Here is a 48,547-nt window from a genome sequence, read left to right on the forward strand (position 1 = left end):
CGTCTTTTGTTCGTCTTTTGTTCGTCTTTTGTTCGTCTTTTGTTCGTCTCTCGTCATTCGTTACTCGTTCGTTCATTTTTTATCCGCTTGTCGTGCTACGACTTTGCGTGTTTTAACAGAAGAAATAAAATATTTAATTTATAATAGTCAATTATGAAAATAGCTTTACTCGGATATGGCAAAATGGGTAAAACCATTGAACAAATAGCCATCGCTCACGGACACGAAATCGTGTTAAAAATAGATAATGCCGAAACTTCTTACGACATTACAATAGCCGATGTGGCTATAGAATTCAGCACCCCCAGCAGTGCCTTTGCTAATATTAGCAACTGTCTCACACACAAAGTACCCGTGATTGCAGGTACTACCGGTTGGTTAGCCCAATACAACGAGGCAGTAGCTTTGTGCCAAAAGCACCAAACCGCTTTTCTCTACGCCTCTAATTTCAGTATAGGGGTAAATGTATTCTTCGCACTGAACAAAACCTTAGCCAAACTGATGGCTAAACTCAAAGACTATGAGGTAGCTATCGAAGAAATTCACCACACTCAAAAGCTCGATGCCCCCAGCGGTACTGCGATTACTTTGGCAGAAAGTATTATCGCTGAAACTGATAAAACAGGTTGGCATTTAAACACAGCTACCGAGAACGAAATCCCTATCGTAGCCAAGCGCATAGATAGCGTCCCAGGCACTCATATCATCACCTATACCAGTGAGGTAGACACCATAGAAATCAAGCATACCGCTCACAATCGCAAAGGCTTTGCTCTCGGTGCCGTTATGGCAGCCGAATGGATTGTAGGTAAGCAAGGAGTATTTACGATGAACGATGTACTCAACCTTCATTAAGCGTATTTTTTAATCAAAAAACTACTTATCTTAAAAAAAGGCATTATCTTTGCACTCTAATAACTCATAATTTTTAACATAGGACTCTTAACTAAAAGAATGTATAAAATTATCTTTTCTGATATCGATGGCACTCTATTAAGTGGTTCGCGAACCCTTACGCAGAACACCATTCACGAAGTAAAACAACTGAAAGACAAAATACCTTTCATTTTAGTATCTTCACGTATGCCTGAGCAAATGTATCACATACAAAAAGACTTAGGCATCGCAGGCTTACCACTTATCGCTTATAATGGCGGATTAGTGCTCAATGGCGAAAAGGTGCTACACTCTACTACTATCCCCTACCCTATTCTCGAAGAAGTAGTCGCCCTCAACGAACAAGAGTTCAATGCTCAGATACACATCAGTTTTTATTATAACGACGAGTGGTATGTACCCACTAACGATGAATGGGCACAACGTGAAGAAACAATTACCAAAGTAACTCCTACCGTGCAACCCAATCGCGAAGTACTATCTGAGTGGAAGCAAGCAGGACACGGTGCTCACAAGCTAATGTTAATGGGAGAAGAAACTCTTATAGAGCGAATGTTCAAGCTACTAAACGAGAAATATACAGAGGTAATGCAAATCTATCGCGGGAGAGAAACTTATATAGAACTATCAGATATCAGTATTTCTAAACTCACAGGAGTGAAAATAGTATCAAACGAGATATATCATTTACCTTTGAGCGAAGCAATAGCTTTTGGCGATAACTATAACGATTTGGAGATGCTCAAAGGCGTAGGTTGTGGCGTAGCAGTTGCTAATGCTCGCGACGAAGTAAAAGCTGTAGCCAAATACATAACGCTTCACCACTCCAAAGATGGTGTGGCAACATTCTTAAAACAGTTAAGAGAACAAAAAGTAATGAACCTTTAAACGTTAATCATTCATCATTATGATATATTTATATATTTTAATCATTGCACAGCTCATCAATGGGCTATTCTTTTGGAAAGGATATGAAAAAGCAGGTTACAAAGCTTGGCAAGCCTTTGTTCCCTTCTACAATACCGTTATTTTCTTACGTATCATCTCTCGCCCTTGGTGGTGGGTATTCCTGCTGTATTTGCCTGTAATAGGTAATATTATGGTAATTGTGATGACTTACGAATGGTTACACGTATTTAACTATCGCAAGAAGCGTTACACCCTGCTATCAATAATTACTTTGGGACTTTTTGCTGCCTACATAACCTATTTACCTTCTACACACTACGTAGGTAAAGATGTAGAAGCCATCAAAAAGAATGTTTCCTCTTGGGTGAGTGCTACTATCTTTGCAGTAGTAGCAGCTTCGGCTATTCACACCTACTTTATACAGCCTTATATGATACCTACTTCTTCTTTAGAAAAAACCCTCTTGGTAGGCGATTTTCTTTTTGTAAGTAAGTTTCACTACGGAGTGCGTGTACCTATGACTCCACTATCATTGCCTATGGTACACGATTCAATTCCTATAATAGGCACAAGATCATATATCAAAACGCCTCAGTTACCTTATTTGCGTTTACCTGCTTTGCAGAAAGTACAGCGGAATGATATTACGGTATTCAACTGGCCTACCGATACAGTAAGGTACTTCCGAGACAATTCGGGTATTCACGTAGATAAACCCATAGATAAGAAATCTAACTATGTAAAACGCACAGTAGCTATCCCTAACGATGTATTAGAAATCAAAAACGGCGATGTATGGATAAACGGCAAAAAGGAAATCTATCCTATACGTGCCAAGTTACAAACTTCTTATATAGTAGTTACACAACCCAATTTATTCACTCATCCCGATGAGTTTAGAGTATTGATGTACCAACAGTACGGTGTTACCGATCCCGCTTATCCCATCAACAACGACACTTATATCTTTACTTCCCTTACAGATGATGTAGCTAAGGCTTTGGAAGCTAATACAAGTATTGTGTCAGTTACTCGCAATGTAAATAAGGCTGGGGTCTACAATCCTGCAATCTTCCCTCACAGTCCTACTTTTGCTTGGAATGAGGATAATTACGGACCTATTACCATTCCTGCTAAAGGAAAAAACGTAACACTTACTAAAGAGAATTTGCCTTTGTATAAACGCATTATTAGTGAATATGAACACAATAAATTAGAAACAAAAGGTGATGATATTTACATCAATGGGCAGAAAGCTTCCTCTTATACCTTCCAACAAGATTACTACTGGATGATGGGAGATAACCGTCACAATTCTGAAGACAGTCGTTTTTGGGGTTTTGTACCTGAAGATCACGTACTTGGTAAACCCGTACTCATTTGGATGAGTTTAGACAAGAATGCCTCAGGATTTAAGAAAATACGTTGGCAACGTTTGTTCACTACTGTAAATGGTGAAGGTGAACCTGTGTCCTACCGATATATTGTATTTGGGTTACTTGGTTTGTGGCTGGTATATAGTTTGGTTAAAAAGAAAAAAGTAAAAGAATAATATGGTAGAACAAGTATTATTACACCCTACTTATTTTCCTTCTATTGCTCAATTTCACTTGATGTTGAACAAACCTTGCGTTTTAGAAGTCTCTGATAACTATCAGAAACAAACCTTGCGCAATCGCACATATATTTACGGTGCCAATGGCAAACAATCCTTAAACTTACCTATTAAGCACGTAGGAGGTGATACCGGACGACAGTTGTTCAAAGATGTGAAAGTAGAGAATAATTTCCTATGGCAACGTCTGCACTGGAAAAGTTTAGAGACAGCCTATCGCACATCTCCTTATTTTGAGTATTATGAAGACGATTTGGTGCGTATTTTTGAAAAGCAATATACTTACCTACTCGATGTAAATATCGACACAATTGAGACCGTTTTAGCCTGTTTGTTAGTACATATTAACTTTGATAAGACAAAAACGTATGAAGCCGAGCCACAAGGAGTGAAAGACTATCGTTTTTTGAGTAGTGCTAAAAAAAAATACCCTGTAACAATACCCTCTTACCACCAAATATTCTCAGATAAATATGGTTTTATTCCTAACTTATCTATTTTAGATTTGCTTTTCCACGAAGGACCTAATACACAAGAGTTTTTAACTAAGGTAAAAGTGTAGCACTATAATAGTGTGTAAATACACATCACAAACGTATAATTACACAAATTAAAAGAAGGTTACAAAAAGTAATTACTTTTTTATTATCAAAATATACTTCCTTATAATCAGTAATTTACAAAATATAATGTAAAGGAATATTTTTTTGGCACAGAGTTTTCAATATAGTAAACAGAAGATTGCTAAAAGAAACATTGTTAAAACAAGAATTAGAAAAAACATTTTCATTAAAACTATCAAACTTAAAACAAAATCTTATGTAAAAAAACTTTATTACTGAGAACAGTAATAGAGATTCTAAAACTGAAAAATTTTCTTCATTTTTGGAGTTAGTAGTAGTATTTATATGCATTGTGAAAAAGGCTCTCTAAGAAATTAGGGAGCTTTTTTTATATTTAGGATGCTATTGCTAACTTCTTTTTATAAAATAGTCATAATTAAATATTTTTTCTTAATTAATTTGGTACTTAAAAAAAATTGCTGTACTTTTGTGGTTCATTTTAACACCAATTCATTTATGAAAAAATTCGTATTCTTCTTTGGGCTTTTATATGCCACAACAGTTTTTGCACAAAGCAAACCTAACATTATACTTATTGTTTCAGACGACCATTCATATCAAACGATTGGGGCTTATAACAATGGGACTACCGATGCAACTCCTGCAATTGATAAACTTGCTAATGAGGGTGTAAGGTTCAACAAAGCTTTTGTAACCAACTCTATTTGTGGTCCTAGTAGGGCTTGTATCCTCACGGGTAAGTATAGCCATAAGAATGGCTTTATGGACAATGAGACATCACACTATAATTCTTCACAACAACAGTTTGTGAATCTCTTGCAACAAGGAGGCTACCAAACCGCTTGGGTGGGAAAATACCACTTAGGTGATGACCCCAAGGGCTTTGACTTCTTTAAAATCTTAGTAGACCAAGGTCGTTATTTTAACCCCGACTTTATCATTGAAGGTAAAAAACGTGTAAACGAGCAAGGTTACGTAAGCAATATCATTGAAGATGAAGCCGAAAAATGGCTCGATCGTCGTGACCCTAATAAACCTTTCTGCTTGGTTGTGGGGCATAAAGCGGTGCATCGTACTTGGATGCCCGATTTACCTGAATTAGGAGCTTATGAACAGGTAAACTTCCCATTGCCCGATACTTTCTTTGACGATTATGCAACTCGCAAGCCCGCAAGTTTGCAAGAAATGTCCATTGGTAAGGATATGATAATGGGTTACGATTTGAAGATGTTCAAAGATGAAAAAGAAGAAGTGCAAGATGCAAACTTCTCTCGTATGACCGCTATTCAATTAGCACATTACAACGATTTTTATAACCCTATACGTCAACAGTATTTCAACGCCAATCTCAGTGGCAAAGAATTAGCCCAATGGAAGTTCCAACGTTATATGCGTGATTATCTATCTACCGTAAGATCGATGGATAAGAACATTCAGCGTATGCTCGATTACTTAGAAAAGCACAAATTGAAAGACAATACTATGATTATCTATATGTCCGACCAAGGTTTTTATATGGGCGAGCACGGTTGGTTTGACAAACGTTGGATGTACGAAGAATCTTTCCGTACCCCAATGATTGTCTCTTACCCTAAACTTTTTCCTAAAGGCACAACCAACGATGATTTTGTGCTGAACATTGACTTGGCGCCTACTTTCTTAGAATTGGCCGGCTTGCCTATCCCTGCTGACATACAAGGCAAATCGTTCTTACCGTTGTTTGCTAAAAAAGCCAAACCTATACGCAATCAGATATTCTATCACTACTACGAAAACGGGGAGCACGCAGTATCACCTCATTTTGGTGTTCGCACTGATCGTTATAAACTCATTCGTTACTACAAACGCATGAATACTTGGGAGCTATTTGACCTCAAAACCGATCCTAAAGAACTCAACAACGTCTATGGCAAAAAAGAATATCTGAAAATTACTAAACAGTTAGAAGCTTTACTTTTAAAAGAAATTCGAGACAAGCAAGACGATTTGGCTGAAAAGGTATTTTTCAATAAAGAGTTTCCTGTGAAATGAATTTTATAAGGATTCAACTTTGCCAAAATTTGTAACATATTATTTGTATGAAAAACTACCTATACATTATTATATCATTTTTTCTAACTATAGTCTCTTATGCGCAACACTTGGATTCCATTTTTGAAAATCCAGCACTGCAAGAAATCAATCGAATGCCAATGCGTGCTTCCTACTTTCCGTTTGAGAATATAGCTAAAGCAAAAAATGGTACCATAGAGCAATCAGCACGTTTCTTAAATCTCAATGGCTTGTGGTCATTTCTCTGGAAGGAAGACTATCATCAGTTGCCAAAAGACTTCTACAAAACCAATTTTAACGAAAGTCAGTGGAAGAAAATTCTTGTACCTTCTAATTGGGAAGTACAGGGATATGGCATTCCAATTTACGTGAACGCTTCTTACGAATTCAATCAAAAGAACCCTACTCCTCCCGATATTCCTGATAGTCTCCAACAAAATGCTGGTCTGTATCGCAAAACTTTTGATTTGCCCTCTTCTTGGCAAGGAGAAAAGGTATACCTACATTTAGGAGCAGTGAAATCGGCATTTAAACTGTATATAAACGGTAAGTTTGTGGGTATGGGTAAAGACAGCAAGTTGGCTTCTGAATTTGACATTACACCTTATATCACTAAGGGCAAAAACCTTATTGCAATGGAAGTGCGTCGATGGACGGACGCAAGCTATCTCGAATGCCAAGATATGTGGCGCTTTTCCGGGATTTTTCGTGATTGCTACCTCTATATGCGACCTAAAGTGCATTTATACGACCTTAGCATCAGCGCTGGTTTAGATAAAAACTACACCAATGGCAAACTCACCACTTCGGTAGAAGTATGGAACGAAACTCCAAGCGATGCCTCTAAATACCAAGTGGAAGTAAGTCTGTTCGACAAAGAACAACTGCTCTACCAAGAGCAAAAAGAAACTACTGGACTCAAAAAAGTCTTCGGTAAAACCGAATTGCAATTCGAAGCACAATTGCCACAAGTGAGAGCGTGGAGTGCCGAAACGCCTTATCTGTACCGTTTACAAATGGTGCTGTACGATGCTGAGGGAAAGGTGAAAGAAGTAGTAAGTCGTCCTATAGGCTTTAGAACGATTGAGATAGAAGGTGCTAACATTTTGGTAAACGGCAAACGCGTACTCTTCAAAGGGGTAAACCGCCACGAAACCAACCCGTATACGGGACAAGTAGTGAGTCAAGAACAGATGGAGAACGATGTAAAGCAGATGAAAGCCCTCAACTTTAATGCTGTACGCACTTCTCATTACCCTAACGACCCTTATTTCTATGACCTTTGCAATAAATATGGGCTTTACGTAATGGACGAGGCTAATATAGAAAGCCACGGTATGCATTATGAAATGGATAGGACTATCGGCAATGACCCCGTGTGGGAATATGCTCATTTGCTACGTATGGAACGTATGGTAAAACGCGATAAAAACCACCCATCGGTTCTGTTTTGGAGTATGGGCAACGAGTCTGGTAACGGTTGGAACTTCTACAAAGGCTATCAACACATAAAAGGCTTAGACTCCTCACGCCCTATTCACTATGAATTAGCTCACTACGATTGGAATACCGATATCGAGTCGCGTATGTACCGTCGTATTCCTTTCCTTATCGACTATGCACTCAGCAATCATACTAAACCCTTCTTGCAATGTGAATACGCTCACGCAATGGGTAACAGTGTAGGTAACTTTCAAGAATATTGGGACGTGTATGAGCATTATCCTAAACTACAAGGTGGTTTTATTTGGGATTTCATCGATCAAGGGCTTTATAAGACCTTACCTAATGGCAAGAAATTAGTAACCTACGGGGGTGATTACGGTGATAAAAATACTCCCAGCGATAATAATTTTCTTATCAATGGAGTAATAGCTTCCGACAGAAGTTGGCATCCTCACGCCTATGAAGTACGCAAAGTGCAACAAGAAATAGGCTTTCAATATCAAAATAACCAACTGATATTGCGCAATAAACATTTCTTTAAAGATTTATCAAACTACGAAATACATTGGCAACTGTTCAAAGAAGGTGTGCCTGTTCAAAGTGGTAATATTACCAACTTAATAATATTACCACAAAGCGAGGCTACTTTTTTACTACCTCCTCTTAAAACAGACGATAAAGCAGAATATATCTTGCAATGTACCGCCCGTCTCAAACAAGACGAAGGCATTTTAAAGAAAGGTACAGAACTTGCTTTTGCCGAGTTTCCCCTCACCTCCTACACTCCTCAAAAAGCTATTGCTGATACAACACTTTTAGAGGTAGAAGAAACAGCCAGTCACATTCTATTGCATAATAAGCATTATACAGCTAAAATAGATAAACAAACAGGCAAATGGGTATCGTTTCAAGTGAAGAATGAAGAACTCTTTGCTCCCGAAGGCTTAGAGGTAAATTTATGGCGGGCTGGCACTGATAACGACTTTGGGGCAGGTTTACCTAAAAAACTGCAACAGCTTCAAGAGGCAGATAAAAAAGCTGATAGTGTCCGTATATCGGTAGAGAAACTAAACTCTGGTCAAGTGAAGATAACCCTACGCAAACGATTGGTAGAAGGTACAATTGATTATACTCAAGAGTTGCTTTTTGATGGCAAGCCTTCCGTAACGGTGAGCAATCACTTCAAACCTCTAAAGAACGACAAAACGCTTACTTTTAAGATAGGCAATCATCTTACACTTCTGCCTTTTCAGCGCATTCAGTGGTATGGTAGAGGTCCTTGGGAAAGTTATTGGGATAGGAAAACATCGGCTATGGTAGGCTTGTACGAAGGCACTATTGCTAGCCAGTATTACCCTTATGTGCGTCCGCAAGAGAATGGTAATAAAACTGATGTACGTTGGGCAAAGCTCAGTAAGAAAAAAGGAGTAAACATTGCCATTTATAGTACAGGTTCTCTACTAAATATAAATGCCCTGCCTTATAGTTCTGCACAGTTATTCCCTGGTATAGAAAAAGGACAAACACACACAGGTGAACTCACCCCTGATAAGTATACTCATTTAGACATCGACTTGCAACAATTAGGTTTGGGAGGTGATAACAGCTGGGGCAACTTACCTATGGAACAATACCTACTGTATCTGTATCAGCCTTATAGCTATAGTTACAGAATAGAAGCTTTTTAATGGCATATTCTTATATAAGCAAAGCACAGATTTCTTGATAAACTCAAGTCGTCTGTGCTTTTTTGTTAAACCCCTTATAAAATTCTTTCCTTCTAATATATATCAAGTGTTCTTTCTTCTTCAAAGCCGTCAGGAAGCGTAAATATAATAGTGTAGCGTCCTTTGGGTAGATATACTTTACCATCAGTAGCAATAGGTAAAAATATCTTTTGAAGACTCTTCTCATAGGCTGTCTTACCCGCATAAGACATCGTAAAGTCATAAGGTATATAATTAAACCCAACATTTGTCTTATAAGTAAATGTTTGCAAGGTAACACGTCCTTTCATCACTCTTATAGGTATTGATAAATTTTCCTTTGAAGCAAAAGCATAGAAATACACATTAGGCTTCACAGGTTCTTCCCATTCGTTATTGGCATTTCCCCAATTCGCAGAATAAGGAAGCGTAATAGGCGTTTCAAGTGGATAAAAATCTTGCGAGGTAATCGCTACTCTTAGCTCTTGCATCATCTTCACCGAGGTGCGAAAAATACCTCGTCCCAATGTCGCAACTGTCATTTCGCCATTTGTTTCGTCTATATAAATATCGTAAACACCTGTTTCGGGCAATCCTTTGCTGAATGGTTGCCAACTTTCACCTAAGTTAAACGAAATATACACCCCATTATCAGTTCCTGCATAAAGAATCTGACTGTTTTTAGAGTCTTCTTTGAGTACATTTACTTTACTATCGGGCAGGTTAGAATGGATATCTGTCCAACTCTTGCCATTGTCATTACTCATAAAAATAATAGGGTCGATATTGGAATCATCAGTACTAATAAGGGTTGCCAATACCCGGTTACGCTGGTGTTTAGAGGCAATGAGGTTGTTCACTTTTAGCGGACGAGGGAAAGCGTTGTATATCTGTTTCCACGATACCCCTCCGTTGTCGCTGGTGTAAATCATACCATCGTCACTACCCGTATAAAGCAAACCAAACATAAAAGGCGATTCAGCTATAGCAGAAATTGTACCATATGCCTTGTTACCCTGCTTGTTACCATTGGTTACATCGTCCGAAATAGTCCGCCAATTCCGACCTTTGTCCATAGAAATGTGCAATTTGTCACTTCCTATGTAAATAATATCTTTGTTTTGTGGCGAAATAAGTAGCGGTGCATTCTTGCCAAAACGCAACGGTTCCTTGTTTTCACCGTAATAAGCACTTCCTAATGGGAAAAGCTGGTCTCTATCAGGCAAAAAAGTAAAAAACTTGCCATAAGGTTCTGCGGCATAGCTATCATTGCCAAATGATAGCGAATGAATAGCTTTTCTGAACGTATTCCAATGACTGTTATTCTGTGCCAATACCACTTGGTCACTCACATAGTAAGGCGTTTTGTTAGCTTTGTCGTAACTCAGCTGGGTAAAAGCCATTGCTTGTGGCACATTCTTAAAAGCAAAACTTTTTCCATTGTCGTAAGAGACCTGTAATCCACTGCGAGTTGTACAAAATAGAGTACCCTGTTGTAAGTAAAGTTGTTCATAGCTGTTGTTCAACGAAATCGGTTGTTTGTTTTTCCACGTCCTGCCTCCATCGGTAGATTCCAATAAAGGATATCCTCCTATAAATAAGTGTTTTTTATTACTAAGGTCTACGCCGATGCCCCCAAAACGCTCTCCGCTTTGGTAATACACATCATTCAGAGGTTGAATATTCGTCTTTTGCCAAGAATTACCCCCATCTTCGGTTACGTACACTTCCGCACCTATAACCTCTTGAGTACTTACACCCAAATAACTCAGTAGTTTAGCAGGAGAGGTTACCTCTGCAGCTATCATATCTTTGAGATTCTGAGCTGTATATTTCTCGTCCTGACCTATATTGTGCAAAAACACATTTAAACGGTTGTTATCTAACGCGAGGAAATCAGCTTTGCTCATCACATCAAAATCTTGAGCGGAGAGATGAATGCGCACTACTTTCTGTACAGTGTTAATATTCTCTTTCTTTTTGGCGTTGCGATTATCTACTATCGCATAATAAGTCTGACTGTTAAAGCAACTCACCCCTATTTTGCCAATGTTATTCCCTTTAAGAAATCCGTTGTTCACCGTGATTTTCGTCCACGTATTGCCTTTATCAGCGCTCTTGTAAATAGCACTATTACTGCCATAAGGAGCACTGTCCCACTGACTGTTATTCACTTCCCACGATACAGCCAAAAGCATTGCCCCATCGGGCGAAGCAGTAATTTGCGTAATACCCGCACGAGTGCTTACAAATAGTTTTTGTTGCCACGTTTTTCCGCCATCAGTAGTTTTGAAGATACCGCGTTTTTCATCGGCTTTATAAGGGTTACCCAATACTCCTGCCACAAGTTCTTGGGGGTTAGTAGGGTTGATATACAAACTACTAATGCGTTGCATTCCTCCCAATCCCTTAAAGTCAGTTGTTTTGCCTTTATCGGTAGAGATAAAAACGCCATAAGGGGTCGCAACCGCCAAAGTCCCCGATTGCCAATCTACCGCCAGTGCTGTGATACTTTGTGTAGGGAGGGTTGAGCATAGTACTTGATAGGTTTCCCCGCCATTTTGGGTAAGCCATACGCCTCCGTTTTCTGGAGCAACTATAAACTCACTGCTATTTTTAGGGTTTACACTCAGCGCACTGATGCGATTGCCTATCTCTTTTACTGTTACTTGCTCAAAAGGCGTTTCGCGCACCCACGAACGCGCTTTGAGCTCCTCTTTCTGACGCAAAGGAAGCGGTAGCAGTTCTTGGGCAGTGAGAGTTGTCGTGATGATTAATAAAGAAAATACAAAAGTAAAGATTTTATTTTTCATATTTATTTGCAGAATTCTCTTTAAGTTGTTGTTTTTAGGGTGCAAAAGTACAACAATTTATTGAAATGAGCTAATATTATAAGAATATTTATCTCATTACCCTTTGTCATTCCTCATTTGTCACTCGTCATTTCTTCCTTTTTCCGTCTCCACATTCCCCCTCTCCGAGGGGGCTAGGGGGAGGTTTCTTTTAATTTTCCGTCACACTCCCCCCTATTGCCTATGACCTAAGCTCTACCGCCCTTTCTCTTTCTTTCGTCTCGAAACCTCTTTTTTAACATTTTTAGCCTTGTTGTATTATATTATTAATCAATTGTTTATATACCCTTTCTATACCAATCGTCCAAGATTCGTATAAGCTTCCTATAAGCTCTCTATAAGCTAACCCCACCCTCCTAATAGCCTTTTCTCTTCAAAATCTCTCTCAGCCCACTTCTGATATTTTTCGTTTCCCTCCGAAGTCCAAGCCCCTCCGATATTCTCCAACTAATTCCCACATTTCCTCATTTCCACATTTCCTCATTTCCACATTTCCTCATTTCCACATTTCCACATTTCCACATTTCCTCATTTGCTAATTAAGTTACGCCATCTATCTCTTACGTCAAACTCTCTGTCAATTCATAAAATCATTATTAATCATTAACCGCTAACCATTAATCATTGATATTTATTTTTGTAATTGTATATTATTTTGTACTTTTGCACCCTCAGAAAATAAAGAGATATCAAGATGTTTAGATGGATAAAAGCCAGCTTCTGGGGTACCATTGCGGGCTTAATATTGCGCAACCGAATTGCTTTTTTACTACTCATAGCTGCTATCACTGGGGGCTTAGCTACACAGTGGAAGAACGTTCACTTTACCTTCACCGAAGCAAATATGCTCCCCGACGATCACCCTGTGAATATGGAGTACAAGCACTTCCTCGATAAGTTCGGCGAAGAAGGTAACTTGATATTAATGGCGTTAGACGACAAAAAAATCTATACACCTGAGGTACTCAACAAATGGATTGCCCTTAGTAACGAACTAAAAAAGTTCAAACAGATAGACGCTGTTATCTCTATTGACAATTTGCCTATCTTAGTGAAAGACACTGCCCAGCAGTGCTTTGTTACTCATAAGTTTATCGAAGGAAAAGTAAAAAACCAAACTGAAGCTGATAGTCTCAAAAAAGTACTTTCCGAGAAACTGCCTTTCTACGAAGGTCTCATCTACAACAAGAAAACAAATACCTTGCAAACAGCCGTGTATATGAACAAAAAGATTGTCAATACACAAGCCCGCAAGGATTTTATCCTCAACGATTTTATTCCCATAGTCGAGAAGTTCGAAGCGCAAACCGGACTCAAAGTGCACACTTCGGGTATGCCTTATATTCGTACCCTCAGTGCTCAAAATATAATGGACGAGATAGGGTTATTCATCTTGGCTGCCTTACTCTCTACTTCAGCCATCTTCTTTTTCTTTTTCCGTTCATTCAGGGCGATGTTTATCTCTATGGGCGTGGTATCGATTGCAGTAATGTGGGTATTTGGCTTTTTAGGGCTTTTCGGTTACGAAATCACCATTCTCACAGGACTTATTCCGCCTTTGGTCATTGTAATTGGTATCCCGAACTGTGTATTCCTCATCAATAAATACCAACAAGAAATTAGTAAACACGGCAACCAAGCCAAGTCGCTTATTAGGGTAATCCGCAATGTAGGCAATGTAACCCTGCTCACCAATCTCACTACGGCTATTGGTTTTGCTACCTTTATTTTTACCGAAAGTTCTTTGCTCAAACAGTTTGGGGTTATTGCTTCTATCAATGTAGTATCTATCTTCTTCATTTCTCTATTGCTAATCCCAATTATTTACAGTTATATGCACATACCTCAGGAAAAACACCTAAGGCATTTGCATCGCAACTGGATAGGTGGACTTATCAAGTTCATTGAGAATACAGTAAAGCATCACCGTATTGCAGTATTCACTACGGCTATTGCTCTGCTTATCCTCAGTATTATTGGTATTTACAAAATAAAGATTTCGGGTAGTCTCATCGAAGATATGCCTAAGTCAGCTGATTTTTTTGACGATATCACTTTCTTCGAGAAGAATTATGGCGGAATTATGCCTTTGGAAATCACTATTAATACGAAGCAGAAGAACGGTGTTACTCGGTTAGTGAATCTCAAACGTATTGACGAACTCTGCACTCATATCGAGGAAATCCCCGAAATATCCAAACCGCTTTCGTTGGTAAACTTGGTGAAATACGCTAAACAAGCCTATTACAATGGCAACCCTAAATACTATAGCCTACCCACTACCCAAGAGCAAAACTTTATCCTTTCATACGTCAAAAACTCTAAAGGTAATGCCAATATGCTCTCCGCTTATGTAGATTCATTGGGGCAAACGGCACGCATCACTACTTTTATGAAGGATATTGGTACTGAGAAGATGCAACAAATCGAGGACAATATTTACACCAAAGCTCAAAAGCTTTTCCCAAGTAATAGGTATGAAGTGAAGATTACCGGTAAAGCCTATTTGTTTACCAAAGGTACTAATTATTTAGCTACCAACCTCATTTGGTCATTAGCCTTGGCTATTTTGCTCATTGCGCTCATTATGGCGTATATGTTCCGTTCGTTCAAGATGATAGTTGTCTCACTCATTCCTAACCTCTTACCGCTACTCATCACCGCAGGACTGATGGGCTATTTTGGCATTCCGCTCAAGCCTTCCACTATACTTGTGTTCAGTATTGCCTTTGGTATTTCGGTAGACGATACTATTCACTTCTTGGCTAAATATCGCTTAGAGTTAGTAGCGCGTAATTGGAAGATAAGCAAATCGGTATATGCAGCTTTACGCGAAACAGGAGTAAGTATGTTCTATACTTCTATCGTGTTACTCTGTGGTTTCTCAGTGTTCTTGCTCTCCAGCTTCGGAGGTACCAAAGCACTCGGTGGACTCATATCAGCTACTTTGCTTTTCGCAATGATGACGAACTTACTACTCTTGCCAAGTCTATTGCTTTTCTTAGAACGCAGTCTGTCAAACAAAGAAACTATCAAAGAACCTAAGATTGAGATATTCCCTAAGGACGAAGAAGAAGAAAACACTGAAAAAGAAAATAAAACACTATAATTACACTCTATTATTGGCTGATCGACAAATTTGTTAATTAGCTAATTAAAATAATCATTATGGAAAACAAAAAGCATATCGTAATTGTGGGCGGTGGCTTTGCTGGCTTGGAATTAGTAAAAGAACTAAACCGCTCTGGCAAATATAAAATTACCTTGGTGGATATGAATAACTACAATTTCTTTCCACCCCTACTATATCAGTTGGCTGCGGGCTTTATGGAGCCTTCATCTATCTCCTACCCATTCCGTCGTCTATTTCGCAAGTATAAAAATGCACGTTTTAGAATGGCAACCTTACAAGAGGTAATTCCATCGGAAAACAAACTCATATTGAGCAATGGAGAACTGCATTATGATGTATTGGTAATGGCTACGGGAGCTGAATCAAACTTCTTTGGCAATAAAAATGTAGAAGAAAAAGCAATGCCTATGAAAACCGTAGGTGATGCCCTTATGCTCCGCAACTTAGTATACACCCGTTTGGAGCGCGCTACCCGTACTGAGGATAAAGAATTGCGCCGTAAGTTACTCTCTTTTGCTATTGCAGGAGCAGGTCCTACTGGGGTAGAGTTATCAGGCATCTTTGCTGAAATGAAACAGAACATTATGCGCAAGGATTACCCTGAGCTTACTTATGACGATTTAGGTGATATTTATCTCATCGACGGACAAAATACCGTACTTGCTCCTATGAGTAAAAAAGCCCAAGCATATACCGAAAAAATCTTGCTTAAAAAAGGTGTAAAACTCAAATTAGGAGTACAGGTAACCGATTTTCTGAATGACGAAGTATACCTTTCGGACGGTACCATACTTGATGCTCGTAACCTAATATGGGCAGCGGGGATTTCAGCTAAAACCTTCAAAGGTATTGACGACAAGCAATACTTGGGTCGTGGACGACGTATGAAAACCGATGCTTATAACAAAATGGAAGGCTTCGAGAACATCTATGCAATCGGCGATTCGTCTATTATGACCGCCGACCCTCACTTCCCTCAAGGGCACCCTCAGCTCGCACAAGTAGCCATACAACAAGCCAATAACTTAGGAAAAAACTTCAATAAAGATTTCGTAAACCCTACTCCTTTCAGTTATGTCGATAAAGGCTCTATGGCAATCATTGGTCGTAACCAAGCCGTCGCCGATTTGCCTAAACACATTTTCCTCAAAGGCTTCGTAGCGTGGGCTATTTGGGCATTTATACACATAATGTCACTGGTAAACTTCCGCAACAAACTAAAAGCTTTGTACAACTGGATAGGTTATTATATCAGCAAAGACCAGTCGTATCGTATGGTGTTGCGCCCTACCGAAAAAGCTAAAGGATAAAATCTGGTTATCCTATATACTTTGCCAAAGTTTAGAATTTTGGCAAAGTTAAACCTACATAATTACAAAAACATTATTTTGTTTTAATTTTTAAAGAATTTTTATTCAATTTCTCTCCCGTAACGGAGACTTCTTTCACTAAAAAGCAAAGAATGGAGAACACTGCTAAACAATGGAAACAACAACTGCAATACCTGCTGAAAGGAAGGGACTACGAGTCGCTTATATACACTTCAGCAGAGGACGTTCCTATCTTACCTTTTTACACTTCCGAGAACGTAAAAAGCCCTTATGCAGTTGATATCCAAACACAAGTAGCTGTTCCTCTTTTTGTATCCGATAAAGAACAGACCCTCAAACGCATTGCTTTTTGGCAAAGCCAATCAGTTCACTTTTTTTTGCTCAACCTGCACACTGAGCTTATTCAAGACGAAGTACAACAATGGTTACCTACTGATTTACACTACTTGTTCACCAATGCCCTCACTGTAGATACCTCAACCTACCAAAACACAGGAGCTTCAATGGTGCAACAAATCGCTTTCGGAGTAGCCCAAATGCAGGAAATACTGACTACTTCAAAAGTAACCACTGCTTTTGTAAAAATAGCAGTTGGAGGTAGCTTTCTGTTAGAGATTGCCAAACTGCGTGCTTTTCGTCGCTTATTTAGCGAGCTCTACCCTACCCTACCCTTTCATTTGATAGCCGAAGTATCTCATAGAGGCTTATCTCTTCTGAAATCGTCGCATAACCAAAACTATGTACAGTTAGCTTACGAAGCTGCTGTATTAGGAGGTGCTGATTATTTATTGCCTAAAAATTCCCTTTTCTTTAAGAAGAACAGCGTAAATACCGAAAAAGCAAATGTAGCTACCATTCAGCAACTCACTGCTACCCGCAACGCAACACTGCTCAACGGAATGTATGCAATTGAGGCTATCAGCTACGAAATGTACAAGAAAGCTCTTGTGCTATACCAGCAAGTTCATAAACAAGGAGGATTGTCGGTTATGCTAAAAAACCACAGTCTGCAAAAACAAATAAGAACTAAGGCATCGCAAGAACAACAGTTTTTTAATACACAGTGTACTACTTTCTTTCCTGAAAATAGTACCGTTGAAGTTTATCCACGTAAAGAATGGAATTTCTATCCTTTTACCAAAAATCACACCGCTGACTCATTAACACCCAAACGCCTCTGGGAACCCTTTGAAAAAAGAATAAAACAAGAAATGTATGAGCAAAAACAATGAAACTATGGCTGGTTTGCCGCCTTATGAACGCGGGTATCGCGCAATGGGGTATTTAGAAGGAATGCCCTCTTTGCGCATCGTGGCTACGGAAGAAGAAAGCATTTCGCCTAACGAACCCACTGAAATACTTTATCAGAACATCGAGAATTTTACACAAAGCAAAGCATCTTGCAAATCATTAGTGATAACTGCTATTGATACTTTGCCCCAAGCCTTATCGCTAAAAGAAGCTCAATACCTCTATATACCTGCATCTCTTCTTTTAGAAAACACCATTAGGGAAACTTTTATCCACATTCTTACTCCTAACGACAAACTGCGTATTTTAGTGGATAGTGCTCATAATGGTTTTGAAATCATTGCAATGCTCCGTAGCTTGCGCGCTCTTGCCCAACTGCCTATCACCTGCTTAGTCCATTCTATCACCGATTATCTATACGCCCTCATCGCCCAATCCGACGATTTGATATGTGATATTAAAAACAAAGAGTTGGCTTCACCTGAAAACCAATTCCTAATAGAAAATAGTTTAGTTACCAAAACTATCGACCCATTCTTCCCCTAAGCCTCACTTTTATTAGGCAAAACGCTCAAAACAGCATTTCATTAGCTCCACTTTACCTTCACTTTGAGAGCACTATTTCTTCGTTCATTGTTCGTCTTTTGTTCGTCTTTTGTTCGTCCTTTCTCTATCTGCCCGTGCGGCTCGCACCGTCTTTTGTTCGTCTTTCTTATAAGCTTTCTATAAGCTTCTCCCAAATTAACCATTAACCATTAATCATTAAACAAGGCTTTCTCCCTCCTCAAAGCCTTTTCTCTTCAAAATTACCCTCAGTCTGCTTATGATGTTTTCGTTTTCTTCCGAAAGTTCCACCCCCTCCGACCAATCAAATAACTATTTTTATCCCTACTCATCATTTGCTAATTCTCACATCTGCTAATCGGCTAATTCGCTAATTAATATTTTTAAAGATTTATACGTAATTCAGATTTTTAATGTATATTTGCAAAATGAAAAAGAAAAAGCTACAAAGAAGTAAGTCTCGTATATCTGCAAAAAAGAAATCTCTATTTGGGAACTTTTTTACTGTAAGCCTCCTATGCATTTTGTTGTTGGGAGTAGGTAGCGTTTTCTATATCAGAACTTATTATCCTGCTATTTACCAAAAAATACTAAACAAAATTACAGCTCGTAAAATAAACTCTACTTACGAAAGCAATCGTATTGAACATATCGTAAGCCTCTACTACGATAAAGTCTTCGGCATCGACCTTTCGCACTATCAAGAACGCGAAGAAATAGAATGGGATAGCCTCTACATCCGAAATAAAACTACAAAATACCCTATCCAATTTGCCATTTTTAGAGCAACAATGGGGAACGATGGAACCGATAAGAACTTTGCACACTTTTTTTCAGAAGCTAAAAAACACCAACTTATCAGAGGAGCTTACCATTACTATCGTCCAGACGAAGACCCTAAGCTACAAGCAAACTCCTACCTGAAGAATGCTCGGTTGGAAAAAGGAGATTTCTTACCCATTTTAGATATAGAACAATTGCCTAAAAAGAAATCCAAAGAACAGTTTATTAAAGATGTACAAACGTGGTTGGATATTGTTGAAAAACACTACAAACGCAAACCTATTATCTATACTTACATCAGTTTTTACGAAGATTATTTGTATCCCACTTTCAAGCAATACCCATTATGGATAGCCAATTATAATAATGTGTCAGTCCCCACCTCTGTTTTTTCTTGGCAGTTATGGCAATTCACTGAAAATGGTATTACTGCAGGAGCAAAAGTCAAAATAGATTTTAATATTTTCAATGGCGATAGTAGCGAACTGAACAAACTCTTATTGTAGTATGACAAAAAAAGAACTCAGGACACTCTATAAGCAAAAACGCAATGCCCTATCAGCTGAGGAGCGAGACCTCCTCAGCCAACAAATAGCTGAAAGGTTACTTCTTTTTCCTGATTCTTTATGGGAGTATCACACTTACCATATATTTCTCCCCATAGAACGATTAGCCGAAATAAACACAAATTATATATTGGACATACTGCGCGATAAGAATAAGCAAATAGTAGTCCCGAAAATGGATAGCAATACTCGCACGCTGTCCTCTATTCTTTTCACCAAAGATACTCAGCTCATTAATAACGCTTGGGGTATTCCTGAACCTAAACAAGGTGTTATTATAACTCCCGAAACCATAGATGTAGTATTCGTTCCTCTTCTTGCCTATGACAAATATGGCAATCGGATAGGCTATGGCGGTGGCTATTACGACCGTTTTTTGAGTGAATGCAGAGGCAATACACTCAAAATAGGACTCTCCTACTTCCCTCCTGAAAATAACTTTTATGCTTTGAGAAATGCTACTGATGTTTTTTTAGATTATACTATCACTCCTTCTGCCAATTACACACTCACAAAAAGAGAATATTGATAAATTTTTATTGAGGAAAAGTTTGCTTATATTGAACTTTTCAAAATAAAATACCATATTGTTTTGTATAATTCTAAATAAGTAGTATCTTTGCACCGTCAAATCAAAATACAAACAATATTATGAGATTAAAATTTTTAGCTCCTGCGCTTATCGCAGGAATGACGGTGCTTACTACTTCTTGTAGTAAAGACGACAATCCGACCCCTATACCTTCTACTGCTAAAGAAGTTAAAGAATTAAATGTTTCTTCACAAACAGAGTGGGTGTATTTTTCTTTTTCAGAAGGGAAACAAGTAGAGGTAACCAATCCTCGCACAAGTGATAATTGGGATATCGCTTTCAATCGTTATAACGTAAAAACTAATGGTGGTACTTCAGGTATTGGAGGCGTGGAAGTAGCCAATACAGGAAGTAAAGTCTTTAATACTGTTACTCAATACCCTGGCATAGGATATGAGAAAGACATATTAGTAACTTCTTATGGGCGTCCACAACCAGGACAAACAACTCCCACTACTACAACTATCTCAGTTAATCCTGCCATTACAGGTACAGTACAAAGCCCTGACCCTAAAGGCTTCTATAACTATAATCCTCCTACACCAGGAAGCAATACTCCTCATATTACACTTACCAAATATGTATATGTAGTAAAAACAGTAAAAGGAAAGTATGTAAAATTGCAAATTACTGAGTATACTAACGCTAAGGGTGAATTAGGTTATCTTACTTTTAAATATGATACTCTTACCTCACAAGCTCCAGTAGAAAAAGTAAACCTTACTTTTACCAAAGCAGTTGGAGAAGTACAATTAGATGCCACTGCCGATTGGCAATACTTTTCATTGGCAACAGGAGCTGTAGTAAGCGTTACCACTCCAGAAACTGATACTACTTGGGATATAGCTTTCAAAGGTTATTATGTAAAGCTCAATGGTGGTGTGAATGGTAAAGGAAAAGGAGAAGCTCTTAAAACAGAATCAAAAGATTTTGATGCTGTAAAAGAAACTGTAGTGGTAGGTTTTGAAAAAGACAAAGAAGTAACTTTTACTGGTAGAAACAGCTCTACTAAAGTAAACGTTTCACCAGTACTTACAGGAGGCTTTGGTTCTACTACAGGTACTATAAACATCAGTCCTAGCAATATAAAAAAATGGGGAGACGTTTACGCTCCTAATGAATGGGTATACATTATCAAAACAGCTGATGGTAAATACGCTAAAGTGCAAGTAACTGATTTTTATAAGGAAGTAAACAGCAAAAAAGCAGCTAATTATCCTAAACTTAAATATCAATTGAGTGATACTCAAAGTAAATAATAAAGATTATGAAAGTTAGATTATTAGTATCAGTTTTAGCTATAGCTCTTACTTTTGCTTCTTGCAGTAAGGACAATGATAGCAAAGAAGAGAAAAAAATCTCAAAAGGAACACAAGTGAAGAACTTGTACACTTTCAACAAAGATAATTGGGTATACTTTTCTTTTAAAAAAGGAGTTATAACTATTCAAGATCCTGAAAATAGCTTAGATTGGGATATAGCTTTTTTTGCTCATTATATCAAAACTAATGGTGGTGTATCAGGTAAAGGAAAAGGAGGAGCCGTAAAAACTGACTCTAACAACTTTGACACTGTCACTTCTGCTCCTACTGAAGGTTACACACAAGATGTAAATGGTACAATGTCTTATGGATCTTATCCTAATCTAACAAAAAAAGAAGGTACTTTTTCCCCAATTGTATCTGGAGATTTTGAAACAAAGACAGGTTATGTTTCTCTTTCACCTAACAATATAGGAAAATGGCCAAGTGTGTATGCTCCTACAAAGTATGTTTACATAATTAAAACTGCAAAAGGAGAATATGCTAAATTTCAAGTTACCGATTTTTATAACGATGGAGCTAAACCTAACTACCTTACTTTTAGCTATCTAATTAGCAAAGATGATAAGTTTTAAGCCTAAACAATAATCACACTGAGGCTGTCTTGATATAGGCAGCCTCTTTCGTCTAAATTAAATTATCAATATGCGAAAGATTTTTATCACTGCTTTTATTTCATTATTCTACTCGCTATCTACTCTTGCTCAAAACGACAAGAAGGAAGATGAACCTATAAAACTCAATGAAATAATTGTAACGGCTACACGCGCTCAAAAGAACTTAAAAAACGTACCTATCACCGTACAAGTAGTTACCGCTGAAGATATTCGCAAATCGCAAGCTACCGACTTCCAATCGTTTTTAGAAACGGAATTTGCAGGTATTAACTTTACTTACGATGGAGGTATGCCTAATATTAATATGATGGGATTTGGAGGTAAATATGTGCTCTTTTTAATGGACGGCGAGCGTATGGCAGGAGAAACTTTTGACAATATTGACTATAATCGTATTGACTTGGATAATATTGAACGTATTGAAATCATCAAAGGGGCTTCTTCTTCTCTTTATGGCTCGAATGCGCTGGGAGGGGTGATTAATATCATTACCAAAAATGCTAAGAAACCTTTTGAAGGTAACGCGAGTTATCAGTACGAGAGCATCAAAAGTCATAAAGCGAATGTAGGCGTGGGGAGCAAGCAAAAATGGGGTAGTATCCGCCTGACATCTTTTTACAATTTCCGCGAACCTTATGTTTTGGAAGACAGCGAACCATTAACTGTTTATAAGAATGGTACAGCTGTTACCTCTGAAAAAGGAGAACTCAATATTGCAGGGTTTACTACTTATGGAGTTACCCCTAAACTTACTTTCAATTTATCACCTAAAATAGACCTTGTCCTTACACCTAACTACTACTTCAGCGAACGCAATCAAGGGACAGAATCTTCAAGAAAACTACGTGATAGATATTATAACTACACTTTATCGGCTAAATCTAACATTGCACTCACTGAGAGCAAAAAATTAAGCCTATCGGGGGCTTTTGACCGTTACGACAAGTTTAACTACTTCCCGTTATTAAAAGAAAAAGAAAAGAACTATGAAAACACTATATGGCGTGCAGGAATGCAATACAACCAATCGCTATGGGAAAAACATTCGTTAGTAGCAGGAGCAGAAATATTTTCAGATGAACTACTCAGTTTCCGCTTTGATAATACAGGTACTGAAGCTAAAGAAAACGCACAAAACTACACTGCTTTCACCCAACAAGAATGGACACTTTCTTCTGCTTTCACTTTGGTAACTGGGGCACGTATAGATTATCATTCACTTTTTAAAGAACACTTTACCTATCGTTTGTCAGGGATGTTTAAGGTAGAGCAGTTTACTTTTAGAGGAGGTTTTTCCACAGGATTCCGGTCGCCTACCTTGAAAGAACTCTACACTAATTGGTTTCACCCTTGGGGGGGTGGCTTCCAAATAATGGGTAACAAAGACCTTAAACCCGAAACCAGTAATAACCTTAACCTTTCAGTAGATTTCGACAGCAAGAAGCTGAATATTACCGCGATGACGCAACTCTCGTCGGTAAGAGATAAAATAGCCTTCCGCTGGACGGCTGCCAGCGATACTATTCGTTATGTAAATTTTAATGGCAATACTGAGATTGTAAGCTCTGAGATATCGGCGACTTATCACCCTACAAAAGCTTTCCGCTTTAAAGGTTCGTATGCGTACTACTACATTAGCAATAGCACAGGTGAAAACCGCCCGCATACCTTCACTGTAAAAGCTGAATACATTCCTAAACGTGATGCCCTCTATATTCCTAACGTTGTGTTGAGTGGCAAATACGTAAGTGCTACCCGCATTCACGATACCGATAGTAATAACAACGAGCTCTATACCTATTATGAACCATATAGTATATGGCATTTGCAACTATTCTCTAAACTTCCCTACCACCTCACCTTCACAGCAGGTATTGACAATCTTTTCGATTATGTAACTAAAACCACGAGTTTCTACTCCAGTATTTCTCCGGGGAGAACTTATCTGATAGGATTGAAGTGGACCTATTGATTTTCAAAAATAAGTTGGGTTAGAGGTAAGAATTCGTACAAATTTCATTCTGCTTTGTTTTTCCACTCAAAATAACTCCATCTTTTTTTCGAAATATATCAGAAGGATTCGGAAGGAGAAAATTAGATGAAGAGTATAAGATAAGAGGTAAATTGGGTATAGTTAGCTTATAGGAAGCTTATAGGAAGCTTATACGAATCTTGGACGATTGGTATAGAAAAGGTATATAAGTAGTTGATTTATACTATAATACAACAATGCCAAAAATGTTAAAAACAGGGTTACGAGGCGAAAGTAAGAGAAAGATAAAATCCTTTTAACACACACTTACTCGGCAGTTATTGAGAAACTCTCCTAAAAAGAGGGGGCGTAGCGATGCAAAGGTAAAGGCAAAAATAAGGTAAAAGTGGAGGAGATTAGTAATTTTTACAAATTTGTTAGTTCATAATTATTTTATACCTTTGCACCAAAACTAAAAATAAAATGATGTCAGAAGCTTCTTTTTCAGGATTTATACAGACTATCCTTATTATCATATTAGTGTTTTGGGGACTGAGAATCCTCCTGAGAATATTGGCTCCTTATATGATGCGTTTTTTCATAAACAAGGTAAGTGAAAGAATGCAAAAAGAATTCGAGCGTACCCAAAATCAGTACCAACAAAATGCTTATGGGCAAAATCGCTCAGAAGAGAAGGAAGGCAAACAAACTATTATAAATAAGAATTCTCATTCTAAAAACCCTGAAGCTACCAAGCAAGTGGGTGAGTATATAGATTACGAGGAAGTTTGATTTAAGTAAGAGATAAAAGGTAAAAAATAACCAAATGAAAAAAATAGTCCCTCACGTTGTAGTAATAGCGCTATTTGCTGTAATAGCGCTTGCTTTCTTTTATCCTGTATTACAGGGAAAAGGTATCTTCCAAAGCGATATTGTTCAGTATACCGGTATGGCGAAGGAGCGCAATGATTACCGTCAAACAGAAAACAAAGAGACATATTGGACAAACAGCGCTTTTGGTGGTATGCCTACCTATCAGTTAGGGGCACAATATCCTAATGATTTTGTAAAGCAGCTAGACAGAACGTTACGCTTTTTACCTCGTCCTGCCGATTATCTCTTCTTGTACTTTATAGGCTTTTACGTCCTACTTTTGGTGCTAAAAGTGGATTACAAGAATGCTTTCTTGGGGGCTATTGCCTTTGGTCTTTCTACTTACTTGATTATTATTTTAGGGGCAGGGCATAATGCCAAAGCACACGCCATTGCTTATTTTGCTCCTTTATTAGCGGGTATCTTATTGGTATTTCAGCGGAAATACCTTTGGGGAGGATTACTCACAGCAGTAGCGCTGGCGTTAGAAATCTGCGCTAATCACTTCCAGATGACGTATTACCTGCTTTTATTGGTATTGCTCTTAGGCGTAGGCTTCCTTTATAAAGCTATCAAAGAGAAACAACTCAAAGATTTTGCAAAAGCTATGGCAGTACTACTTGGGGCTGTAGTGGTGAGTGTACTGGCAAATGCTACTTTACTGCTCACGACTCGCGAATACGCCGATTGGAGTACCCGTAGTAAATCGACACTTACCATTACTCCTGATGGGACTCCGAAAGAGCAGAACAGCGGTCTATCAAAAGAATATATCACCGAATATAGTTATGGCATCAGTGAATCACTAAACCTTATCGTGCCTCGTCTTTTTGGAGGTTCTAACCACGAAAACTTAGGAGAAAACTCTAAGACGTATCAGTATTTGGTACAATTGGGGGTACCCCCTATGCAGGCATTACAAGAAACACAACGTTTACCCACTTACTGGGGCGACCAACCCATCGTGGCTGCCCCTGCCTATATAGGAGCTGTGGTGTTCTTCCTATTTGTCTTAGCACTTTTTGTAGTAAAAGGTAGAATTAAATGGTGGCTTTTAACGGGCTCAGTAATGGCACTCGTACTTTCGTGGGGCAAGAACTTCGGACTGCTCACTGATTTTATGATAGACTACTTTCCGTTATACAATAAGTTTAGAGCGGTATCGTCTATACAAGTAATTTTAGAACTCTGCGTGCCTATATTGGCGATAGTAGGGTTACAACAGTTCTTAAAAACACCTGAAGAGGAGCGCAAAAAATACTTGCTTTACAGTCTTTATATTTGTTTGGGGGTAATGTTATTGCTTTTCTTAGGAAAAGGATTCTTTGATTTCCAAAGCGCAAACGATGTGTATTACGGCAACAGAGAGATTGTGCAAATGATAGTGGAAGACCGCAAAAGTATTTACACTGCTGATTTGCTGAGAAGCACCGTACTTATACTACTCACGGCTTTGGCTTTGGTGCTTTATCAGTACAACAAAATTCCTCTTAGGGGAATGCAAATAGCACTCTTAGCATTGCTTTTCTTTGATTTGGGAGGAGTAGCCAAACGCTATGTAAACAAAGACAATTTTGTAGATAAATACCTAATAGAAAATCCTTTTGAGGCAACTCCTGCTGATATGGCGATTCTTCAAGACAAGAGCTATTATCGCGTATACGAACCTCAAGTGGGTATCAATGGTGCACGTACTTCGTTTTTTCACCATTCGATTGGAGGCTATCACGCAGCTAAACCCAAGCGCTTGCAAGAGCTCTTCGATTACCAAATAGCCAAAGGAAATATGGAAGTGCTCAATATGCTAAATGTGAAATATATACTTTTGCGCAACCAAGAGGGAGAAATACAACCAATGCACAACGAAGATGCCTTAGGTAATGCGTGGTTTATAAAGCAACTTAGCTTAAAAAACAGTGATAATGAGGTGATGAAAGCTTTAAAAGAGTTTCACCCTTCCGAAGAGGCTTTAGCAACGCTCAAAGATTTGAAAACAAACCTTCCATCACAATACACTGTGGATAGCACGGCTACGATTGCACTAAAACATATGCGCCCTGATGAATTAACTTACGAAAGTAACAATTCTCACGAGGGCTTTGCGGTTTTCTCGGAGATGTTCTACCCTCACGGATGGAAAGCGACTATCGATGGCAAAGAGGCGCCTATCTACCGTGTAGATTACACTTTACGAGGAATGTCTGTACCCGCAGGAAAACACGAGATACGCTTTGCTTTTGAACCCGAAGTAGTAAAAACAGGTAGTAGGTTAAGTCTTGTAGGGTGTATTTTATTGCTTTTATGGCTTGCAGGAGGTATTTTTGTACAATTTAAAAAATGAAAACACTTTTTACTACTATTGGACTACTGCTAATCAGTGTTATTCACGCTCAAGATTTTATAGGCAAAGAATGGCGCATTGATAATTTTTTAGGGGAGTTCCCTGACGTGACCGATGTGTATTTCCTAAAAACGCCTGAGAGTAAATATACTTTTGGCGACCGTATTCTCTTCAATTCAGATGGTACTTTCTCCTCCTGGTTAGTAACCGAATGTGGTAATACCTGCTCTTCTCCTACTATAGGGACTTATCAAGCGGTAGGCAAGTATTTAATCTATTCAGGTAGAGAAAATGGAAAAACGAGGGGTGAAATGTGATAGTATTCCTATAGAGCTCAATCTTAATCTCGGTAGTTATTATCTCCACAAAATCTCCAACGATGAATACTACCTCATTAAAAGTACTGGTAATTTTGCTGCCGACAAACAGAAACTAAATGACGTAGCCACTTTACTGTGCTTTATTAAAATTTATGATATACGAGGCAAATCGCCTAATCCTTCTTTCCAACTGAAAAGTGATATTCCTAAAGACGAGCGCATTGGCAAATTCGTACGCAAACTCTTTCATCTCACTACTTATGAAATCCTCAAAGGCTTCCCTGACAACCATAGTACTCATTACCTTGTAAAAGACCTTAAAACTAACACCTATTACTACCTACGAGAGGAATATTTTAGCAATAAAGTTACTGTTTACTACTTTACTGAAAAAGACTTAAAACAACGTGCTAAAGAACTGAAAAAGCAACGGTAAATAAGGAAGAAGAAAAGACAAAAGAGGTACCTAACAGAAGAAGTGAGAACCGAAGTAAAACCTAAAAAATAAATAGTTCTCAAAACTACTTTATATTAAAAAAACAAAAAGGAGCTACAATAATGTAGCTCCTTTTATTGTACCTGAGGAGGGAATCGAACCCTCACTCCGAAGAACACGAGTTTGAGTCGTGCGCGTCTACCAATTCCGCCACTCAGGCTCCTTTTTAATTCGGTTGCAAAAGTACATAAGTTTTTTAAATATACAAAAAAAACGAGTACTTTTTTACAAAATAATTTATAACAACCTATACTTCAATAGTCACTGCTTTGTTTTTTACAAGGCTACCTTCCTCAAAAAAGAAGTCTATTCTTCCCAAATTAATACCATAACAACCTACTTGATTTACCAAAGTAGTTTTTCCTCTTTTATTTGTAACCAAAGTAGGGCGAGGTAAAAAAGTATGTGTATGACCTCCTATAATTAAATCGATATAAGAGGTTTGAGCAGCAACTTTTAAATCGGAGACCTTAGGGCTATTTTTGTAATCATATCCTAAGTGAGACAGACAGAGAATTAAGTCACAATGTTCTTCATTATAAAGTTTGCGTTCCATATCTTGTGCTATCTCTATAGGGTTCAGATAAACTGTTTCGCCGTATTGTTTTTTATTTACCAAACCTTCCAATTCAACGCCCAGACCAAAAACTCCTATTTTAATACCATCTACCATATAAATTTTATAGGGGTTTGTATACCCATTGAGGAGCGTTTTACTTACATCGTAATTAGAAATGATAAAATCAAACTTGGCGTGAGGAAGCTGTGCAAAGAGCCCCTCTACCCCATTGTCAAAATCGTGATTCCCTAAGGTAGCAGCGTCGTATTTAAGCATTGACATTAGCTTAAACTCTAACTCACCTCCATAGAAATTAAAATAAGGAGTGCCTTGAAAAATATCTCCTGCATCGAAAAGCAAGGTATGAGGATTTTCTTTACGTATTTGGTCGATGAGATATGCCCTACGTGCTATTCCTCCTTTATTAGGGTTATGAGGGTCAGTAATAGGAAAAGGGTCGATGTGACTGTGTACGTCGTTCGTATGCAAAATAGTAATTTGTTTTGCGTTGCTTGGCTTCATTGATAGAGATAGACCTCCTACCCCCATTAGCAAAGATGAAGCTCCTATGTTTTTAATAAAAGTACGTCTTTTCATAATCGTATTATAGTTTATATTCAAATCGGTTATCTTTTTTAGCGTCTAATACGTCTATTTTTTTGAAATAGTCAATCAGTACATTGCGAAGTTTATAATCTGTTTCATCTACTTTCAAGGAATTTTCGAAGAAGTACATCGCATCTCCCCCATTCATTAAATAATCGGAAGTAGCAACTATATAAGTAGCTTTAGAATCGAAAGGTTTCCCATTGATATTGAAGTGAACCACCTTACCATCTTTGGTGATTTGCAAATCTATTTGCTTTGACAGAGGGTGAGGTTTTCGCTCTTTAATCAGATAGTTAAGAAGCTCTTGTACTTTCTCTCCTGACATTGTAAGTACTACTACTTTATTCTCAAAAGGCATTATATCATAAACTGAACCTACTGTAACATCACCTTTAGGCAAATCGGAACGAATACCTCCCCAGTTGAGCATTACAAAGTCGATATCCTTACCTGTACGTTTTTTGTAAAGAGGATTTACAATTTCGAAGGTAGCATCAGCCATAAAATTACCAATAGCGGTATTTAACGCTTTTTCTTTTCTATCTTTCACCAAATCGACTGGGTTTTGAGCTAAGACGGTAGACATCTCAGAGGATATGTGTTCGCGATATGGTGTGATAAAGTTTTCTATTTCAGCTTTTTGTGAAATAGTATCGGTAATAGGAATGTTTATAGCTTTTACTCTTGTAAGCTGCGTTTTAGACGAAGAGCAAGAGGCTAAAAATCCTATTGTTACAAGCAATACAAAAAAATAATGCTTCATTACATCAAACTTTTTCATAAATATATTTCTATTTTAAAAATTATTTTTACCTTTGCAATCACACGCAAAATTACAATATATTTTGGACATCGTAAAAAATTATAACATAAAAAATAAAATTCGGAAGAATTTTAAAGCCTTAGAAAGTTATAACAAAAGGTTAGACAACAACTTAGCAAAAGTTGGTTGTATTGTGGATATGGATGTAGTGAAGAATGTAGACCCCTTATTGGAGCTTATAAAATACTATTCCATTCGCCCTGAGAACTATATTGTCTTAGGATATAAGCGTGAATCAGAAGAAACTCACGCTAATGGAACTCCTTTTCTGATTGATAAGGAAATTAATTGGCAAGGAAAGATTAGGAATTACCACGCCGATAGATTAGCTGAACAAGAGTATGACTTGCTCATTAATTATTTTAGTGAGCCTAAATTGCCATTGTTACTATTGTCTTCGTCTATCAAAGCTAAATTAAGAGCTGGTTTTGAAGGAATAGGACTACAGTACAACGATATTGTGATAGCTTGTTCTCCTGCTGATGAAAAGGTTTTTGCTAATGAATTAAAAAAAATATTAGAAACCATTATTCGCAAATAAAAAAATTATGACAAAACAACTAAGAGGAACTGGTGTGGCTCTTATCACACCCTTCACAGCTGAGAAGCGGGTGGATACTAAGGCTCTCACCCGTATAGTAGAATATGTAACTGATGGTGGAGTAGATTTCATTGTAGTTTTGGGAACTACCAGCGAAGCTCCTACTCTCAGTAAGGAAGAAAAGGCTCTTGTACGAGAGACTATTATCAAGGCTAATAAAAAGCATTTGCCCTTAGTATTAGGTATTGGGGGCAATAATACCCAAAGTGTTATTGAGGAAATCAAGAGTACGGATTTAACCCCTTTTGATGCGATTCTATCTGTAACGCCTTATTACAATAAACCTTCGCAAAATGGTTTATATGCACACTTTGCAGCAATAGCCAAAGAGAGTCCTTTACCTATTATTTTATATAATGTACCTGGGCGCACAGGGGTATGTATGACCGCTGAAACCATATTGCGATTGGCTAATGACTTTAAGAATATTATAGCTGTAAAAGAAGCTTCTGGCAATTTAGTGTTAGATATGAATATCTTAAAAGATATGCCTAAACATTTCACTTTCTTATCAGGAGATGATACTACAACCCTTCCTTCAGTATATATGGGTGGTAGTGGAGCAATTTCGGTGATTGGGATTGCTTTTCCTAAGGAATTTTCTGAGATGGTACGATTAGGGTTAGACGGTAATACTTCTAAAGCTAATACATTGCAATACGAATTGTTACCTATGATGGCTTTAGCTTTTAAAGAAGGGAACCCCACAGGAATTAAAGCTATTTTGGCTGCTCAAGGCTTATGTGAGCCCTATGTGCGTTTGCCTTTGGTAGAGGCTTCGGATAGTTTAAAAGAAGAAATAAAAAAAGCTTTAAAATAAAGGGCATTAAAATAAGTGACAAATAAAAAAAGCGGTTTGAAAGTTAACTTTCAAACCGCTTTATGTCTTTCAACTGTTCGTTATCAAGATCGTAGATATCATTCTTTATAGTTGCTTCGCCTTTCTTATCTACCGATATGGTGTAGTACAGAATATTAATCATATATTTTGTATTGAGTTTTATACGATACTGATTGCGCTTATTATTGTTCATAAAGTCTTTGACTTTCTCTTCTGTCCAAGACTTTCCATCACCTTCATTCTTCAGTAGATAATAGGCTAATTGCGAAGGATTTTGCACGCGTACACAGCCGTGACTAAGTGCACGTTGCTCACGTTCGAACAAATACTTTGATGGTGTATCGTGCAAATATATACTCATATTATTATTGAGCAGGAACTTCACTAAGCCCAATGAGTTGCGCTCGGAGGGAGCTTCTACAAAATAAAAAGCACGTTTATGCACTAAAGGATTCGTCCAATCTACCTCTAAGGGGTCTATCACCTTGCCATTTTCATACATAGTATAACCTCTATTTTTGTATCTTTCGGGGTCTTCTTGCAATAGCATTTGAGGAATCATTTCCTTTCTGATAATACTCTGAGGCACAGACCACGTAGGGCGAAATTCTACTGAACGAATAGAATCAGTGAAAATGGGAGTTGAGCTTTGAGCTCGCCCTACCACTACTTTGGTTTGATATATTAATGAGTCCTTATGATATAAAAAAAGTTTATAATCAGGAATATTCACAATTATATAATCATCACCTAAATCATTATTGAAAACACGCATACGCTCCATATTGAGCCTAAGTAAATCGCGCTGGCGTGCTTTATTCATATTCAGACGATTGAGTGTTTGGATACCTAAGGAACCATCGGGAGTAAGCCCATTACTGCGCTGAAATCTTTTCAATGCCCATATAAGGGTACTATCTACTTCCTGAGGGTCGATTTTGGGAACTGACCCAAAGCCTTTTTTAGCTAAGGCATTGCGCAAGCTCTCGACCTCAGGATCAGTATATCCGTAAACAAAGTTTTTAGGGTCTGAAAATTTAATAACACGAATAGTGTCAAGAGGCTGATTTTTGAGTTGTATATACTTATATTTCATTCGTCTATACTGTTCTCCTTTGGGATAAAGACTTGCTAATTTTGCTTCTAAATCATCGTTATCTCCCAAATGTAAGAGCATATCAATATTCCGATATTTATATTTTGGTTTTATCCACGTGTGTTTTCCATAGGCTCTTTTAGAAAAGCGACCAGAGGTAAGGTGCTTGGCAAAAAGCAAAAAAGAGGCGGTAATTTGTTTATCTAAATAAGCCTTATAATCATTAGGGAGTTTATATTTATAGGCACTATCTACCACTTTTTTCAAAGCAGAACGCCTATAAGTTTCGGGGTTTAGACCATCTTCTTCAATACATTTTAAAGCATCTATATATTGCGAAAAGATGCGAGAAGGGATATCTTCGAAGAGCCAACGAGTTTTTCCTCCATTTTCTGTATAATAACTATGGGTTTCGGACTGTATTCCTTTTTTATAAGTAGCATCAAGAACTGTAAGATTTTCGAATGAAGTTACAGAGGTATCTACTGCAATAGTAAGAGCCTCAGTATAAACCTCTTTACCAACCTCATTTAATGAAGAATTGGGGTGAGAAGTAGTGGGAGTAGTTTTTCTACAGCTTTGTAAGGTGATAAAAATAGCTATTAAAACTGCAATTTTTATCTTTAAATCAATATGAATCATATTAAAAACATATTTTGGGTGCAAAGATAAGGATAATTAGGGAATTAGCAAATGTGAAAATTAGGAAATTAGTAAATGTGAAAATTAGCAGATTAGCAAATTTGGGAATTAGCAAATGATGGGGAGAGATTTAAATAGTTATTTGATTGGTCGGAATGAGGTAGAACTTTCGGAAGTAAACGAAAAATACCAGAAGTACACTGAGGGTAATTTTGAAGAGAAAAGGCTATTAGGAGGGTATGCTTAGCTTATAGGAAGCTTATACGAATCTTGGACGATTGGTATAGAAAGGGTATATAAGTGATTGATTAATAATATGATACACCAACGCAAAAAATGCTAAAAACGGGGTTACGAGGCGAAAGAAAAGGTAAGGTGAGATATTGGAGAAATATGGAGGAACTCTAAAAAACTCGGAGGTAAAATATGCTTAACTTATAGAAATCTTATACGGAATCTTGTACGATTATTATAGAACAGCCTTTTAAACTTCTATAAAATAAGGAGTTATATTATAGAAAAACACCTTATTAACCGTATCAATACACTTTTTTAGCTGTTTAGTTTTTAGTTTCCACTTTTTTTCAGTACCTTTGCACAACTTTTTAAAATAGACAAAAATGTTTGATAATTTAAGTGATAAATTAGAGAAAGCCCTACATAACTTAAAGGGACACGGTAAGATTACCGAAATAAACGTAGCTGAAACACTGAAAGAAGTGCGTCGCGCTTTGCTTGATGCCGACGTGAATTATAAGATAGCCAAAGATTTTACCAATAACGTAAAAGAAAAAGCCTTAGGACAACAAGTGCTCACTACCCTACAACCAGGGCAGTTAATGGTGAAGATTGTAAAAGATGAGCTCACCCAGCTAATGGGAGGAGATGCTGCTGGGGTGAACCTATCGGGGAATCCCACTGTTATATTGATGTCGGGGTTACAAGGTTCTGGTAAGACTACTTTCTCAGGGAAATTGGCTAACTACCTCAAAAATAAAAGAAATAAAAAACCTTTGCTCGTAGCGTGCGACGTGTATCGTCCTGCTGCGATAGACCAATTACATATTGTAGGAGAACAGGTGGGGGTACCTGTTTTTTCGGATAAAGGGAACAATAACCCTGTGGATATTGCCAAAAAAGGGGTGCAATACGCCAAAGAAAACCACTTGAACGTGGTGATTGTGGATACCGCAGGTCGGTTGGCAGTAGACGAGCAAATGATGACTGAAATATCGAATATCCACAAAGCACTCAACCCACAAGAAACCCTTTTTGTAGTAGATGCGATGACGGGGCAAGATGCTGTAAACACGGCTAAAGCCTTCAACGATGTGCTCAACTTCGATGGGGTTATCCTTACCAAACTCGACGGGGACACCCGCGGTGGGGCGGCTATCACTATTAAATCGGTAGTGAATAAACCTATCAAATTCGTAGGTACGGGCGAGAAAATGGACGCTATTGATGTGTTTTATCCCGACCGTATGGCTGACCGTATTCTCGGTATGGGCGACGTGGTATCATTAGTAGAACGCGCTCAAGAGCAGTTTGACGAAGAGCAAGCGCGCAAATTGCAAAAGAAAATTGCAAAAAACCAATTTGGATTTGACGACTTTCTCGAACAAATACAGCAAATTAAGCGTATGGGTAGTATGAAAGACCTCCTTGGTATGCTCCCCGGTGTAGGGAAAGCAGTGAAAGACCTCGATATCAAAGACGACGCTTTCAAGCATATCGAAGCAATTATCCATTCGATGACTCCAAAAGAGCGCAATACGCCTGCTATCATAGATTTAAACCGCAAAAAACGAATTGCCAAGGGTAGCGGTCGCGATATTCAAGAGGTAAACCAACTAATGAAACAGTTCGAGCAAATGAGCAAGATGATGAAAATGATGCAAGGTGGCGGTGGCAGAAAGATGATGCAGATGATGCAGGGAATGAGAGGTTAGATAAAAGGTAAAAGGTAAAAAATACAAATATGTTACAAGAATTCATTGAAACTGTAGTAAAGAACAAAGAAGTGTTTTACCTAGAAGTAGACGAATCGTTTGCTATGTGTGGTTCGCAAGCCTTCTACATTGAGGAAACCAAAGAAGCTATTCCTGTAGCCCTCTTTTGGGAAGACGAAGAGAAAGCAGTAGCTTGTAAATCCGACGAATGGGCTAAGGGAATTGTAAAATCGGCTACCTTAGAAGAGTTTATTGAGATATGCTTTGGAATGCAAGTAGAAACAATGGCAGTGGGTATTGGGTTCAACGCTGATTTATCAGGAGGAGAAGAACTCGTTCCTGTTGATTTGATAAAAGCATTGATAAAAGAAATTGACAGAACAAAAACTGCGGTTACTTTTAGTGACTCGTTCGAATCATTAGCCCAAGTAAAACAACTTTTGAACCAAATAGAGCTTGACATCACCGATGAAAAAGCTCTTTAACCACTAAAAACACAATCAGTAATGACTATCTTAGACGGAAAAAAGACTTCAGAAGCCCTCAAACAAGAAATTGCTGAGGAAGTAAAGCAACTAAAAGCTGAGGGAAAGAAAGTACCACATTTGGCTGCCGTATTGGTAGGCGACGATGGGGCGAGTCTTACCTACGTGGGGGGTAAGGTGAAAGCTTGCGAACAAGTAGGCTTTGAGTCTACTTTAGTAAAACTCCCTGCTAACATCAGTGAAGAGGCGTTACTGCAAGAAATTGAAAAGTTAAACGCTAATTCTGAAATTGACGGCTATATAGTACAATTACCACTACCTAAACACATCGACGAGCAGAAAATACTTTTAGCCATAGACCCTACAAAAGATGTAGACGGCTTTCACCCTGCTAACTTCGGTAGAATGGCACTGGATATGGAGGCTTTTATTCCTGCTACACCTTTCGGTATTATGGAGTTGCTGAAACGCTACGAAGTGCCTACCAAAGGCAAACACGTGGTAGTAGTAGGACGCTCACACATCGTAGGTCGCCCCATCAGCATATTGCTCAGCCAAAAGGGAGCACAAGGCAACGCTACCGTTACACTTACTCACAGCCATACCCCTAACCTCGCTGAGCTTACACGTCAGGCAGATATTGTGGTAATGGCATTAGGTATTCCAGAATTTCTAAAAGGCGATATGGTAAAAGAAGGCGTAACCGTGATAGACGTAGGAATTACACGCCTGAAAGATGATAGCACCCATAAAGGTTATCGCATAGTAGGCGATGTAGCTTTCGATGAAGTAAAAGAAAAAGCGAGCTACATTACTCCTGTACCAGGGGGCGTAGGTCCTATGACCATAGCAATGCTCTTGAAAAATACTTTATTAGCTTATAAATGGTATCGATGAAAATAAAAGAATCTAAATATTATCACCCTGTAAACCTCTTGCAGATAGACTCCGATGACCACGTAGAGGTGTACGATAAATACAAACTTCTGACTTTCAGCAACCCGTACCGTTGTTTGTTAGACGACTTGATGGCAAGAATTTATATAGGAGGAGAGGATTTGGTTATCCAACGAGACAAACTGAAACACTTTGTGAAATGTACTGACTATTACACCATAGAATACGCCTCCAAACAAAATGAGCTATACGAATCGGAAGAATGCTATTTTCACCCAGAGCTCGAAATCTTTTTGGTAATAGACAAAAATCTCTCGAATGAGTACGATAACCAGATTTTTGAAGACGGATTATACAAAGTAAATTCAGTATACTACCAAAACGACAATCCAAAGGCTAAAGAACACCTCAACACCTTGTTTTCAGAATATATAGAGAAGTATATCTCTAAAGAATCTAAGGTTTCTATACTACTAAAAACGCAAATAGGATTAGAAATCAAAACTCATAGCATCAAGCCTTACCGCATAGATTTTGAAACGATGTACAACAATGATTTCTTCGAAGTACATACTCGAGTGAAAAATGCGCTAACGAATGACAACAAGGGCGTGGTACTATTTCACGGGATTGCTGGTTCGGGGAAGACAAATTACATCAAATGGCTTACGAGTCAAATCCCGAATAAAAAATTTATCTTTGTACCTACTACAATGATAGGGTCGCTCACCGATCCTGCTTTTATTAGTTTGCTCATAGGCAATAAGAACTCTGTATTGGTACTCGAAGATTGTGAGAACTATATAGCTGAACGCACCGCTTTCAACAGTAATACCGATGTAGTATCGTCTATCCTCAATATAGCTGACGGTATGCTTTCTGATGTATTAGAATGCCAACTGATATGCACGTTTAACTCCGATATTTCTAAGATAGACTCGGCATTATTGCGCAAAGGCAGATTGATAGCCGAGTATAAGTTTAAAGAGCTAACTGTTGAGAAGTGCAATAAGTATTTGCAATCTACCGATAGAGATTTTAGAGTAGATAAGCCTTACTCATTAGCAGAACTGACCAATATAGACATAAAGGAACTCAAAGAACAAGACAAGCAAACTAAAATAGGTTTCAAATAAATGATACGTGTATTTCTGACTTTTCTCTTCTTCTCGATAACTTTTGCCCAAGAAACAGGTAACCGAATGTCTTTGCTTTTTATGGGGGATATAATGGGGCACGTGCCACAAATAGAAGGAGCTTACGATATTGAAACGAAGCAATACAATTATATGCCTGTATTTGACAAAATCAAGCATAAGTTTGCGCAGGTAGATTTTGCTATTGCTAATTTGGAAGTAACTTTGGCAGGGGAACCTTATACAGGTTACCCTCAGTTTTCGTCGCCCGATGCTTTAGCAGTTGCTTGTAGAGATAGCGGAATAGATGTATTGGTAACTGCCAATAATCACACTTGCGATAGAGGCAAAAAGGGAATTATCCGTACTTTAGACGTACTCGACTCTCTGAAAATAGCTCATACAGGAACCTTTCGCAACAAAGCAGACTTTGAGAAACATAATTTATTGGTGCTTTCCAAAAATGGGATTTCAGTGGGAATACTCAACTATACTTATGGTACTAATGGTTTACCCGTTCCTGAACCTACCATCGTAAATAAAATAAATCTCAACCTAATGAAGCAGGATATTGAGAAAGCTAAAAAAGTAAATCTTGATAAACTGATAGTAGTGATACACTGGGGGATAGAATACCAGCAAAAGCAAAACAAAAAACAGGAAGAAATAGCACAATTTCTTTTTGACAACGGAGTAAACATTATTATAGGAAGTCACCCACACGTCTTACAACCTATGTATTACTATCCGCAAACGGGACTTCATAAGGAACAGATGGTAGTTTATTCACTGGGTAATTTTGTATCTAACCAACGCAAAAGCTCAACAGACGGAGGTGCGATGGTAGAGCTGACCTTCTTCAAAGATGCTTATGGCACTCATATCCTTGATAAAGGATATTATTTAGTTTGGGTAAATCGCACTCCAAAAACTAATAAGAAATATCTTTTTGAAATATTACCTTGCAAAGAATACGAAACTACTCACTACAAAGACCTTACTGAGAGTGTTAAGGATAGTATGAATATCTTTATAAACAACTCTCGAAAGTTATTCAAATCTAATATTTTAGTTAAAGAGAAACTATAGCTTATTACAACATTTCTTTTATGTATCAGCTTTAGAAAATAAATAAAGGCTTTCTAATGATTATTATTTAGATAGCCTTTTCTTCTATATTACTTTTATAGCTACTTAGCTTTTATCATACGATCATTTCCAAAAAGGTCTTGACGTAAAGTTATCTCAGTAAAATGCTTCTGTTCTAATAATGTTTGTATTTCTTGCCCTAAATACTGATTAATTTCAAAGAAAAGACTCCCATTAGGGTTTAGACTTTGCTGAGCAAGAGTAGCTATTTTATCGTAAAATAATAATGGATTATTATCAGGGACAAAGAGTGCTAAATGAGGCTCATATTCTAAAACATTATGGCGTATCTCTTTCTTTTCTAACTCACGTACGTAGGGCGGATTAGAGATAATAATATCATATTTATCAGGAAGAGTTTCTATTCGCAAGATATCTTGTTGTAAAAAATGAGTAACTACACTGTTTAATTCAGCATTACGCTTAGCTACTTTCAAAGCTCCTTCTGAGACATCTATAGCTGTTACTACGGCATTAGGAAAAGCTTTAGCAAGTGAAATAGCAATACAGCCACTGCCTGTCCCTACATCTAATATTTTGATTTTCTCGCTTTTGTCAGGATATTCTTGAAGTACCCAATCCACTAACTCTTCTGTTTCTGGTCGAGGTATCAATACATTTTCATTTACGAAAAAACGATTAGAGAAGAACTCAGTTTCACCCAAAATATACTGTATGGGTTTAGCTGTCTGTAATTCTCTAATCGCTTGCAAAATAGGTTGTGCTATATCTTCAGTAAGTAAAGTATCAGAATTTGCTAATATTGTAGCTTTACTGTACTTCCCATAATGCTCCAAAAGAATAAAGTAAAACGCATTTATTTCACTCTTAGGATAAAGTGTTTCTAATTTATGATGTATATACTCTCTTAGCTCACTAAAAGTCATTAGTTCACACGAATTTGTTGTCCTACTTTTAGGTTACTACTAGTCACATCATCAAAATTATTAAGCTTCATCAATTGTTGTACAGGTACTTGTTGCTCCCGTGCTATTTTATAAAGAGTATCACCTGTTTGTACTTGATAATAGACTTCAGCAATAGCCTCTTTTTCAATGGTCGTAGTATCAATAGTATTAGTAGGTTTAACGATTGTTTTTGTTACAGTGGGTTTAGACACCGATTTAATGGCTGTAGCTGGTTTAGATACTTCTTTTTTAGGGGTTGAAACAGTTGCTACTTGGGTATTAGAAGAAGTTATATCTCCTCCTTTAGCTGCTATTACTTGATTGTCATACTGATGTAATTCAAACTTTTTGATAAGAGCTATCAATTTCTTTGCATAAGTAGGGTCAGTGGCATAGCCTGCTTTTCTGAGCCCGTGTGCCCAACCTTCATAATCTGTAGGACTAAGGTCAAACAGTGCTTTATAACGATTGCGATTTACAAGAAATTGTGAATGGTCTTCAAACGATTCGTATGCATATCTATATTTGCGAAAACACTCGCTCTTCTCATCGTCGTCGTGGGTAATAGTCTTACCGTCCCAAGTAGCGTGACATTTAATACCAAAGTGGTTATTACCATAACGTGCCAAGCGTCCTTGCCCCGAGCCACTTTCTAAAATGCCTTGTGCCAAAGTAATACTCGCAGGAATATTGTAACGTTGCATCTCTACCATTGCAATATCCTTATAATCCTGAATATACTTTTGGGTAACGGCTGTCGTAACTTGTACCGCAGGAGTTATCTCGTGAAAGCTGTCTTCTGAGACATCTCTACGATTGTGTTTTGAATCAGCTAAAGCCTTATTTCTTTGGGCTATCTCCGAATGTGTAGGCTTTTTCATCTCCACTCTCGGTGTCGGCTTTTGTCCTCGATAGATTACCGAATGAGAATTTCTCCCTTTCCTGTAAGGCTGATCAGAGCACGATGATATTATAAAGAGAATTAGCAATAGCAAACTAAATCTTTTCATCATAATTCAATATACTTTTATGTTTTTTAATTCGTTCGTTGTTAAAACCTTTAATCCCTTGCAAACCACCAGTATGAATGGCTAATATACGGGTATTAGGTGCAAAATATCCCTGCTTTGTGAGGGCAAAGATAGCAAAAATCATCTTACCTACATATATTGGGTCTAATAAAATTTTCGTCTGACTGTTAAAATCATTTAAAAAATCTACTAATTCATCAGTTACTTTAGCATAACCACCAAAGTGATAATCGTGCACTAATTCCCAATTGTTTTTGGTTGTATATTGTTTGATTACCTCACTTAAAAACGCTCCTCTCAAAGCTGGAAAACCAATGACTTTCTGATGATTAGCACTTGCATTGATGAGCCCTGAAATCGTCCCACCTGTTCCTACGGCACTGCATATCACATCAAAAGCGTTGTCCTCAGGAGTAAGAATTTCTTCACACCCCTTCACTGCCAGCTCGTTAGTACCTCCTTCAGGGGCTATATAGATGTTTTGCCCATACCGTTTCCTAAGATTTTCCAGGAACTCTGGCGTGTGTTTTCGTCGGTAAGCCTCTCTTGTAACAAAATAAAAATCCATACCACAAGATTTAGCAAACTTTAACGTAGGATTAACATCTATTTTAGAACCTAACTCATCGCCACGAATCACACCTATGGTTTTCAAACCTACTATTTGTCCCGCAGCTGCTGTCGCAGCAATATAATTGGAATAAGCTCCTCCAAAAGTGAGAATTGTATCCTTTCCTTCCTGTTGGGCTTGTGCTATGTTGTACTTGAGCTTTCTTAGCTTGTTCCCTGATACAAAAGGGTGGTTTTTGTCCTCTCGCTTTATTGTAAGAGTAATCCCATCAGGCAACGGGACATTCACGGGTTCGTTTTCTATATGTAAGTTATTGAATAATAAAGACTGCATAGTTATTCATATCTCAACGCTTCTACAGGATCTAATTTCGAGGCTTTTACTGCCGGATACAATCCTGATATTACCGCTACTATAAGAGCTATACATATAGCAATAATAATAACACCCCACGGAATGGTAAAATCAAACTTAACGGCTTTAGATATCAAATATCCTAAACTGATACCTAATACAATACCCGTAAGAGCTCCCAATTGAGCTATTATTAGGGTCTCGGTAAAGAACTGTAAGGTAATAGATTTGCGTTTAGCTCCCAACGCTTTGCGAATGCCTATCTCCTTAGTGCGCTCGGTTACCGAAACGAGCATAATGTTCAATAGGGCGATTGAAGACCCCAAGATGGTAATAAGCCCAATCACAAAACCAGCAACAGAAAGGGTACCCGTAATACTGCCTATGCGTTGCAATAGGTCGTCACTGCGTTCTATCCCAAAATTATTTTCTTGTAAAGGTGCTAAGCCTCTCAGGTTACGCATCACTATGGTAGCATCATCTATAAGTCCGTCCAACTGGTCTTTGCTCTGAGCACTTATTTTGAGTTGAAAATTAGGATTATCTATGAGGAAAATACTGCGTGCAATACCTAAGGGAATCAACACTTGAAAGTTTTCGTAATTGCCAAAGGAGGAACTTTGTTCTTTAAGTATACCTATGACTTTGAACTTATAACCACGTACCGAAATACTCTTTCCTAATGGATTTACATCTTTGAGTAGTGTTTTCTTAAAATCCGGTCCTATCACGCACACATAGCTATTGTTCTGTATATCGAAATCGCTAAAATTGTGTCCCTCTTCCACTTCTAACCCCGAATTGCCAACGTAGTATTCATCTACGCCTATCACTACGGCTAATGGGTCAGTTTTTTTGTTCTCGTACTTCACCTCAGCTGAGGAGGCAACATTCATAGAAATACTCGTTTTTGCAAACGGATTATCTAACTGTTGTTTAAACGCTACTGCTTCTTGATAGGTAATTAAAGGGTGTGGCTTTTGGGTGGTACCACTCCCCTCAGCTCGCTGACTGTATTGATACCTTGTAATCGAAAAAGTATTAGCTCCCATACTCGAGAAATTACCTTCAAGCGTATTGCGCAAAGCAGTAATCACACTCAGGATTCCTACCAATGCCGTAATGCCAATAGCGATGATGAGCACGGTGAGAATTGTGCGCAATAGTTGCCCTCTGATACTGTCAAGAGCTATTTTTATATTTTCACGAATTACAATCCACACGGTTTATAACAAATGCTTATGAGCGCGGTAAGATGAACGTACTAACGCTCCACTTTCCACGTGACGAAAACCTAATGATAAGCCTATTTCTTTGTACTTGGCAAACTGTTCAGGAGTGACAAAATTCTTTACAGGAAGGTGCTGTTTCGAAGGTTGCAAATACTGACCGATAGTCACAATATCTACTTTTGCCTCTTTAAGGTCGTGCAAGGTTTCTATCACCTCTTCCTCAGTTTCTCCAAGTCCTAACATAATCCCCGATTTAGTACGGTTCGCTCCATTTTCCTTTAAGTAACGCAACACACCCAAACTTCGGTCGTATTTAGCTTGTATACGCACTTCACGAGTCAATCGGCGTACCGTCTCCATATTGTGCGAAATGATTTCAGGTGCAGCTTTCAGTATACGGTTTAAGTTGCGTTCTACTCCCTGAAAATCAGGAATCAAGGTCTCCATTGTGGTATTAGGGGTCATTCGGCGCACGGCTCTCACCGTCTCAGCCCATATAATGCTTCCCATATCCTTTAAATCATCTCGGTCTACCGAGGTCAGTACTGCGTGCCTAATGTTCATCAGTTTGATAGAACGTGCCACCTTTTCAGGTTCTTCCCAATCCAAACTTTCAGGTCGCCCTGTTTTTACGCCACAAAAGCCGCACGAGCGCGTACAGATATTCCCTAATATCATAAAAGTAGCAGTGCCTTCTCCCCAACATTCTCCCATATTGGGGCAACTACCCGAAGTACAAATTGTGTGAAGGTTATATCTGTCCACCACACTCCTCAGTTCAGTATACTTTTTACCTGTGGGTAATTTTACCCGTATCCACTCTGGTTTATTGCTCTTTAAGGTAGTAGTGGTAGTGGTTTCTATTTCATCTACAGCAAGTGTTTCTGCATTCATTATTTTTTAATGTTCTATATAATTTTTTACAAAGATACTACAAAATTGATGATTACAAAAGTTTTTAAACCGAAAAAATATCTATCCCCTATCAGAAGTACTGATTATAAGTGAAGCACAGAAAGCTATTTCTTATATCTAACCCAAGTTTTACTAAGGTAAAAGCCTATTTTTTTCTTATATGAGAAAAGGCTAAAAAAGAAACAAACGTTCTATTTTAGCCTTAAAAATAATTTTATCAACATTCTGACTTTGGCGGAGAGAGAGGGATTCGAACCCCCGGAGGTGTTACCCTCAACGGTTTTCAAGACCGCCGCATTCAACCGCTCTGCCATCTCTCCAAGTGCACAATCACAATTGTTTTCTCAATTATGCGGGTGCAAAGGTACAACTATTTTTATTATCTGCAAATTTTAAAAGCAAAAAATTAGATATTTTTTCTCTTCTATTTATAATTTATTGTTTTACAGATATGAACTATATTGCCTTTGTAAAAAACTAATTGTTCATCGTTGCCAAAAACTCTTCGTTATTGCGCGTTAGCTTAATTTGCTTTTCCATAAATTCCATCGCCTCTATCGGGTTCATTTCTGCCAAATACTTGCGCAATACCCAAGTGCGATTAAGCGTATTTTCATCAAGCAACAAGTCATCTCTACGAGTAGACGAAGCTATTAGGTCAATAGCTGGGAAAATACGACGGTTCGAGATACGTCTATCCAATTGTAACTCCATATTACCCGTTCCTTTAAATTCCTCAAAAATTACCTCGTCCATCTTTGATCCTGTCTCGGTAAGAGCCGTAGCTATGATAGAAAGAGAGCCACCGTTTTCAATATTACGTGCTGCTCCGAAAAAGCGTTTAGGTTTGTGTAAAGCGTTAGCATCTACTCCACCGGTAAGCACTTTCCCCGAAGCTGGTTGCACTGTGTTATAAGCGCGAGCCAAACGGGTGATAGAGTCCAACAATATAACCACATCGTGACCACATTCTACCAATCGTTTTGCTTTTTCAAGTACGATATTAGCTATTTTCACGTGTTCGGCAGCTTCCTTATCAAAAGTCGAAGAGATAATCTCTCCTCGCACACTGCGTTGCATATCAGTTACCTCCTCAGGTCGCTCATCAATCAAGAGTACCATTAGGTACACTTCGGGGTGATTTTTGCTAATGGCATTCGCAATATCTTTTAAAAGCATTGTTTTACCCGTCTTAGGTTGTGCCACTATCATACCGCGTTGCCCTTTCCCAATAGGAGCAAAAAGGTCTATCAAGCGAGTAGAAACAGTAGATCCTTTGCCTGCCAACTCAAATTTTACATCAGGAAAAAGAGGCGTAAGATGTTCAAATAGTACTCGGTCACGCACCACTTGGGGGTCAAGTCCGTTTATCTTTATAACTTTTAGTAGCGGATAATACTTTTCGCCATCTTTAGGCGGACGCACTTCTCCATATACAGTATCTCCTGTTTGCAAGCCAAAAAGTCGGATTTGTGAAGAAGATACGTAAATATCATCAGGTGAAGCTAAATAGTTATAGTCCGAAGAACGCAAGAAACCATAACCGTCAGAAGTGATTTCTAAAACCCCTTCACAGTCTACCACGCTGTCAAATTCAAAATCGGGGGCGCGATAACGGTTTTTCTTTTCTTTATCAAAATTCTCATTATTAACAATAGTATTGCCATTGTTCACATTTTGATTGTAATTACCATTATTGCCATTGCCATTTTGTACAGGGGAACTGTAGTTTTTTGTTGGGATAGCATTATTCTGATGATTGTTAGAAACGACAGAAGTAGTGTTTTTCTTCTGATACGTTTTAGATTCATCTGCCGAAGAAGCCTTTTTAACGGGAGGTGTTTTTGAAGTCTTTTCTTGTTTAGAACTACCTACTTTTTGAGGTATTTCTATTTTCTTTTTACGACTGTTTTTTTTGGGTTCAGTTGTGTTCTCAGTTGTAATAATAGGAGAATTGTCTTTTTGAACTTCTTCTTTTTTGTTGGGGAGTCCTTTTTTTTGATTTTTTAGAATTAGGTCTATGAGTTCAGGCTTATTTACATACCGATATTTAGGTATATCCAAACGTTTTGCTATTTCCTGTAACTCAGGTAGCTTTTTAGATTTTAACTCTACAATGTTAAGCATTTTGAATAGTTATTATTAAAGTAAGTGATTTTTTTCAGTAGTCAAGATAAGTGAAATTCCTCTTTTTATATAGTTAAGATGGGATATTATTGAAAGTGTTTTTTTTAATCAGAGGTACTGAAATCGGGTGCAAAGATATAAAACATTTGACAATTAGCAAATCATTTTCATTTTTTTATTCTTTATTAAACAAAAAAGAATCCTCCTTACCCCCGTCTTAGTTTTCCTATAAGCTTTGTATAAGCTAACCTTATCTTAAAAACACCTTCATACTTACTCCGATATTCTTCATTTCCCTCCAAAAAGTTCGAATGACTTAGCCAAAGTTATGCTTCATTATTGGCATTATTATTTTTTTGTAGTATCAAAAAAAGAATGTATTTTTGCCTCATAAAGAAGTAACTATGAAAGAACGTAACCCTCTTATCGATGTGCTCAAAGGTTTTGCTATCATCTTGGTAGTGATAGGACACGCTTCGCAATGGTTTTCGGGCGATGACCGCACCAATCCCTTGTATGTAACCATTTACGCTTTCCATATGCCCCTTTTTATGTTTCTTTCAGGCTATGTAAACTTCAATATTCGTGGCGAACTGAACCTCAGCAAACGCTTTCAGGTGTTGGTGATTCCTTTCTTCGTCTGGTTTTTAATTTCTGCCACCTATCACGGTTATATCCTCGATATAGAAAAAGTATGGGAACATCTTTGCGTGCTTATTTATAAACCCACACAAGGAATGTGGTTCTTGTGGTTGCTATTTTGGGAGTGTGCCTTGCTCTACCTGGCTTTGAAGATTAATAAACATCGTGAAATATGGGTAATGATAGGTCTCTGGAGCATTCTCATCTTCTTGCATCGAGTTACAGGAGCACAACCTATCTTTTATGGATTGCCCGAATTGTGTTGGTATTTCATCTATTTTTCATTAGGTTACGCCACACACAAGTACAAACCTCAAGCACTGAAAGTTCTGCGCCCTATGGGTTGGGTGAGCCTTATTGCCTTTCCGCTCCTATTGCTCTTTCCTGTCGATAAAGCTCATTACATACTCCACTCTCTCCGTTTGTATGCTTTGGCACTTACGGGTATCGCTGCTTCTTATGTTTTATGGGAATGGTGCTGCCGTTCTGAAAATAAGGCAACACAATGTTTGAAGTATTTAGGAGGCATTTCTTTAGAAATATATGTCACCCACTATTATATGCGTTTCTTAGTAGTTTACATCAAAGAATATATAAGCGATAATTTCTATTTGAACGTAGCTATATTTACCGTTTTAGCCATCATCGCTTGCGATATAATACAACGATTGGTACAGCGCATAAAATGGCTAAGAAGAATACTCTACGGTAGATTTTAAATAGGTGAAAAACTCTTAACTTTTCACTTCTCCATTTCTTTTTCTGCCTTGCGAGCTTCTTCTATATAGTTTTTGAACTCTTTGCCGTATTTAGAATTGGCAACCTCTTTATTGAGTTTTCCATAAATAGAATCTAAGTATTTTACGCGAGTATTGGGGGCATCAACCAATACCACATAAGGGGTGATATACGAATCGGGGTGCGTGAGGGCATAGTTCAGCACAAAGAGGTGACGACGGAAGTTATTTTTCTCCGATGCTGCATTCAGCGAGTCGGCTAAGGTAGTATTACCCGCCTTAAAAGCATTCACTTGCTGTTCGAGGAGTTCAGCATTGCGCATTCCGAACTGTCGCATAGTGTGGGCATACTCTCCATAATCCTTTTGCGATTGTGAACCACTGATATTGGCTTTCACTTCAAACATATCATAAGAACTGTTGATAGTAATCAGCTTAGGTTCACCAAAGAACATTAGGCGGTCACCGAGGTCGGTACCTGCTTGTTTTTTTAAATCGAGGTAAATAAAAAACACTTCAGGACTCTCTAAATGTCGCTTGAAGGTAAACTTACCATTGCCATTGGCTACTACCGAATCGATATTGGTGAGCTTATCGTTTACGAATTGTTGTAGGTAGATAGTACCTACTTTCAATCCGTCGATATTTCCTTCCACAATCATTGTGTTCTTGTCTTCCTTGTCGCAAGCTATCATCAATAGTGCGGACATTGCCATTACTATTCTTTTCATTATAATTTAGTTATTAATCATTATTACATTTGTGTTTCTACTCTTCATCAATTGATAATTATGTGTCACACTTTCGTTTCTATTCTTCATCAATTGATAATTCTTCGTTACATTTCGTTTCTGCTTGCTATCAACTGATAATTGCTCGTCACACTTTGTTTTCAATTCATTTTCTATAGAAAATTATCTCCCGCAGTTTGGGGAAGGTCGCGTTCTATAAAATTTTGTCTCCCACAGCTTGGGGAAAGTCGTGTTCTGTAGAATTTTGTCTCCCACAGCTTGGGGAA

The 48,547-nt window shown here is 38.0% G+C and carries 38 protein-coding genes and 2 tRNA genes; 27 read left to right on the top strand and 13 right to left on the bottom strand.

The window, feature by feature from the left end:
• Nucleotides 1–153 precede the first annotated feature (153 nt).
• The 6 genes from dapB (at nucleotide 154) to HMPREF1528_RS03920 (ending at nucleotide 9,191) form a co-directional block, all read left to right on the top strand.
• Complete coding sequence (gene dapB / locus HMPREF1528_RS03895) at nucleotides 154–855, top strand: 4-hydroxy-tetrahydrodipicolinate reductase (protein ID WP_015782851.1); 702 nt, start codon at nucleotides 154–156, stop codon at nucleotides 853–855.
• Nucleotides 856–954: 99 nt separating this feature from the next.
• Nucleotides 955–1,785: a Cof-type HAD-IIB family hydrolase gene (locus tag HMPREF1528_RS03900; RefSeq protein WP_016478719.1), complete on the top strand. Its 831-nt coding sequence runs from the start codon at nucleotides 955–957 to the stop codon at nucleotides 1,783–1,785.
• 19 nt (nucleotides 1,786–1,804) lie between these two features.
• Entirely contained in the window at nucleotides 1,805–3,358 is a 1,554-nt protein-coding gene (gene lepB, locus HMPREF1528_RS03905; protein ID WP_016478720.1) for a signal peptidase I, read from the top strand.
• Between the two features lies 1 nt (nucleotide 3,359).
• The gene (locus HMPREF1528_RS03910) at nucleotides 3,360–3,983 is read left to right on the top strand and encodes a WbqC family protein (RefSeq protein WP_016478721.1); all 624 of its coding nucleotides are present in this window, start codon (nucleotides 3,360–3,362) and stop codon (nucleotides 3,981–3,983) included.
• A 517-nt stretch (nucleotides 3,984–4,500) separates the two neighbouring features.
• The gene (locus HMPREF1528_RS03915; RefSeq protein WP_034567842.1) at nucleotides 4,501–6,036 is read left to right on the top strand and encodes a sulfatase; all 1,536 of its coding nucleotides are present in this window, start codon (nucleotides 4,501–4,503) and stop codon (nucleotides 6,034–6,036) included.
• Between the two features lie 47 nt (nucleotides 6,037–6,083).
• Nucleotides 6,084–9,191, top strand: coding sequence for a glycoside hydrolase family 2 TIM barrel-domain containing protein (locus HMPREF1528_RS03920; RefSeq protein ID WP_016478723.1), 3,108 nt, complete (start codon nucleotides 6,084–6,086; stop codon nucleotides 9,189–9,191).
• Between the two features lie 92 nt (nucleotides 9,192–9,283).
• Here HMPREF1528_RS03920 and HMPREF1528_RS03925 read toward each other — a convergent pair whose 3' ends face one another.
• Nucleotides 9,284–12,022, bottom strand: a complete 2,739-nt coding sequence (locus HMPREF1528_RS03925) for a VPS10 domain-containing protein (protein WP_034567875.1) — start codon at nucleotides 12,020–12,022, stop codon at nucleotides 9,284–9,286.
• 733 nt (nucleotides 12,023–12,755) lie between these two features.
• Here HMPREF1528_RS03925 and HMPREF1528_RS03930 point away from each other — a divergent pair.
• The 13 genes from HMPREF1528_RS03930 (at nucleotide 12,756) to HMPREF1528_RS13195 (ending at nucleotide 28,162) form a co-directional block, all read left to right on the top strand.
• Complete coding sequence (locus HMPREF1528_RS03930) at nucleotides 12,756–15,170, top strand: efflux RND transporter permease subunit (protein ID WP_016478725.1); 2,415 nt, start codon at nucleotides 12,756–12,758, stop codon at nucleotides 15,168–15,170.
• A gap of 59 nt (nucleotides 15,171–15,229) precedes the next feature.
• Complete coding sequence (locus tag HMPREF1528_RS03935) at nucleotides 15,230–16,504, top strand: NAD(P)/FAD-dependent oxidoreductase (RefSeq protein WP_016478726.1); 1,275 nt, start codon at nucleotides 15,230–15,232, stop codon at nucleotides 16,502–16,504.
• A 152-nt stretch (nucleotides 16,505–16,656) separates the two neighbouring features.
• Nucleotides 16,657–17,757, top strand: a complete 1,101-nt coding sequence (locus HMPREF1528_RS03940; RefSeq protein ID WP_016478727.1) for a methylmalonyl-CoA mutase family protein — start codon at nucleotides 16,657–16,659, stop codon at nucleotides 17,755–17,757.
• Nucleotides 17,741–18,322, top strand: a complete 582-nt coding sequence (locus HMPREF1528_RS03945; protein ID WP_016478728.1) for a hypothetical protein — start codon at nucleotides 17,741–17,743, stop codon at nucleotides 18,320–18,322. Before HMPREF1528_RS03940 ends, HMPREF1528_RS03945 begins: the two co-directional genes overlap by 17 nt.
• A gap of 446 nt (nucleotides 18,323–18,768) precedes the next feature.
• Nucleotides 18,769–19,629 (top strand): glycoside hydrolase family 25 protein, encoded by an 861-nt coding sequence (locus HMPREF1528_RS03950; RefSeq protein ID WP_034567843.1) that lies wholly within the window; start codon nucleotides 18,769–18,771, stop codon nucleotides 19,627–19,629.
• Between the two features lies 1 nt (nucleotide 19,630).
• A complete protein-coding gene (locus HMPREF1528_RS03955) occupies nucleotides 19,631–20,218 on the top strand; it encodes a 5-formyltetrahydrofolate cyclo-ligase (RefSeq protein ID WP_016478730.1) in 588 nt (195 codons plus the stop codon).
• Between the two features lie 122 nt (nucleotides 20,219–20,340).
• Entirely contained in the window at nucleotides 20,341–21,540 is a 1,200-nt protein-coding gene (locus HMPREF1528_RS03960; RefSeq protein WP_016478731.1) for an HmuY family protein, read from the top strand.
• 8 nt (nucleotides 21,541–21,548) lie between these two features.
• On the top strand, nucleotides 21,549–22,178 hold the full coding sequence (locus HMPREF1528_RS03965) for an HmuY family protein (RefSeq protein ID WP_016478732.1): 630 nt from the start codon (nucleotides 21,549–21,551) through the stop codon (nucleotides 22,176–22,178).
• Nucleotides 22,179–22,248: 70 nt separating this feature from the next.
• Nucleotides 22,249–24,192 (top strand): TonB-dependent receptor plug domain-containing protein, encoded by a 1,944-nt coding sequence (locus HMPREF1528_RS03970; RefSeq protein ID WP_016478733.1) that lies wholly within the window; start codon nucleotides 22,249–22,251, stop codon nucleotides 24,190–24,192.
• 483 nt (nucleotides 24,193–24,675) lie between these two features.
• Nucleotides 24,676–24,984, top strand: a complete 309-nt coding sequence (locus HMPREF1528_RS03975) for a DUF4834 family protein (RefSeq protein ID WP_009411402.1) — start codon at nucleotides 24,676–24,678, stop codon at nucleotides 24,982–24,984.
• A gap of 34 nt (nucleotides 24,985–25,018) precedes the next feature.
• Entirely contained in the window at nucleotides 25,019–27,406 is a 2,388-nt protein-coding gene (locus tag HMPREF1528_RS03980; protein ID WP_016478734.1) for a YfhO family protein, read from the top strand.
• Nucleotides 27,403–27,723 carry a hypothetical protein gene (locus tag HMPREF1528_RS13190; protein WP_016478735.1) on the top strand — a complete coding sequence of 107 codons (321 nt, stop codon included), beginning with the start codon at nucleotides 27,403–27,405 and terminating at the stop codon, nucleotides 27,721–27,723. The genes HMPREF1528_RS03980 and HMPREF1528_RS13190 overlap by 4 nt, the downstream gene beginning before the upstream one ends.
• Nucleotides 27,698–28,162 (top strand): hypothetical protein, encoded by a 465-nt coding sequence (locus tag HMPREF1528_RS13195; protein ID WP_016478736.1) that lies wholly within the window; start codon nucleotides 27,698–27,700, stop codon nucleotides 28,160–28,162. The genes HMPREF1528_RS13190 and HMPREF1528_RS13195 overlap by 26 nt, the downstream gene beginning before the upstream one ends.
• Before the next feature lie 140 nt (nucleotides 28,163–28,302).
• On the opposite strand, the gene HMPREF1528_RS03995 is transcribed toward HMPREF1528_RS13195, so the two are convergent.
• From HMPREF1528_RS03995 to HMPREF1528_RS04005, 3 genes are all read right to left on the bottom strand, one after another.
• A tRNA-Leu gene (locus HMPREF1528_RS03995) sits at nucleotides 28,303–28,382 on the bottom strand.
• 87 nt (nucleotides 28,383–28,469) lie between these two features.
• A complete protein-coding gene (locus HMPREF1528_RS04000; RefSeq protein WP_016478737.1) occupies nucleotides 28,470–29,378 on the bottom strand; it encodes a bifunctional metallophosphatase/5'-nucleotidase in 909 nt (302 codons plus the stop codon).
• A 7-nt stretch (nucleotides 29,379–29,385) separates the two neighbouring features.
• Complete coding sequence (locus tag HMPREF1528_RS04005) at nucleotides 29,386–30,171, bottom strand: 5'-nucleotidase C-terminal domain-containing protein (RefSeq protein WP_016478738.1); 786 nt, start codon at nucleotides 30,169–30,171, stop codon at nucleotides 29,386–29,388.
• 64 nt (nucleotides 30,172–30,235) lie between these two features.
• Here HMPREF1528_RS04005 and HMPREF1528_RS04010 point away from each other — a divergent pair, with 64 nt between their 5' ends.
• Nucleotides 30,236–30,754, top strand: a complete 519-nt coding sequence (locus HMPREF1528_RS04010) for a DUF6913 domain-containing protein (protein ID WP_002675764.1) — start codon at nucleotides 30,236–30,238, stop codon at nucleotides 30,752–30,754.
• 7 nt (nucleotides 30,755–30,761) lie between these two features.
• On the top strand, nucleotides 30,762–31,634 hold the full coding sequence (dapA, locus tag HMPREF1528_RS04015) for a 4-hydroxy-tetrahydrodipicolinate synthase (protein ID WP_016478739.1): 873 nt from the start codon (nucleotides 30,762–30,764) through the stop codon (nucleotides 31,632–31,634).
• Nucleotides 31,635–31,677: 43 nt separating this feature from the next.
• Here the strand turns inward: dapA and HMPREF1528_RS04020 are convergent, their stop codons facing one another.
• Entirely contained in the window at nucleotides 31,678–33,393 is a 1,716-nt protein-coding gene (locus HMPREF1528_RS04020) for a murein L,D-transpeptidase (protein ID WP_016478740.1), read from the bottom strand.
• A 620-nt stretch (nucleotides 33,394–34,013) separates the two neighbouring features.
• Between HMPREF1528_RS04020 and ffh the strand changes: the two genes are divergently transcribed.
• From ffh to HMPREF1528_RS04045, 5 genes are read left to right on the top strand one after another with little or no spacing between them, the layout of a single operon-like run.
• Nucleotides 34,014–35,345 (top strand): signal recognition particle protein, encoded by a 1,332-nt coding sequence (gene ffh, locus HMPREF1528_RS04025; RefSeq protein ID WP_009411396.1) that lies wholly within the window; start codon nucleotides 34,014–34,016, stop codon nucleotides 35,343–35,345.
• 29 nt (nucleotides 35,346–35,374) lie between these two features.
• Complete coding sequence (locus HMPREF1528_RS04030) at nucleotides 35,375–35,830, top strand: DUF2750 domain-containing protein (protein WP_016478741.1); 456 nt, start codon at nucleotides 35,375–35,377, stop codon at nucleotides 35,828–35,830.
• Nucleotides 35,831–35,851: 21 nt separating this feature from the next.
• The gene (gene folD, locus HMPREF1528_RS04035) at nucleotides 35,852–36,727 is read left to right on the top strand and encodes a bifunctional methylenetetrahydrofolate dehydrogenase/methenyltetrahydrofolate cyclohydrolase FolD (RefSeq protein ID WP_016478742.1); all 876 of its coding nucleotides are present in this window, start codon (nucleotides 35,852–35,854) and stop codon (nucleotides 36,725–36,727) included.
• The gene (locus tag HMPREF1528_RS04040; protein WP_009418397.1) at nucleotides 36,724–37,863 is read left to right on the top strand and encodes an AAA family ATPase; all 1,140 of its coding nucleotides are present in this window, start codon (nucleotides 36,724–36,726) and stop codon (nucleotides 37,861–37,863) included. Before folD ends, HMPREF1528_RS04040 begins: the two co-directional genes overlap by 4 nt.
• On the top strand, nucleotides 37,864–38,952 hold the full coding sequence (locus HMPREF1528_RS04045) for a CapA family protein (RefSeq protein WP_016478743.1): 1,089 nt from the start codon (nucleotides 37,864–37,866) through the stop codon (nucleotides 38,950–38,952).
• A 101-nt stretch (nucleotides 38,953–39,053) separates the two neighbouring features.
• Here the strand turns inward: HMPREF1528_RS04045 and prmC are convergent, their stop codons facing one another.
• The 7 genes from prmC to rho form a co-directional block, all read right to left on the bottom strand.
• Nucleotides 39,054–39,899 carry a peptide chain release factor N(5)-glutamine methyltransferase gene (prmC, locus tag HMPREF1528_RS04050; RefSeq protein ID WP_016478744.1) on the bottom strand — a complete coding sequence of 282 codons (846 nt, stop codon included), beginning with the start codon at nucleotides 39,897–39,899 and terminating at the stop codon, nucleotides 39,054–39,056.
• Nucleotides 39,899–40,933: a glucosaminidase domain-containing protein gene (locus tag HMPREF1528_RS04055; RefSeq protein ID WP_016478745.1), complete on the bottom strand. Its 1,035-nt coding sequence runs from the start codon at nucleotides 40,931–40,933 to the stop codon at nucleotides 39,899–39,901. Before HMPREF1528_RS04055 ends, prmC begins: the two co-directional genes overlap by 1 nt.
• The gene (locus tag HMPREF1528_RS04060; RefSeq protein ID WP_016478746.1) at nucleotides 40,917–41,855 is read right to left on the bottom strand and encodes a 1-aminocyclopropane-1-carboxylate deaminase/D-cysteine desulfhydrase; all 939 of its coding nucleotides are present in this window, start codon (nucleotides 41,853–41,855) and stop codon (nucleotides 40,917–40,919) included. The genes HMPREF1528_RS04055 and HMPREF1528_RS04060 overlap by 17 nt, the downstream gene beginning before the upstream one ends.
• A 2-nt stretch (nucleotides 41,856–41,857) precedes the next feature.
• A complete protein-coding gene (locus tag HMPREF1528_RS04065) occupies nucleotides 41,858–43,099 on the bottom strand; it encodes an ABC transporter permease (protein WP_016478747.1) in 1,242 nt (413 codons plus the stop codon).
• 3 nt (nucleotides 43,100–43,102) lie between these two features.
• A complete protein-coding gene (gene lipA / locus HMPREF1528_RS04070; protein WP_016478748.1) occupies nucleotides 43,103–44,002 on the bottom strand; it encodes a lipoyl synthase in 900 nt (299 codons plus the stop codon).
• A gap of 253 nt (nucleotides 44,003–44,255) precedes the next feature.
• A tRNA-Ser gene (locus HMPREF1528_RS04075) sits at nucleotides 44,256–44,343 on the bottom strand.
• 157 nt (nucleotides 44,344–44,500) lie between these two features.
• Entirely contained in the window at nucleotides 44,501–46,150 is a 1,650-nt protein-coding gene (rho, locus tag HMPREF1528_RS04080) for a transcription termination factor Rho (protein ID WP_016478749.1), read from the bottom strand.
• A 404-nt stretch (nucleotides 46,151–46,554) separates the two neighbouring features.
• On the opposite strand from rho, the gene HMPREF1528_RS04085 reads away from it, so the two are divergent.
• Complete coding sequence (locus HMPREF1528_RS04085; RefSeq protein WP_016478750.1) at nucleotides 46,555–47,511, top strand: acyltransferase family protein; 957 nt, start codon at nucleotides 46,555–46,557, stop codon at nucleotides 47,509–47,511.
• Between the two features lie 23 nt (nucleotides 47,512–47,534).
• Here the strand turns inward: HMPREF1528_RS04085 and HMPREF1528_RS04090 are convergent, their stop codons facing one another.
• Nucleotides 47,535–48,260 carry a DUF4369 domain-containing protein gene (locus HMPREF1528_RS04090; protein WP_016478751.1) on the bottom strand — a complete coding sequence of 242 codons (726 nt, stop codon included), beginning with the start codon at nucleotides 48,258–48,260 and terminating at the stop codon, nucleotides 47,535–47,537.
• Nucleotides 48,261–48,547 lie beyond the last annotated feature (287 nt).

Source organism: Capnocytophaga sp. oral taxon 336 str. F0502 (genome assembly GCF_000411575.1).
Taxonomy (GTDB): Bacteria; Bacteroidota; Bacteroidia; order Flavobacteriales; family Flavobacteriaceae; genus Capnocytophaga; species Capnocytophaga ochracea.

What these genes read in the sequence shown, in the direction of transcription:
- HMPREF1528_RS03935 (WP_016478726.1), top strand. Translation starts at nt 15,230, where the DNA reads ATGGAAAACAAAAAGCATATCGTAATTGTGGGCGGTGGCTTTGCTGGC.
- HMPREF1528_RS04020 (WP_016478740.1), bottom strand. Translation starts at nt 33,393, where the DNA reads ATGATTCATATTGATTTAAAGATAAAAATTGCAGTTTTAATAGCTATT.
- HMPREF1528_RS03930 (WP_016478725.1), top strand. Translation starts at nt 12,756, where the DNA reads ATGTTTAGATGGATAAAAGCCAGCTTCTGGGGTACCATTGCGGGCTTA.
- HMPREF1528_RS03915 (WP_034567842.1), top strand. Translation starts at nt 4,501, where the DNA reads ATGAAAAAATTCGTATTCTTCTTTGGGCTTTTATATGCCACAACAGTT.
- lipA (WP_016478748.1), bottom strand. Translation starts at nt 44,002, where the DNA reads ATGAATGCAGAAACACTTGCTGTAGATGAAATAGAAACCACTACCACT.
- prmC (WP_016478744.1), bottom strand. Translation starts at nt 39,899, where the DNA reads ATGACTTTTAGTGAGCTAAGAGAGTATATACATCATAAATTAGAAACA.
- HMPREF1528_RS03975 (WP_009411402.1), top strand. Translation starts at nt 24,676, where the DNA reads ATGATGTCAGAAGCTTCTTTTTCAGGATTTATACAGACTATCCTTATT.
- HMPREF1528_RS03920 (WP_016478723.1), top strand. Translation starts at nt 6,084, where the DNA reads ATGAAAAACTACCTATACATTATTATATCATTTTTTCTAACTATAGTC.
- HMPREF1528_RS03945 (WP_016478728.1), top strand. Translation starts at nt 17,741, where the DNA reads ATGAGCAAAAACAATGAAACTATGGCTGGTTTGCCGCCTTATGAACGC.
- HMPREF1528_RS03950 (WP_034567843.1), top strand. Translation starts at nt 18,769, where the DNA reads ATGAAAAAGAAAAAGCTACAAAGAAGTAAGTCTCGTATATCTGCAAAA.
- rho (WP_016478749.1), bottom strand. Translation starts at nt 46,150, where the DNA reads ATGCTTAACATTGTAGAGTTAAAATCTAAAAAGCTACCTGAGTTACAG.
- HMPREF1528_RS04045 (WP_016478743.1), top strand. Translation starts at nt 37,864, where the DNA reads ATGATACGTGTATTTCTGACTTTTCTCTTCTTCTCGATAACTTTTGCC.
- HMPREF1528_RS03910 (WP_016478721.1), top strand. Translation starts at nt 3,360, where the DNA reads ATGGTAGAACAAGTATTATTACACCCTACTTATTTTCCTTCTATTGCT.
- HMPREF1528_RS03960 (WP_016478731.1), top strand. Translation starts at nt 20,341, where the DNA reads ATGAGATTAAAATTTTTAGCTCCTGCGCTTATCGCAGGAATGACGGTG.
- HMPREF1528_RS03925 (WP_034567875.1), bottom strand. Translation starts at nt 12,022, where the DNA reads ATGAAAAATAAAATCTTTACTTTTGTATTTTCTTTATTAATCATCACG.
- HMPREF1528_RS13190 (WP_016478735.1), top strand. Translation starts at nt 27,403, where the DNA reads ATGAAAACACTTTTTACTACTATTGGACTACTGCTAATCAGTGTTATT.
- HMPREF1528_RS03970 (WP_016478733.1), top strand. Translation starts at nt 22,249, where the DNA reads ATGCGAAAGATTTTTATCACTGCTTTTATTTCATTATTCTACTCGCTA.
- HMPREF1528_RS03965 (WP_016478732.1), top strand. Translation starts at nt 21,549, where the DNA reads ATGAAAGTTAGATTATTAGTATCAGTTTTAGCTATAGCTCTTACTTTT.
- HMPREF1528_RS04060 (WP_016478746.1), bottom strand. Translation starts at nt 41,855, where the DNA reads ATGCAGTCTTTATTATTCAATAACTTACATATAGAAAACGAACCCGTG.
- HMPREF1528_RS04030 (WP_016478741.1), top strand. Translation starts at nt 35,375, where the DNA reads ATGTTACAAGAATTCATTGAAACTGTAGTAAAGAACAAAGAAGTGTTT.
- HMPREF1528_RS03940 (WP_016478727.1), top strand. Translation starts at nt 16,657, where the DNA reads ATGGAGAACACTGCTAAACAATGGAAACAACAACTGCAATACCTGCTG.
- folD (WP_016478742.1), top strand. Translation starts at nt 35,852, where the DNA reads ATGACTATCTTAGACGGAAAAAAGACTTCAGAAGCCCTCAAACAAGAA.
- lepB (WP_016478720.1), top strand. Translation starts at nt 1,805, where the DNA reads ATGATATATTTATATATTTTAATCATTGCACAGCTCATCAATGGGCTA.
- HMPREF1528_RS03980 (WP_016478734.1), top strand. Translation starts at nt 25,019, where the DNA reads ATGAAAAAAATAGTCCCTCACGTTGTAGTAATAGCGCTATTTGCTGTA.
- HMPREF1528_RS03900 (WP_016478719.1), top strand. Translation starts at nt 955, where the DNA reads ATGTATAAAATTATCTTTTCTGATATCGATGGCACTCTATTAAGTGGT.
- HMPREF1528_RS04000 (WP_016478737.1), bottom strand. Translation starts at nt 29,378, where the DNA reads ATGAAAAGACGTACTTTTATTAAAAACATAGGAGCTTCATCTTTGCTA.
- ffh (WP_009411396.1), top strand. Translation starts at nt 34,014, where the DNA reads ATGTTTGATAATTTAAGTGATAAATTAGAGAAAGCCCTACATAACTTA.
- dapA (WP_016478739.1), top strand. Translation starts at nt 30,762, where the DNA reads ATGACAAAACAACTAAGAGGAACTGGTGTGGCTCTTATCACACCCTTC.
- HMPREF1528_RS13195 (WP_016478736.1), top strand. Translation starts at nt 27,698, where the DNA reads ATGGAAAAACGAGGGGTGAAATGTGATAGTATTCCTATAGAGCTCAAT.
- dapB (WP_015782851.1), top strand. Translation starts at nt 154, where the DNA reads ATGAAAATAGCTTTACTCGGATATGGCAAAATGGGTAAAACCATTGAA.
- HMPREF1528_RS04040 (WP_009418397.1), top strand. Translation starts at nt 36,724, where the DNA reads ATGAAAATAAAAGAATCTAAATATTATCACCCTGTAAACCTCTTGCAG.
- HMPREF1528_RS04085 (WP_016478750.1), top strand. Translation starts at nt 46,555, where the DNA reads ATGAAAGAACGTAACCCTCTTATCGATGTGCTCAAAGGTTTTGCTATC.
- HMPREF1528_RS04055 (WP_016478745.1), bottom strand. Translation starts at nt 40,933, where the DNA reads ATGATGAAAAGATTTAGTTTGCTATTGCTAATTCTCTTTATAATATCA.
- HMPREF1528_RS04090 (WP_016478751.1), bottom strand. Translation starts at nt 48,260, where the DNA reads ATGAAAAGAATAGTAATGGCAATGTCCGCACTATTGATGATAGCTTGC.
- HMPREF1528_RS04005 (WP_016478738.1), bottom strand. Translation starts at nt 30,171, where the DNA reads ATGAAAAAGTTTGATGTAATGAAGCATTATTTTTTTGTATTGCTTGTA.
- HMPREF1528_RS03955 (WP_016478730.1), top strand. Translation starts at nt 19,631, where the DNA reads ATGACAAAAAAAGAACTCAGGACACTCTATAAGCAAAAACGCAATGCC.